The sequence below is a fragment of the Roseofilum acuticapitatum BLCC-M154 genome (assembly GCF_030068475.1).
Lineage (GTDB): Bacteria > Cyanobacteriota > Cyanobacteriia > Cyanobacteriales > Desertifilaceae > Roseofilum > Roseofilum acuticapitatum.
The window spans coordinates 1-57,671 of record NZ_JAQOSP010000063.1 but is presented as its reverse complement, the minus strand read 5'-3'; the positions used below and the strand labels follow the sequence as shown (position 1 = coordinate 57,671).

50 protein-coding genes and 1 pseudogene (1 of these 51 running past the window's edge) are annotated in these 57,671 nt (G+C 44.9%); 31 read left to right on the top strand and 20 right to left on the bottom strand.

The genetic code is table 11. The annotated features are described in order from the left end of the window. A protein-coding gene (locus tag PMG71_RS08930; RefSeq protein WP_283753319.1) for a right-handed parallel beta-helix repeat-containing protein crosses the window boundary here: on the bottom strand, nucleotides 1-28 show its 5' portion. 1,637 nt of this gene lie to the left of the window's left edge; the window shows 28 of its 1,665 coding nt (coding positions 1-28); its start codon is at nucleotides 26-28; its stop codon lies off the left edge, out of view. A 41-nt stretch (nucleotides 29-69) separates the two neighbouring features. Continuing rightward, a complete protein-coding gene (locus PMG71_RS08925; RefSeq protein ID WP_283753318.1) occupies nucleotides 70-1,614 on the bottom strand; it encodes a diguanylate cyclase domain-containing protein in 1,545 nt (514 codons plus the stop codon). 300 nt (nucleotides 1,615-1,914) lie between these two features. Between PMG71_RS08925 and PMG71_RS08920 the strand changes: the two genes are divergently transcribed. Continuing rightward, nucleotides 1,915-2,802: an alpha/beta fold hydrolase gene (locus PMG71_RS08920; RefSeq protein WP_283753317.1), complete on the top strand. Its 888-nt coding sequence runs from the start codon at nucleotides 1,915-1,917 to the stop codon at nucleotides 2,800-2,802. Nucleotides 2,803-2,939: 137 nt separating this feature from the next. Here the strand turns inward: PMG71_RS08920 and nadA are convergent, their stop codons facing one another. From nadA to ruvA, 6 genes are all read right to left on the bottom strand, one after another. Beyond that, entirely contained in the window at nucleotides 2,940-3,902 is a 963-nt protein-coding gene (nadA, locus tag PMG71_RS08915; protein WP_283753316.1) for a quinolinate synthase NadA, read from the bottom strand. 120 nt (nucleotides 3,903-4,022) lie between these two features. Next, the gene (gene aroF / locus PMG71_RS08910; protein ID WP_283753315.1) at nucleotides 4,023-5,081 is read right to left on the bottom strand and encodes a 3-deoxy-7-phosphoheptulonate synthase; all 1,059 of its coding nucleotides are present in this window, start codon (nucleotides 5,079-5,081) and stop codon (nucleotides 4,023-4,025) included. A gap of 35 nt (nucleotides 5,082-5,116) precedes the next feature. Next, nucleotides 5,117-5,596 (bottom strand): PAM68 family protein, encoded by a 480-nt coding sequence (locus tag PMG71_RS08905; protein ID WP_283753314.1) that lies wholly within the window; start codon nucleotides 5,594-5,596, stop codon nucleotides 5,117-5,119. A gap of 11 nt (nucleotides 5,597-5,607) precedes the next feature. Beyond that, a complete protein-coding gene (gene rpsO / locus PMG71_RS08900; protein ID WP_283753313.1) occupies nucleotides 5,608-5,877 on the bottom strand; it encodes a 30S ribosomal protein S15 in 270 nt (89 codons plus the stop codon). A gap of 95 nt (nucleotides 5,878-5,972) precedes the next feature. Then, nucleotides 5,973-6,881 carry a sulfotransferase family protein gene (locus PMG71_RS08895; RefSeq protein WP_283753312.1) on the bottom strand — a complete coding sequence of 303 codons (909 nt, stop codon included), beginning with the start codon at nucleotides 6,879-6,881 and terminating at the stop codon, nucleotides 5,973-5,975. Between the two features lie 28 nt (nucleotides 6,882-6,909). Further along, nucleotides 6,910-7,536, bottom strand: coding sequence for a Holliday junction branch migration protein RuvA (ruvA, locus tag PMG71_RS08890; protein WP_283753311.1), 627 nt, complete (start codon nucleotides 7,534-7,536; stop codon nucleotides 6,910-6,912). A 267-nt stretch (nucleotides 7,537-7,803) separates the two neighbouring features. Here ruvA and btpA point away from each other — a divergent pair, with 267 nt between their 5' ends. The 6 genes from btpA (at nucleotide 7,804) to PMG71_RS08860 (ending at nucleotide 13,257) form a co-directional block, all read left to right on the top strand. Further along, complete coding sequence (gene btpA / locus PMG71_RS08885; protein ID WP_283753310.1) at nucleotides 7,804-8,613, top strand: photosystem I biogenesis protein BtpA; 810 nt, start codon at nucleotides 7,804-7,806, stop codon at nucleotides 8,611-8,613. A 100-nt stretch (nucleotides 8,614-8,713) separates the two neighbouring features. Then, nucleotides 8,714-9,193 carry a thioredoxin domain-containing protein gene (locus tag PMG71_RS08880; RefSeq protein ID WP_283753309.1) on the top strand — a complete coding sequence of 160 codons (480 nt, stop codon included), beginning with the start codon at nucleotides 8,714-8,716 and terminating at the stop codon, nucleotides 9,191-9,193. Nucleotides 9,194-9,316: 123 nt separating this feature from the next. Next, the gene (locus PMG71_RS08875) at nucleotides 9,317-10,225 is read left to right on the top strand and encodes a vitamin K epoxide reductase family protein (protein WP_283753308.1); all 909 of its coding nucleotides are present in this window, start codon (nucleotides 9,317-9,319) and stop codon (nucleotides 10,223-10,225) included. Nucleotides 10,226-10,312: 87 nt separating this feature from the next. Continuing rightward, on the top strand, nucleotides 10,313-10,522 hold the full coding sequence (locus PMG71_RS08870; RefSeq protein WP_283753307.1) for a hypothetical protein: 210 nt from the start codon (nucleotides 10,313-10,315) through the stop codon (nucleotides 10,520-10,522). Nucleotides 10,523-10,615: 93 nt separating this feature from the next. Next, complete coding sequence (locus PMG71_RS08865; RefSeq protein ID WP_283753306.1) at nucleotides 10,616-12,772, top strand: CHASE2 domain-containing protein; 2,157 nt, start codon at nucleotides 10,616-10,618, stop codon at nucleotides 12,770-12,772. 272 nt (nucleotides 12,773-13,044) lie between these two features. Further along, the gene (locus PMG71_RS08860) at nucleotides 13,045-13,257 is read left to right on the top strand and encodes a hypothetical protein (protein WP_283753305.1); all 213 of its coding nucleotides are present in this window, start codon (nucleotides 13,045-13,047) and stop codon (nucleotides 13,255-13,257) included. A 483-nt stretch (nucleotides 13,258-13,740) separates the two neighbouring features. Here PMG71_RS08860 and psbU read toward each other — a convergent pair whose 3' ends face one another. Next, the gene (psbU, locus tag PMG71_RS08855; protein ID WP_283753304.1) at nucleotides 13,741-14,163 is read right to left on the bottom strand and encodes a photosystem II complex extrinsic protein PsbU; all 423 of its coding nucleotides are present in this window, start codon (nucleotides 14,161-14,163) and stop codon (nucleotides 13,741-13,743) included. Between the two features lie 96 nt (nucleotides 14,164-14,259). Beyond that, nucleotides 14,260-15,264, bottom strand: a complete 1,005-nt coding sequence (locus PMG71_RS08850; RefSeq protein WP_283753303.1) for an adenylate/guanylate cyclase domain-containing protein — start codon at nucleotides 15,262-15,264, stop codon at nucleotides 14,260-14,262. Nucleotides 15,265-15,402: 138 nt separating this feature from the next. Here PMG71_RS08850 and PMG71_RS08845 point away from each other — a divergent pair, with 138 nt between their 5' ends. Further along, nucleotides 15,403-16,011 carry a DUF3611 family protein gene (locus PMG71_RS08845; RefSeq protein ID WP_283753302.1) on the top strand — a complete coding sequence of 203 codons (609 nt, stop codon included), beginning with the start codon at nucleotides 15,403-15,405 and terminating at the stop codon, nucleotides 16,009-16,011. Nucleotides 16,012-16,021: 10 nt separating this feature from the next. Here PMG71_RS08845 and PMG71_RS08840 read toward each other — a convergent pair whose 3' ends face one another. Beyond that, nucleotides 16,022-17,461, bottom strand: a complete 1,440-nt coding sequence (locus tag PMG71_RS08840; RefSeq protein WP_283753301.1) for an efflux RND transporter periplasmic adaptor subunit — start codon at nucleotides 17,459-17,461, stop codon at nucleotides 16,022-16,024. Between the two features lie 194 nt (nucleotides 17,462-17,655). Between PMG71_RS08840 and PMG71_RS08835 the strand changes: the two genes are divergently transcribed. Further along, the gene (locus tag PMG71_RS08835) at nucleotides 17,656-18,822 is read left to right on the top strand and encodes a cysteine desulfurase family protein (protein ID WP_283753300.1); all 1,167 of its coding nucleotides are present in this window, start codon (nucleotides 17,656-17,658) and stop codon (nucleotides 18,820-18,822) included. Between the two features lie 111 nt (nucleotides 18,823-18,933). On the opposite strand, the gene PMG71_RS08830 is transcribed toward PMG71_RS08835, so the two are convergent. Then, entirely contained in the window at nucleotides 18,934-19,923 is a 990-nt protein-coding gene (locus PMG71_RS08830) for an o-succinylbenzoate synthase (RefSeq protein ID WP_283753299.1), read from the bottom strand. Between the two features lie 213 nt (nucleotides 19,924-20,136). On the opposite strand from PMG71_RS08830, the gene PMG71_RS08825 reads away from it, so the two are divergent. The 5 genes from PMG71_RS08825 to PMG71_RS08805 all read left to right on the top strand — a co-directional run bounded on the left by PMG71_RS08825 (nucleotide 20,137) and on the right by PMG71_RS08805 (nucleotide 25,545). Continuing rightward, nucleotides 20,137-20,373 (top strand): hypothetical protein, encoded by a 237-nt coding sequence (locus PMG71_RS08825; protein ID WP_283753298.1) that lies wholly within the window; start codon nucleotides 20,137-20,139, stop codon nucleotides 20,371-20,373. A 206-nt stretch (nucleotides 20,374-20,579) separates the two neighbouring features. Continuing rightward, on the top strand, nucleotides 20,580-21,485 hold the full coding sequence (locus PMG71_RS08820) for a M48 family metallopeptidase (RefSeq protein WP_283753297.1): 906 nt from the start codon (nucleotides 20,580-20,582) through the stop codon (nucleotides 21,483-21,485). A gap of 117 nt (nucleotides 21,486-21,602) precedes the next feature. After that, a complete protein-coding gene (locus PMG71_RS08815) occupies nucleotides 21,603-22,829 on the top strand; it encodes an HhoA/HhoB/HtrA family serine endopeptidase (protein ID WP_283753296.1) in 1,227 nt (408 codons plus the stop codon). A 184-nt stretch (nucleotides 22,830-23,013) separates the two neighbouring features. Further along, nucleotides 23,014-24,762 (top strand): SulP family inorganic anion transporter, encoded by a 1,749-nt coding sequence (locus tag PMG71_RS08810; RefSeq protein WP_283753295.1) that lies wholly within the window; start codon nucleotides 23,014-23,016, stop codon nucleotides 24,760-24,762. A 93-nt stretch (nucleotides 24,763-24,855) separates the two neighbouring features. Beyond that, nucleotides 24,856-25,545 (top strand): DUF3318 domain-containing protein, encoded by a 690-nt coding sequence (locus PMG71_RS08805; RefSeq protein ID WP_283753294.1) that lies wholly within the window; start codon nucleotides 24,856-24,858, stop codon nucleotides 25,543-25,545. A gap of 104 nt (nucleotides 25,546-25,649) precedes the next feature. Here PMG71_RS08805 and PMG71_RS08800 read toward each other — a convergent pair whose 3' ends face one another. Beyond that, complete coding sequence (locus PMG71_RS08800) at nucleotides 25,650-26,150, bottom strand: GNAT family N-acetyltransferase (protein WP_347179235.1); 501 nt, start codon at nucleotides 26,148-26,150, stop codon at nucleotides 25,650-25,652. A gap of 41 nt (nucleotides 26,151-26,191) precedes the next feature. Here PMG71_RS08800 and PMG71_RS08795 point away from each other — a divergent pair, with 41 nt between their 5' ends. Next, complete coding sequence (locus tag PMG71_RS08795; RefSeq protein ID WP_283753292.1) at nucleotides 26,192-27,220, top strand: AEC family transporter; 1,029 nt, start codon at nucleotides 26,192-26,194, stop codon at nucleotides 27,218-27,220. Here the strand turns inward: PMG71_RS08795 and PMG71_RS08790 are convergent. Further along, on the bottom strand, nucleotides 27,217-28,236 hold the full coding sequence (locus tag PMG71_RS08790) for a Gfo/Idh/MocA family protein (RefSeq protein WP_283753291.1): 1,020 nt from the start codon (nucleotides 28,234-28,236) through the stop codon (nucleotides 27,217-27,219). The genes PMG71_RS08795 and PMG71_RS08790 overlap by 4 nt on opposite strands. Nucleotides 28,237-28,614: 378 nt before the next feature. Here PMG71_RS08790 and PMG71_RS08785 point away from each other — a divergent pair, with 378 nt between their 5' ends. From PMG71_RS08785 to PMG71_RS08760, 6 genes are read left to right on the top strand one after another with little or no spacing between them, the layout of a single operon-like run. Beyond that, nucleotides 28,615-30,630 (top strand): hypothetical protein, encoded by a 2,016-nt coding sequence (locus tag PMG71_RS08785; protein ID WP_283753290.1) that lies wholly within the window; start codon nucleotides 28,615-28,617, stop codon nucleotides 30,628-30,630. Nucleotides 30,631-30,650: 20 nt separating this feature from the next. After that, entirely contained in the window at nucleotides 30,651-30,773 is a 123-nt protein-coding gene (locus PMG71_RS08780) for a hypothetical protein (protein WP_283753289.1), read from the top strand. Then, entirely contained in the window at nucleotides 30,770-32,143 is a 1,374-nt protein-coding gene (locus PMG71_RS08775; RefSeq protein WP_283753288.1) for an ABC transporter substrate-binding protein, read from the top strand. Before PMG71_RS08780 ends, PMG71_RS08775 begins: the two co-directional genes overlap by 4 nt. Before the next feature lie 54 nt (nucleotides 32,144-32,197). Further along, nucleotides 32,198-35,374 carry an ATP-binding protein gene (locus PMG71_RS08770; protein WP_283753287.1) on the top strand — a complete coding sequence of 1,059 codons (3,177 nt, stop codon included), beginning with the start codon at nucleotides 32,198-32,200 and terminating at the stop codon, nucleotides 35,372-35,374. Continuing rightward, entirely contained in the window at nucleotides 35,346-36,749 is a 1,404-nt protein-coding gene (locus tag PMG71_RS08765; protein WP_283753286.1) for an adenylate/guanylate cyclase domain-containing protein, read from the top strand. Before PMG71_RS08770 ends, PMG71_RS08765 begins: the two co-directional genes overlap by 29 nt. 2 nt (nucleotides 36,750-36,751) lie before the next feature. Beyond that, entirely contained in the window at nucleotides 36,752-37,129 is a 378-nt protein-coding gene (locus PMG71_RS08760; protein ID WP_283753285.1) for a response regulator transcription factor, read from the top strand. 58 nt (nucleotides 37,130-37,187) lie between these two features. On the opposite strand, the gene PMG71_RS08755 is transcribed toward PMG71_RS08760, so the two are convergent. The 3 genes from PMG71_RS08755 to PMG71_RS08745 form a co-directional block, all read right to left on the bottom strand. Next, a complete protein-coding gene (locus tag PMG71_RS08755; protein ID WP_283753284.1) occupies nucleotides 37,188-38,663 on the bottom strand; it encodes a leucyl aminopeptidase in 1,476 nt (491 codons plus the stop codon). 153 nt (nucleotides 38,664-38,816) lie between these two features. After that, a complete protein-coding gene (locus PMG71_RS08750; protein WP_283753283.1) occupies nucleotides 38,817-39,035 on the bottom strand; it encodes a type II toxin-antitoxin system HicB family antitoxin in 219 nt (72 codons plus the stop codon). Continuing rightward, nucleotides 39,032-39,253, bottom strand: a complete 222-nt coding sequence (locus tag PMG71_RS08745) for a type II toxin-antitoxin system HicA family toxin (RefSeq protein ID WP_283753282.1) — start codon at nucleotides 39,251-39,253, stop codon at nucleotides 39,032-39,034. Before PMG71_RS08745 ends, PMG71_RS08750 begins: the two co-directional genes overlap by 4 nt. Before the next feature lie 178 nt (nucleotides 39,254-39,431). On the opposite strand from PMG71_RS08745, the gene PMG71_RS08740 reads away from it, so the two are divergent. From PMG71_RS08740 to PMG71_RS08700, 9 genes are all read left to right on the top strand, one after another. Further along, nucleotides 39,432-41,675 carry a lytic transglycosylase domain-containing protein gene (locus PMG71_RS08740; protein WP_283753281.1) on the top strand — a complete coding sequence of 748 codons (2,244 nt, stop codon included), beginning with the start codon at nucleotides 39,432-39,434 and terminating at the stop codon, nucleotides 41,673-41,675. A gap of 78 nt (nucleotides 41,676-41,753) precedes the next feature. Next, nucleotides 41,754-42,191, top strand: coding sequence for a DUF29 domain-containing protein (locus PMG71_RS08735; protein WP_283753280.1), 438 nt, complete (start codon nucleotides 41,754-41,756; stop codon nucleotides 42,189-42,191). A 332-nt stretch (nucleotides 42,192-42,523) separates the two neighbouring features. Beyond that, a complete protein-coding gene (locus PMG71_RS08730) occupies nucleotides 42,524-43,387 on the top strand; it encodes a DUF4007 family protein (protein WP_347179234.1) in 864 nt (287 codons plus the stop codon). A 10-nt stretch (nucleotides 43,388-43,397) separates the two neighbouring features. Continuing rightward, nucleotides 43,398-46,868 (top strand): hypothetical protein, encoded by a 3,471-nt coding sequence (locus tag PMG71_RS08725; RefSeq protein ID WP_283753278.1) that lies wholly within the window; start codon nucleotides 43,398-43,400, stop codon nucleotides 46,866-46,868. Nucleotides 46,869-46,913: 45 nt separating this feature from the next. Further along, nucleotides 46,914-47,561 carry a type I restriction endonuclease gene (locus tag PMG71_RS08720; RefSeq protein ID WP_283753277.1) on the top strand — a complete coding sequence of 216 codons (648 nt, stop codon included), beginning with the start codon at nucleotides 46,914-46,916 and terminating at the stop codon, nucleotides 47,559-47,561. A 97-nt stretch (nucleotides 47,562-47,658) separates the two neighbouring features. Further along, complete coding sequence (locus PMG71_RS08715; protein WP_283753276.1) at nucleotides 47,659-48,828, top strand: HNH endonuclease domain-containing protein; 1,170 nt, start codon at nucleotides 47,659-47,661, stop codon at nucleotides 48,826-48,828. Nucleotides 48,829-48,863: 35 nt separating this feature from the next. Continuing rightward, entirely contained in the window at nucleotides 48,864-50,192 is a 1,329-nt protein-coding gene (locus PMG71_RS08710; RefSeq protein ID WP_283753275.1) for a DNA sulfur modification protein DndB, read from the top strand. 58 nt (nucleotides 50,193-50,250) lie between these two features. After that, complete coding sequence (locus tag PMG71_RS08705) at nucleotides 50,251-51,414, top strand: cysteine desulfurase family protein (RefSeq protein ID WP_283753274.1); 1,164 nt, start codon at nucleotides 50,251-50,253, stop codon at nucleotides 51,412-51,414. An 85-nt stretch (nucleotides 51,415-51,499) separates the two neighbouring features. After that, nucleotides 51,500-52,258 carry a class I SAM-dependent methyltransferase gene (locus PMG71_RS08700; protein WP_283753273.1) on the top strand — a complete coding sequence of 253 codons (759 nt, stop codon included), beginning with the start codon at nucleotides 51,500-51,502 and terminating at the stop codon, nucleotides 52,256-52,258. 81 nt (nucleotides 52,259-52,339) lie between these two features. On the opposite strand, the gene PMG71_RS08695 is transcribed toward PMG71_RS08700, so the two are convergent. After that, on the bottom strand, nucleotides 52,340-52,732 hold the full coding sequence (locus tag PMG71_RS08695; RefSeq protein WP_283753272.1) for a winged helix-turn-helix transcriptional regulator: 393 nt from the start codon (nucleotides 52,730-52,732) through the stop codon (nucleotides 52,340-52,342). Nucleotides 52,733-53,117: 385 nt separating this feature from the next. Between PMG71_RS08695 and ppsA the strand changes: the two genes are divergently transcribed. Beyond that, nucleotides 53,118-55,619: a phosphoenolpyruvate synthase gene (gene ppsA / locus PMG71_RS08690; protein ID WP_283753271.1), complete on the top strand. Its 2,502-nt coding sequence runs from the start codon at nucleotides 53,118-53,120 to the stop codon at nucleotides 55,617-55,619. A gap of 413 nt (nucleotides 55,620-56,032) precedes the next feature. Here ppsA and psbC read toward each other — a convergent pair whose 3' ends face one another. Both psbC and PMG71_RS23865 read right to left on the bottom strand, forming a co-directional pair. Then, a complete protein-coding gene (psbC, locus tag PMG71_RS08685) occupies nucleotides 56,033-57,394 on the bottom strand; it encodes a photosystem II reaction center protein CP43 (RefSeq protein ID WP_347179233.1) in 1,362 nt (453 codons plus the stop codon). A 136-nt stretch (nucleotides 57,395-57,530) separates the two neighbouring features. After that, nucleotides 57,531-57,671 (bottom strand): annotated as a pseudogene (locus tag PMG71_RS23865) (photosystem II D2 protein (photosystem q(a) protein)); the annotation flags it as partial.

Here is a 57,671-nt window from a genome sequence, read left to right as displayed (position 1 = left end):
TGACCTTTTTCCGTTTTTTTATATTCATGAAAATTGATCTTAAAGAAAAACATACCGACCGAGTAAAATTTATATTTCATCAATAGATAAACGATCTAAAGAACGAGAACAAAATTGATTTCTTCCCAATTGTTTTGCTTCATATAATGCTTGATCCGCAGCATTAATTAAAGACTTTACTGACCATTGAGCAGTAGGAATTATACTGGTTACTCCCAAACTCAACGTTACATATGAACTCACCTCGGAACTCTGGTGAGGAATCTGCAAATTAGCAATTTCTTTCTGTACACAATGAACCACCTCCCCAGCTCCTTTAGGATTGGTATTGGGTAAAATGATAGCAAACTCTTCTCCACCATATCGAGCTACCAAATCCCCTGGTCTTCGAGCTGCCTTCGTCAAAGCACCCGCAATTTTAATCAAACAATCATCCCCTAACAAATGTCCATAAAAATCATTATATTTCTTAAAATAATCTACATCACACAAAATTAAAGATAGACATTTATGTTCCCGTTTCATGCGTAACCATTCTTGTTCTAAGACCGAATCAAACACACGGCGATTAGCCACTTGAGTCAAGCCATCTCGATGAGCTAAAAATTCTAACTCTTGGTTTGCTTCTTCCAGTTTTTGATATAAATTGGATTTTTCCAACGGTGAAGCCAATTGATTAACAATAGCTTGAATCAAAGCCACTAAATCATCTTGGCGATCTTCTAGACTTAATTTATAGAAAACCAGTATAGATAGAACTTGCTTGTTAGCGATAATCGGTACACCAAACACCGATTTAAATCCCGATTGTTTAGCTAAGTCTTTACGAATATACAAATTCTCTGAACAATCGCAACAATTATCGATCCATTCCGGCTTTTGAGATTGCCAAATTCTACCCGGTAAACCTTGATTAGGAGCAAAACTGATTTTGGCGCTTTCTTTTTGGAATTCTTGAAATCGCTTATTCTCATTTTCTAGGCAGGGAACATAAGTTAATAAAGTTTGCTCCTGATTCGGAATCCAACCTTCTGCATGATCCCATAAAATATGATTACATACTCGATCGAGAACCTGAGAAATTGCTGATTGAACATCAAAAATATCATTGATTATTTTGGTAACATCTAGCATTAAACTCATTTCTTTTTGAGTTTTTTGTAATTCCTTGTTTTTATCCTCTAAAATTTTGTTCTTAATCTGTAACTCTCTTTGTAAGTTTCTTAGCTCTAGGTGATGTTTGACTCTAGCTAAAAGTTCTTCAACTTGAAAGGGTTTTGTTAAGTAATCTGCTCCTCCCAGTTGAAATGCTTTGGCTTTATCCGTACCTTCTTGAAGTGCGCTCAAAAAAATCACTGGAATATCAGAAGTTTTAGGATTTTTCTTAAGAGTTTGACAAAAAAGATACCCATTCATTTCGGGCATCATGATATCGAGCAAAATTAAATCGGGTTGGAAATGGTCAAGACTAGTCAAAGCAAATTTACCATTAGCGGCTAAACGAACTTCGTAACCTTGTTGTTGTAAAACTGTTTTCAGTAGTCGAAGATTTTCCGGAAAATCATCAACGACTAAGAGTTGTGGGCATAGCTTAGAATTAGGAGAGTTGCTCATGTTGTTTCATACAAGCTAGGTGAGCCGTAAAATTAAGATTATAAGCACAAGTGTTTAACTCTCTAATGCAATCATAAACAATTATTAATGATCGAAAACAAAACTCATAGAGTCGAGTAACTTCTAATTCAGAGAGCTTAAGAGAACTGACCTTACTAATTATCATCATAAGGTATATCCAATGAATAGGCTATTGGATTATCCTTTGTAGGCTCTATAACCTTAACGCTTAAACTGTCAAAAGGGTTTAAAATTCAATCAGTAGACCAACTAAGATCCTAGATTCTAATTTCCAACCCTGTGACTACTCAACTTTTATCCCGAAATACTTTAACTCCTCAAACCTGGCTTTGGCAAAATCACCGTATTATTTATACTGTTCAGGGACGGGGGATTCCCTTAGTCTTAGTCCATGGTTTTGGGGGATGTGTGGGACATTGGCGCAACAATATCCCCACCTTAGCCCAAGCTGGATACCAAGTGTTTGCTCTAGATTTACTAGGGTTTGGAGCTTCAGATAAACCTCCCTTAGACTACTCCCTGGATCTCTGGTATAGCCTACTGCAAGACTTTTGGGCAACTCACATTCAACAACCGGCTGTATGGATTGGGAATTCGATTGGGGGACTGCTCAGTTTAATGATTCTAGCCCACACTCCAGAGCGGGGAAAGGCTGGCATTTTAATTAACTGCGCGGGAGGGTTGAACCACCGTCCTGAAGAGCTGAATTTACCTTTACGGATAGTGATGGGAGCGTTTACCCGTTTGGTCAGTTCTCCGATAACGGGGCCGTTTCTGTTTAATCAGGTGCGACAAAAACACCGTATTCGGAGGACGCTGCATCAAGTTTATATGTCTTCTGAGGCGATTACGGATGAGTTAGTGGATTTACTCTATCAACCGTCTTGCGATCCAGGAGCGCAAAAGGTGTTTGCTTCGGTACTGACTGCTCCTCCAGGGCCGAAACCGGAGGAGTTATTACCCCACGTCAAGCAACCTTTGTTGGTGTTGTGGGGAGAAGATGACCCTTGGACTCCGATTAGTGCGGGTAAGCTCTATCGTCGTTTGGCTCAAACCCGTGCTGATGTAGAGTTTATTTCGATTCCGAATGCGGGTCATTGTCCCCATGATGAGCATCCGGATTTAGTGAATCGGCTGATTTTAAGGGGTTTAATTCAGATTAATTAACCATTAATAATGGCTAAAATGAGGCCAAGCAAGGAGTGCGAGCATCTTGCTCGCTGTTGTCTGCCCTAGCGAGCAAGATGCTCGTACTACTATTAGAGTCTGCCCTAGCGAGCAAGATGCTCGCACTACTATTAGAGTTAGGTCATTTCTAACATTCGTTGAATGGGACGTAAAGCGGCTAGTTGAATGTCTTTGGGTAGGGTGATTTCTGGTGTGCGGTTTTTCATGGCCCAGTAGAGTTTTTCTAAGGTATTGAGGCGCATGTGGGGACATTCATTACAGGCGCAGTTATTCATGGGTGGTGCAGGAATGAACTGTTTATGGGGGGCTTCTTTCTGCATTTGATGGATGATTCCGGGTTCGGTGGCGACGATGAAGGCAGGACTATTGCTGGTTTGGGCATAGTTAAGTAGAGCGGTGGTGGAGCCGATATGATCGGCATGGCGCAGTACGGGGGGTTCGCATTCGGGATGGGCGATGATTTCGGCTTCGGGGTGCTGGATTTTGAGTTGCACGATCTTTTTTTCGGAAAAGGTTTCATGGACGATGCAACTGCCATCCCAGAGGAGGAGATCCCGCCCGGTTTGTTCCATGACGTAGCGTCCTAGGTTGCGATCGGGGGCGAAAATGATGGGTTGGTGAGCAGGAATTTGCTGGACTATCTGGACAGCGTTGGAACTGGTGCAGATAATGTCGCTCATGGCCTTGATTTCGGCGGTGCAGTTGATGTAGGAAATGACTAAGTGATGGGGATGTAAGGCTCTGAATGCGGCGAAGGCATCGGCTGGACAGCTATCAGCTAGGGAGCAACCGGCATCGAGATCTGGTAAAAGCACCAATTTATTGGGGTTAAGAATTTTGGCGGTTTCGGCCATAAAGTGAACTCCGGCAAAGACGATTACTTCTGCGTCGGTATGGGCGGCTTTGCGGGATAGGCCGAGGGAGTCGCCGATGTAGTCGGCGATGTCCTGGATGTCGGGGTCTTGGTAGTAGTGAGCGAGGATGATGGCGTTGAGTTCTTGTTTGAGGATGGCGATCGCCTCAAAAAGATCTGCGGGTGCTTCAGAGAAGCGAGTGGGGGAGGGAATAGCAGTAAACAAGGTGAATAATAACCCAAACTATTATTACTTTCAGTTTTAATTATAGTTTGTTTCACTAAAAATGGGGTGGATGGCAAACCATCCACCCCGATCTTCACGTGGCGATCGCTGCTGAATTCGTTAAGCGAGAACAGTTTCGGGGATAGACCAGCGATCGACGGCTTTACCAATAACTGCCAATTCTTTCATCAGTTGATCGAATTGATCGGGGGTGAGGGACTGGGGCCCATCGGAGAGGGCTTTGGAGGGGTTGGGATGGACTTCAATCATCAAAGAATCGGCTCCTACGGCGATCGCCCCTTTAGCCATTGCCGGTACATACTGAGACCATCCCGTACCATGGGATGGGTCAATCATCACCGGTAAATGGGTCAGCGTCCGCAACACCGGAACCACCGACAGATCCAAGGTATTGCGCGTATATTTACGGTCAAACGTACGAACACCGCGCTCGCACAAAATTACTTGGGAATTCCCCGCCGCTAAAATATACTCAGCCGCCATCAACCAATCCTCAATCGTGGCTGCCATCCCCCGCTTAAGTAAAACTGGCTTATCCTGCGCTCCGACTTTCTTGAGGAGGGCAAAATTTTGCATATTTCTGGCCCCAATCTGGATTACATCGGCAATTTCTGATACTGCATCAATATCCGCAGTATCCATGATTTCCGTAATAATTCCTAAGCCGCTCTTTTCCCGTGCTGCGGCCAGCAGTTCTAGGGCACTTTCCCCATGGCCTTGGAAAGAGTAGGGGGACGTTCTCGGCTTATAAGCGCCACCGCGCAGGAACTTCGCCCCAGCCGCTTTCACCCGCATAGCTGTTTCCGTAATCATCTCCTCCGTCTCTACCGAACAAGGGCCAGCCACCACCACCAGAGGATGACTTTCGCCAAAGGGAATATCCCCTTGAGGGGTAGAAACAATCACATCTGAGGCTTGACCATGACGATATTCCCGACTCGCCCGCTTAAAGGGTTGTTCAACGCGCAACACTAACTCAATCCAAGGACTCAATTCTTGAATTCTTTCCCGGTCTAGATCTGCTGTATCCCCAACTAAACCAATGACCACCTTGTGTTGGCCCACAATCTTTTCTGGTGTCAGTCCCCAGGTGCTTAGTTCATCACTTACTCGGTCAATTTCTGCGGTTGGCGTACCGCTTTTCATTACTACAATCATGGTTGATTATCCTGACTCAATAGGGTCTTGAATACTTAATCTTGTTTGACCGATCGCCACGCGGCGATCGTTCTACCTAAATTCTGGGTAAAGTCCTGCCAACCGAGTAGAGTACCTACCCGATTTTCATCCCAAGAGGCCGAGAGTACCCCATAACTTAAACCGAGGACACCCAGTCCGAAGAAACCCATACTTACCAACACCACGGCAACATGGGGTAACTCAAACTCCGTTTGCGTCAAAATCAAATAACTGACCACAAACGTTAATACACCTAGGGCAGTGGGTACGCCAGACAACAAAGCCATCCGCTTAATCATCCGCTTACTCACCGCTTCGGGAATCACTCGGTCTTCCTTACGAATAGGGGTTCGTTTCCCAGTTCCTTTCGAGGGCTTGGATTTTCTGGGGGGGGATGAAGGGGTCGAGCTATTTTTCTTACGGCTGGTTTTTGGCTCGAAAGGCAACCGCTCCTTGGCCACCGACTCAGCCTTTTGATCGGGTTCTGGGGACATGGGCAAAACCTCTAGCCTCGAATGCTCAAACGACTAATTAAAGCTTTGTACCGGTCTTGGTCTTTTTCGTTAATGTAACCTAACAAACGCTTGCGCTGACCGATCATTTTCATTAGACCGCGCTGGGAGGCATAATCCTTCTTATTTGATTTCAAGTGGTTACTTAAACGGTTGATCCGCTCAGTCAAAACTGCCACTTGTAAATCTGCTGAACCCGTATCGGTTTCATGAACCTGATACTCAGCCATAATTTGATGTTTTTGGGTTTGCGTTAGACTCATAGGGTATTCTTTTAGGGTAATCCATCAAAATTCAGCAATTTTATACTATAACACAAATTTTCAGTTTTACTCAAGCTTTGGGTCAAATGAGTCAGTTACACGAGCCAATGGGAAAGGTCACGGTTAATCAACTCTTGCAGTTTGAGGATATCTTCACGATAGAATTCAATTAACTGTTGACGTTCTTCCGCCGAGAGAGAGGGGATTTTTTCCTGGGATTGATTTAAGTCCATTAGCTTTTGGCGAAAGTTCTCCACTAGATGAGCTGGAAATAGGCTTTTTAATACTTTAGCTGTAGTTTTTCTCAAGGGATTATGAGTGTGAAGCATTTTATTGAGGGTTTGATTTTTCGGTAATTTCGCTACTTGAGATTTTTTTGATGTATCCGGTGTATAGGTTTCATCTACACCAATAAACTGATAAATTTGCCGCATCAAACCTTGAGAATTTTCTCGCAACTCTTCATACAAGAAGACCTTAATTTGATCGGGTTCAAACTGATCGTAAAAATAACTTAAGTGTTCTCCATAAAATCCTTTCTTGAGAGTAGCTGACTCTTTCCCTTTTTTGCGGATTTGTTCAGATAGGCTTCTCGGTTTACCAATGGCATCGCGAATATGCATCAGATAATCAGAGTAGGCGCGATCGGCTGGATTTCTCAAAATGGCAATCAATTTAGCATCAGGCATATAATGCTTAATCTGTTGGATTGCAATGGGATAGTTAGCCATATAGTTGGGAGAGGCTTCACCAATAGCAATTTCATCTGTTACACCTTGGAATAATTCACAATATTTTTCAAAGGTGTCGATCCGTTTTTTATGAGAGGGGACAGGCTTTATATCTTTGGGGTCTTTATTGGGGTCTCTAGCCAGAAAATTAGGTTCTTTAACCGGACTCATATAGACTTGAGGATGTTCTTTAAGATAGTTATAGATGGAAGTCGTTCCGGCTTTCTGAACACCAATAATCAAAAAATTGGGAAGTTTAACTGCTGAGTTCATGGAATCACCTCTTGAAAAAAATAAAGACTTAACTTAACCAACTAATGGCTTCCCTGATCCAATCTTCTGCTTCTTGAGTTTTCATCAGATGGGGCTTCTGACTCAATGCACCCAAAGCTTGGGCAATTTCTTCTTGGTTATAGCCTAAAGCCATAAGAGTCATTTCCACATCTTCTTGCAAAGCAGAAGGTAGGGCACTAGAAGCGGGTAGAGCAACTCCAGATGCTCCTCGCCATTGGGATAACTTGGTTCTTAATTCCAGAGAAATGCGTTCGGCTGTTTTACTGCCCACGCCAGGAGTACGAACCAGTTGTTTAATATTACCGGTAACGATCGCCTGAACCAAATCCGACAGTCCCAGAGTATCCAAAAGGGCGATCGCCAACTGCGCTCCAATCCCACTAACTCCCACCAATTGGCGAAACAGATCCCGCTCGGCAGCAGAAGCAAAGCCATACAACAGGGGTTGCTCCTCCCGAATCATAAAATGGGTAAACACTTGCAGCTCAGTATTCCGATCCTCCGAGATCCCATCAGCCAATTGACGAGTCACTTGAATCTCATAACCCAGACCATTAACCTCCAAAATCAGAGTCACCCGATTGGGCGATCGCCTCTGAATCTGGTCAACCCTTCCCCTCAGATAACTGAGCATATCGCTATCCCCTTGCGTGAATAAATCGCACAGATCAAGCCTATGGTATTATCATACGGTGTTGTCTTGCCAACACAAGCCAAAGCAACTTCCCAAGTCAACCTGACTTAAGAGCCAAACTCGGCTCATGCTGACATCTGCTCCTGTGAGAAGCCAGAAACCCATGAAAGAGCAATCCTTAACCCATAGCGTTTACCGACCTTACAGAAACCGCATCCCAGATGTCCCGGTGGAGTTGTTGTCGATCAGTCCGGAAAGAGAAAACGGGTGGACTTAACTAAGATTTTTCAAACCTCAAACCCCATTATTGGCGTGGTTCATCTTCTACCCCTACCAACATCATCGCGGTGGGGAGGGAACCTGCAAACCGTCATCGCTAGGGCCGAAAGAGAAGCCACTGCCCTAGCATCAGGCGGAGTCCATGGCATCATGGTCGAAAACTTCTTTGATGCTCCATTTAGCAAAGATCGGGTCGATCCAGCAGTGGTGAGCGCCATGAGCCTGATTATCGATCGCCTCAAAAACCTCGTCACCTTACCCATCGGGGTCAATGTGCTGCGAAATGATGCTCACAGTGCCCTAGCGATCGCCACCTGCACCGAATCTGCCTTTATTCGCGTCAACGTCCTCACCGGCGTAATGGCAACCGATCAAGGCATCATCGAAGGCAGAGCCAACGAACTCCTACGCTATCGACGCGAACTCGGAGCAGACGTAAAAATCCTCGCCGATGTCCTCGTCAAACATGCACACCCCCTAGGCCATCAACCCCTCCCCTCTACCATTAAAGACACCATTGAAAGAGGACTCGCTGATGCCATCATCCTATCCGGGCCAGGAACCGGTACACCCCCCGATCTCGAAGAGCTAAAATTAGCCCAGCAACTGTCCTCAGACACCCCGGTATTGATCGGCAGTGGAGCAGATTGGCATAATATTAGTAGCCTCCTTCCCCATGCCAATGGAGTCATTATTGCCAGTGCCCTCAAACGCCACGGGCAAATCGATCAACCCATTGACCCCAACCGAGTCAGCCAATTTGTAGAAGCGGCCCAGCGCAGTTTAACCCCAAACTAACTGCCTGCGATCGACTCAACCGGTGGGGAAGGGAAACATCCCAGATAAAACCCTAGTCCCGATCCCTAGTCGTCAAACCCCTATCAATGGAGTAGAATCTGTGAACCCTTTCCCAAAACTGATATCCAAAAAAGTGGCCCTTTCCCTATTAAGTGTTGGCCTAGGCACAGGGGGATTAGGGTTCTGGCTAAATGTTGACCATCCTCTAAGGGGTCAACCCGCTCATGCTCAACAATCAGCCCCTGAAAGTCCCCCCATAGAAACGGCTTCGACTCCAGAGAGTCTAGCCCTAGCCGAACATCTACAAAATATAGGCGCTAAAATGTATGGAGCCTATTGGTGTCCCCATTGCCATTCCCAAAAAGAACGGTTTGGAGAAGAAGCTGTCAATCAAATCCTGCTATCAAACACCACTCCGGTTTATATCGAATGTTCACCAGAAGGGCGAACGGCTCCCCAAGCCCAAGTTTGTCAACAGGCAGGCATTAGGGCTTATCCAACTTGGGTCATTGAGGGGGAAAAATATGAAGGCAATTTGTCTTTACAGCAGTTAGCTGAACTCTCTGGCTATCAGGGGTGACAGAATTTTTAAACCCCGGACAATAGTGTTGAACCTGAATCGGTTTCAGGTGGCAAGCCCAAGATTTTTGTGCTGCAATCAAATATATCCCGATCGTTGATTAATAAATAAAGTAATAAAACTATGAGACGTAGGCGTTCTAGTCCTTGGATTCATCGTTGGTCTCGACCGATTACCGCCGCAATCGCTACCATTGGGGCGATCGAAACGGCATTTTTAACCGTCGCCGAGGTCATGGGTAGTACAGAAGCCATATGTCCCACCAGTGGCTGTAAAGAGGTCTTGGGTAGCCCCTATGCAACCGTCTTTGGTTTGCCTCTAACCCTGTTCGGTTTTTTTGGCTATGCTGGGATGCTGATCCTGGCCATCTCTCCCTTATTGATTAATCCCGATCAAAACAAGGAACTGCGAAATACCCTAGAACAGTGGACTCGTTTCCTGATGTTCGCCACCAGTACCGTGATGGTCGTCGGGAGTGCCTATTTGATGTACATCATGGCCTTCACCATTGAAGCTTTTTGTCCCTACTGTTTAGTCTCCGCTTTCCTGTCCCTCTCCCTATTTGTGGTCACCCTCATCGGCCATGCTTGGGACGATATCGGCCAATTAGCCTTGACGGGGTTAACCGTGGCCATGATTACCCTAGTGGCTACCCTAGGAGTCTATGGTAGTGTGAATAATCCCCAAGCTGCCCCAGGAACACCTCCTCCAGTGACCACAACATCTAGCCCGGCTGAAGTGGCCTTAGTTGAACACCTGAATGACATGGGAGCTAAATATTATGGTGCGTATTGGTGTCCCCACTGCCATGAACAAAAACAGTTGTTTGGTCAAGAGGCCGCCTCTAAAATTGACTATGTTGAATGTGCTGCTGATGGCGTAAATGCCCAAGTTGAACAATGTAAAGCTGCGGGTATTCAAGCCTTTCCCAGTTGGGAAATTAAGGGTGAAATCTATGCCGGAGTGCGATCGCTCAATGAAATTGCCGATCTCTCCGATTATCAAGGCCCCCGTAACTTCCTCCAGCCGTGATCTCAATCACCCCTTGAGTTGGGAAACTATCACACTACCCAAGACCAAAAAGGCATATAAAGGACTTTGGTTGTCTTTCAAGGGTCGATGATGATGCGTTTACAATATAAGGGATGGATTTTTATTCATGCGATCGCCTTCACCATCGGTTTAAGTGCGATCGCCTCCATGGATTCTTCCTGGCATCCCATATCAGATCCCAACCTATCCATTGAGAAGGTAAACGCCAATTCCTCAAACCCCACAACCCTTAACCCCTTTTTGGAAAAAGTGTGGAGTAAGATTTTGCCCCTTTAGTTCTGTGCATCTATTGTTTTCAACAATGAACAACCGGATATGCCATCCTGCTTTTGTGGTCAATCCCCTTCTCCTTAACCTAAAATCCGATCCGTGTCATATCCAACTTCCATACAGGCTTTTTGGCATCGGCTCACCCGACGCTTTTCTCCTCAACATCGAGTCATTTTTACCGCTTCAGGCATTACTCTGGGGATTCTCACCCTCCGCTTTTTCGGTCTCTTACAAGGAATCGAACTCATCGCCTTTGATACCCTGGTTCGTCTTCGCCCCACCTTACCCAAAGATGACCGGATCATTATTATTGGCATTGATGAACCGGACTTACAAGCTCTAGGATGGCCCATCCCCGATCGCACTTTAGCAGATCTTCTACAAACGATCGATCGAGGTCAACCCAACGCCATCGGCCTAGATTTATATCGAGATTTACCCGTCAATCCCGGCAATGAAGAATTAAATCAGGTGATGCAACAATTGCCCCACCTGATTGGTATTGAGCGGTTTGCTGACCAAAAAGCACGCCATATCCCTCCCCCTCCAGCCTTAGATCCCAAAACTCAAGTTGGGTTTAATAATGTTCTCTTAGATATTGATGGTACGGTGCGTAGAGGTTTACTATATGTGCATCAAGAAACCCTTCACAAAAGTTTTGCCCTACAACTATCCCTAAAATATCTAAAGCAATTTGGTATTGAAGAAGAAGCAGCATCAGTCAATCCTGAATACTTACAACTGGGTCAAGCCGTCTTTTATCCCTTTCGCGCTTATGATGGAGCTTATGTCAATGCAGATGCCAGTGGCTATCCCTTCCTAGCAGACTTTCGTGGCCCCCGCAATACTTTTACCACGATTTCCATTTCTGAAGTCTTAAATGGAGAAGTTGATCCCGATTTATTTCGCGATCGCATTGTTTTAATTGGCTCAACAGCCATTAGTCTCAAAGACTTTGTTCCCATTCCCTACACCAGACCGGGTGAGATTCCCGGTGTCGAAGCCCAAGCCAATTTAATTAGCTTTATTTTAGATCTAGCCACTGGGGAACAGACCCTCATCAAAACCTTACCCGATCTCCTTGAAGGGCTATGGATTTTTGCTTGGTCGGGATTAGGTTCAATTCTAGCGTGGAAGCTGAGAAACTCCTCCCACTTAACGCTCAGTTCAAGTCTAGCGGTAGGAACCTTATGCATGACCAGCTACGCTCTATTTCTAGCTCGTTGGTGGTTTCCCCTTATTCCTCCCCTGTTCGGCTTTGTTAGCTCATCCCTGATGATTTTAATTCACTTTGCCCATCAAGAAGGGGAACTCAAACGATCTACGGAATTTCTACAAGGGATTATAAATACAATTCCCGACCCCATCTTTGTCAAAGATCAAAGCCACCGTTGGATTGTTTTAAACCAAGCCTACTCCCAGTTAGTGGGCTATCGCTTGGAAGTGTTAATGGACAAATCCGATTATGATTTGTTTGCCCCCGAAGAAGCGGAACAATTTTGGCAACAGGATGAGAACCTGTTTCTGACTCAGGAAAGCACCCAGCAGGAAGAAGAATTTACGGATGCTGGGGGAATTCATCGAGTGATTGAGACCAAAAGAACGCTCCATCGGGATGCAGCAGGTAATTTATTTTTAGTGGGTGTGATCCGAGATATTACTCAACAGAAAGAACGGGAAGCGGAATTACAACGGTTAGCGGAAGATCTCAAACGCCACAATGCTGAACTGAAACTCTCGGAAGATCAAATGCGCCACATGGCTAATCATGATGTCTTGACTGGCTTGGCTAACCGTAAGTTGTTTGAAGAGAAGCTACAAGAAGCCCTAGTGTATGCTCAAGCGAATGAGACAATGCTGGCCACTTTCTTCCTCGATTTAGATGGTTTTAAGCTGATTAATGATTCCTTTGGCCATGATATGGGAGACTTGGTAATTAAGGAAGTGGCGAAACGGCTGACCACTTGTTTACGCGGTAGCGATACGGTTGCTCGACTCGGAGGAGATGAGTTTACCGTACTTTTACCCCAAATTCCGAGTCAGTCTGTCGCTATTCGGGTGGCTGAAAAGATTATTCTCGCAGTGACTAAACCCTTAATTCTCAAAGATCGGGATCTCCAGATCACTTTAAGTTTGGGCATTAGCATTTATCCTCAAGATGGTAAGACTCTGGAGTCCCTGATCAAAGCTGCCGATCAAGCCATGTACCAGGCTAAGTTACAGGGTAAGAATCGCTATTTCTTGGCCTCAGCATAGAAAACCGTTAAGGGTTTATGAAGTCTTTAGAATTCATCGTCTATTACTTCCGGTTTTAAAGCACCTGGTTAGAATAAAAAAATAAGGTTCCGTAAATCCCCAGACTCTAGTCTGAGTTGTGGAACTTCTAATTATCGTAGGTCTTCTGAAAAAATAACCGTATATTTACGGAATCAGAAACATTTAGCAATTGACAATAATTGTTAAAATTGGTAAAACGGCCAGTGAAATTGCCAGTATAATTGAAAGTAGGTCTCGCATTAACTAGGGTTATGGGTATGGGAACACAGTTAAGCCTTGACAAATACACAGCTATCCTATTCGTTGGAACATTAGCGATCGCCGCTTGTTCTCAACCCAGTGTGGCTCACTCCTCTATTAATCAGGTTGAGCGACCCCATCGAGATCTCATGCAACTGCTTAAGGGTTATGAGCCTCCTGATAATGGATCTCCTGACAGTACGGGAGATACAGGCGGACGGTGATCGAAACTAGAGGTAAGCTTTGCCCTTATTGTATGGCATCGAATACGAGCAACCCATAGGGATGATGAAATGACTAGAGCCTATTGGGAACACACATCTACACTTTTTCGCGATTAACTAGGTTGGCAGCAACGAGATCCACGCCCAGTAGAAGAATGAAGGAACAATATCTGAGTGTACTCTAGGTGGAAATAGTCTTTCAGTAGTCTATGTAACCGATTTATAAAGGTTGTGCGCGTTTATAATTGTTGTTACGTTCGATAACTTATGAACTGCTTTCAGTATAACACCTTCTTTAGGAAGTAACCAGAGTTAAGGGAAGAAAAATCCCAGTCTCTGATGAACTTATAGAGCCTAGAGACTGGGAGCGGAACATTTCAAAACTGAGACTGAGCATTAATCAGAAAATGATGAGGTTGAGCCAGAGATCCATAAGATAGATCATCTAAGATCATCCTTAACTCTTAATCTGAGTGGTTATGCTTAGTCATAGTTACCGTTATTCACATTATTTTGCCCATAGACAAAAGCTTCTGTGGGTTCAGTAACGGTAAACTTATCCAAATTGGCTTCAAGTCTTGCTTTTTGGCGATCGCTCAGTCCAGCAATCTTCAGAATATCTTCCACCTTCTCATAAGGGCCACTATTCACAATTTTAGTCGCCAAGACTGGATAAAATCCTTTGAGATCTAGAAAGGATCGAACACTAGAGTTATTCAAATCAATGCGATCGCCAATTTCCGCCAGTTTATCATCAGCCTTATTGCGGACATCCGCCTCAGCCAAGATGGGAAACTGGACACTCGAAACCTGTAAAGACACAGCCGTAGCAGGTGCTGTGTTAAGGGTAATCAGAGTAGCAATCAGAATTACTAAAGCTGGCAACAGGCGCAGCAATCGTTTCATGGGTATCATTCCTCCTTTGTTAATCAGTTATCACTAAACCATGACACAGCCATCATTACCTATTATGGGACTGATTTGGCCCATTCATGCCATGCATCAGTAAAATTTAGGGGATTTAAGCAAAAATGCCTGGAGTTGGCTAAAAGAACACCCATAAGTCACCGCAGGATGTTCATAGCCTTTAAGCTGAACCATATGTTTTTCAAATAAGGTGGGATTCGTGCCCACACTAAACAAATATTGATAAGTTGTTTTACCTAAAGCAATATCCTTCTTAATTTGCTTCGTACAAGATTCAAGTCGGAATGCGGCATTCACCGTATCGCCTAAAGCCGTATAATCGGGGCGATCGCCACTTCCCGTATTCCCCACCATCGCATATCCCGTATTCACCCCAGCCCCAATCCGCATGGGTGAAGGCAAAGGATACTCTTTTGCCAACTTTTGAGTCATCTGATGTAACTGATTCAGAGCATAAAGGATTTGCATCACCTCCGTTTGGTTTACCCCCTCCGTACCATGAAACCAAACCGCCATCACCGCATCCCCAATATACTTATCCACCCAGCTATCATACTTGCGAAGAATTTTGCCCACATTCCGAAACCAATTGCCCATCATTGTCGATAGGGTGACATCATCCATCTGTTGAGTCAGTCCAGTAAAATTGCGAATATCAACCACCATCACCGAAATCAACCGCCGCACATGCAGAGCCGCCGTCACATGGGAATTCTCTTCAGCTTCTTCCAAACTTAAAGTGTGTTCTGGAACAGCCAAGGGATCGTGAAACTGAGCTTCCGTTTGGCCAAACATCAGATGATCGCCATCTTGTAGAGTTACCGGTACATTCACCCGACGGCCATTGACAAACGTGCCATTACGACTACCCAAATCAATCAAATAAACCGTTCCTGTATCTGTATGTTGGATCATGGCATGGTTACGCGAGATCCAGGGATCGGACAACACCACCATATTGTCTTGAGTTCGTCCAAGTGTCCAACACTGATTCCCCGCTAACGAAAGATGGCGAATTGATGATTGGGTTTTAAGGACAAGATAAGGATGAGTATTTAAGCTCACTGTGGACGGCCTCATTACAGTTATGATGTCCCTAGATGCATCCTGACAGAATTGTTTTTAGGATAAACCAATTCTCTAAAACTAGAGATCTCATAGTATCGATCTTCCTGTTCCCCTATACACTATCGATTATCACCCTTACTGTCCTCGTCTATGTTTGATCCGATCGCTCCCCCCAAACCTAACCTCCAGCAAATTGCCAGCGAATTTTATCGCTTGGGATGGATTGGCTTTTGGGCACAACTGGGTTTAGGCATTATCCCCATTGTTATTTTGCTGTTTGTCTTGCTCTTTGACAACACGCCCAACTCTGTACAAGCTGGGAGTTCTTGGCTTGCTACAATTTTAGCCTATGGGTGTTTATTCACCTTAATTTTTACAATTTATTGGTGTTTTCATTACACTCAACTGTCCGATCGACTGGGCAATCCAGACGTTCGTCCCTCTAAGGCACAAATTCGGCGTAGCCTATGGATTGGGATTGTGGCGAATATCGGTGGTATGACTTGTGCGATTCTTGTCGCTCTTTGGCGAGTGGGAACCCTATTATTTCGGATGTTATCCTTACCCCCTGGAGCCTCAACCCTCTATACTCCAGTGCCAGGAACTGCGGTTGTCAATCCTGGCTCTATTATTGTGCCGATGAATATGATTGCCCTGCAAGCCACGATCAATACAATCGCTGCTGAACTGGTGGGTTTAGGGGTCACTCTCTGGCTACTCTATCGAGTGTTGCAGCATACTCCCCCCAAGGAATCCTGAGCCATGTTCCTTAACTCGATTGAGTTTCTAAGGCCATTCCTGGTTCCAGGTTCTGATCGGGAGTGGGTAGAATGACTTGATCTCCTGGTTCTAAACCGGAAAGCACTTCCACAGTCTCTAATCCTTCTAAGCCTAGGGTAACCTCTCTTTTTTGGGCTAAACCCTGTTGATCTTTGACCCAGACAAAGCTGTTTTTCCCTGACTTTTGTAGGGATTCTAAGCTAATCACTACTACATCTTGACGTTGATCGAGGATGATTTCCACATTCACCTGACTTCCAGGAATTAAGGTTCCTGTGGGTTGATTCAGTTGCACAACTGCTGATACCGTGGCTAGTCCCCTTCCCACCCCTTCAGAGTCGGAGACGGAGATGGCTTGGGGAGATAAAGCTACCACTTGACCCTCATAGATGGGAGCATCTGGGCCAATAATCGTAATGCGCGCGGGTTGATTTAACCGTACTTTGGGTGCATTCAGGATAGATAAACTGAGTCTGACATATTCTTGGCTGGGATTTCCGAGGGTTAATAAATCGTGCCCTCGTGTGACTCCCTCCCCATTACTAACATTCACGCCTAAAATCACGCCATTAATGGGAGCCTTAATTAGGGTATCTTGGAGTTCTTGTTCAATTTTTCGTAACTCTAGTTCTTGCCGTTGGAGTTGCAGTTGAGTGGTGTTGACAGTAAGTTGGCTGCTTTGCATTTCAGAGGTAGCATTAGCAATATTAGTTTGAAGTTCGTTAGATTTGGCTAATTTCTGCTGGTCTAAGCTTAAGGTTTCTGTTTCTACCTGGTGTTGGGCATCGCGCACTGCAATTTCAGCGTTTCTGACTGCTTGACGTTGCGATCGCAATCGATCTCCAGCAATAAACCCCTTATCTGCCAATTCTTGTAAATTCTTTAACTCTTCTTGGGTATCTTCTAGATCTGCCTGTTTTTCCTGCACCCGTTGTTGATAGCGCTCTAGTTGTAACTGTTTTTGTTCCAATTCTAAGGCATGAATCTGAAGTTGCCCTTGGGCGGTTTCTAGGTTTTTTTGGGCGGTTTGTACTTTTTGCTGATGGTGGGCTAACTGAACCATGGTTTCTTCGATGGTACTCAGTTGCTGTTGCAAGCGAGTTTCCCGTTCCGGATTGCGTAACCGAATGATTTCCTGTCCAGCTTGTACCGGTTGTCCTACGGTGACTAATACTTCTTCCACGGTGCTATCATCAGGGGCTTTGAGGATTTGCTGATTGGCTAACTCCAAGATGCCACTTTCATTAATGGTTTGTTCAACCGATCCCAACTCGATCGCTCTGGTGGTTACTTTAATAGGTGCAGGAGGTCGTTGAGCGATCCAGGTATAACCCAGAAGACTCAAAACCGAAATTCCGGCGATCGCCCCCGATCCCATTAACCACCGAATTCCCTGTTTCTGTTGTTGTTTGGCCAAAATTTCTATCATTGTTAAGCATGGGTAGATAAATGGGCGATAATGCTCCCTTTCGCCTGAATTTGGGGACTCAGTTTGGTGAAGAGTCCCTATGGCGATCGCCTTGCTTAGTGTATCGAATCTCTAGCTGAAGATGCCAATTATTGCACAGAGGTCAAAGCATACTAAGCTGAGAAGAGGAGATCCCGACGCGACTGAAGCCACCTATGCAAATTTATCTGGATTATAGTGCTACTACCCCGACACGCCCAGAGGCGATCGCAGCCATGCAGGAGATTTTGCTCCATCAATGGGGTAATCCCTCTAGTTTACACAGTTGGGGGCAACGGGCGGCGACGGTATTAGAATTAGCTAGAATGCAAGTAGCCGCTTTAATTGGAGCCACCTCCAGCGACTCGATTATCTTTACTTCTGGAGGCACGGAGGCAGATAATTTAGCCCTGATGGGGGTTGCCCGTCAGTATGCAAAACCGCAGCATTTGATTATTTCTAGTGTGGAGCATTCGGCCATTTCTCAACCAGCCCAATTTTTAGAGGAACGGGGATGGAGGGTGACTCGTTTACCGGTGAATCGTCAAGGACGGTTGAATCCGGTCGATCTAGAGGCGGCTATCTGTGCAGATACGGTGTTCATTTCGATCATTTATGGTCAAAGTGAGGTGGGAACCCTACAACCGATTGAGGAGTTGGGCAAAATTGCCCAGAGTCATGGAGTTCTCTTTCATACGGATGCAGTACAAGTGGCGGGACGATTGCCGTTAGATGTGAGCAGTTTACCCGTAGATTTGCTGTCGTTGTCGAGTCATAAAATTTATGGCCCCCAAGGGGCGGGAGCGTTGTATGTGCGCCCTGGGGTTAAGTTGCATCCGTTGATCGGGGGAGGGGGACAGGAGCGGGGAGTGCGTTCGGGAACGGAGGCAACTGTGACGATCGCCGGTTTTGGAGTGGCTGCGGAGTTGTCCAATGAGGAGTTACCGGAGGAAATGTTGCGCTTAAGGCGGTTGCGCGATCGCCTGTTTGAGCAATTGGCAGATATTGAGGGTTTGGTTCCTACGGGCGATCGCTGGCATCGTTTGCCCCATCATGTGAGTTTATGTTGGCAAGATACCCGGCAGATTACAGGCAAAACTTTGGTCAGGCAATTGAATTTAGCAGGAATTGGTATCAGTGCGGGTTCGGCTTGTCACAGTGGTAAACTCTCTCCGAGTCCAATTTTAAGGGCGATGGGATATTCAGATTCTGAAGCCATTGGCGGTATTCGCTTCACATTGGGTAAGCAAACTACACTAGCAGATGTGGATTGGACGGCAATGGTTTTAAAGCAGATTCTGCACCGGTTGCGCTCCAATTCTGAACGTTTGGTGAAAATTTGAGCGATAGGGAATAGGCGCTCTCCCCATCTCCCTATCTCCCCATCTCCCCATCCCCCTATCCCCCTATCCCCCTATCCCCCTATCCCCCCATCCCCCCATCCCCCCATCTCCCTATCCCCCTATCTCCCCATCTCCCCATCCCCCTATCCCCTCCTCAAACCAGCGATCGGTTCCGAATCCGAGGGCGCGATCTAGGTTAGGGAGAGTTGCGACTAATCGGAGCAGCATTTTGCGGGCGATCGCCGTTTCAAAGACGGATGAGATGACGATATCCACCGGATGAGTTTGACAAAAGTCGATCAACCGCGAGGGAAAGCCGAAAATTGCTGGTTTAATGACCATGATGCCCGGCCATCCCTGATGATAAACTTGTAGGAACTGCTGCCAAGTGGCGATCGATTCATCCAGAGCTAACGGAGTTTGATACTGTTTGCAGAGCGTCAACATGGCTGGAAATTCCGACACTCCTAGGGGTTGCTCCAAAAATTCTACCGGCTGACCTGCACAAGCTTGTAACCATTGATGGGCTTCTTGTTCCGTCAGTCCCCCATTGGCATCAAGACGCAATTTAACTCCTTCTGGAAGTATCGATAAGAGGTCTTGAAAGAGCTTTAATTCTTGGCTAATCTCTGCTACGGCTATTTTCCATTTTAGGGTTTGATATCCCTGATTCCAAATGGGTAATTTAGGGTCGAGGGCGGCTTTTCCTGTAGGTAATAATCCACAAATGTTGGTTAAATGGGGGGGATCTTCTAAAGCCTGTAGATCGATTAAGGCAGACTCAAACCCAAATTGACAAGCGGGGAAGCGATCCGGAATAGAGGTTATCTGTTTAAAACTGATTTCACCTCCAAAGGAATGACAAAACGCTAAGGCTTCTGTTAAGTTTTCTGAACCAAAGCTCGGTAAGGGGGCAATTTCTCCCCAGCCCTCCTCTCCAAGTTCAGATGCTGTCATCGGGCGCAACTGAATCCAAATCCCTTGGCGATCGCGCCACAGTCCATGATGGGTTTGCAAGGGCTGCTTAAACCGGCGGCAATAGGGTTCGATCCTGAGCTGATATTTAGTGTTTTCTTGATAATTGTTAAAATTGATCCCCATTGGCAACTAATCTTGTTAATATATATATTAGATTGTTTTTCCTGTGATTCTAACTTAATAAGATATCAAGTTTTTATCAAATTAGTATAAACCCTGATGGAAAGGTATTCCAGAAAGTGATACCATAGGATAAAAAAGATAAACACATCAGTTAGTCAGGAATAAAGCGCAAAATTGCTTATTTTTATTCCCTTGCATTTGGGTAAAACTGCCATGAGAGAATTATCCTATTTCACCCCTACAGCTTCGGTTTCTGCCGATCTCCCAGAACGGCAAGTTCGATCGAGTTCCATGGAAACAATGGCTTGTGTCGATCGCGGTTTGCTTCTATGGATCAAAAGCCTAATTTTTTTACTCCTCTTAGGAATAACCAGTCTCGGAGTCCTCATATTGGCTTTGGGGGTGGTTTCTCCAGTTGAAGAGGCTTTAGAAGCGGAATCAGAAGGCTGAATCGCTGATTATCGAACTGTCTTTAGCTCAATCTGAATTTTAAAGACTGGTATGTACTATAGCCAAATCAATACTAATGACAGTAGGGGCAATTAACTTGCCCCTACTTGCGATCTATGGGGACTCTCTACTGTAGAAGAGAGAAGCAGCAACTTTTAAGGAGATCGGTGCGTCTAAGTACATCTGCATGATATTGAAGGATGATTATGGTAGGCCTAATGAAGCAATTATGGTTTCGGCGATGGATCTATCCCCTCATTTCTCTGGGAGTCGCCCTAGGAATTGGGGTGAGTAGCCCCCAAATGAGCCAAGGATTTTCGATTTGGGATATTCTCCCGGATGTGATTCAATATGTGCAATTGGCGAGTTTAGGCGATCGCCAAGAAATAGCCCTAGGAAAACAAATTAATCAGCAACTGATTAGGCAGGAAGTGCGAATTTATGACGATCCGGAATTAACGGATTACATTAATCGCATTGGTCAACGGTTGGCCCAAGAAAGTTATCGCCCTCCCACATCGAACTATAAGTATACATTCCAAGTGGTTGATGATGATTCGGTGAATGCTTTTGCTACCTTGGGAGGCTTTGTTTATATCCACACGGGGCTGATCGAAGAAGCGGAAAATGAAGCAGAACTCGCCAGCGTCATCGGCCATGAAATTGCCCACATTGCCGAACGTCATGCGATTAACCAAATGCGCCGTATGGCTCTCACTAATGGCTTAGTGACTGCTGCGGGAGTCGATCAAAGCCAGATCGTGGGATTAGGGGTAGAAATTGCCCTGCGTTTACCCCATTCTAGGGATGCCGAATATGAAGCGGATCGGGTGGGACTGAATATGCTGACAGCGGCCGGTTATGCCCAAATTGGCATGGTAGATTTTATGCACAAATTAGCGCGATCGCCTTCTATGCCCACTTTTCTTAGCACCCATCCCCATACAAGAGATCGCATCAATGCTCTAGAACAGGCGATCGATCCCGAATTTGCCGCCGTCGGTGATGGACTCGATCCCGATGCATATCAATACCAAATTGCTTCCTTAAATGGGGAAAGTGGCGATCGATCTCCATCAGAAGAAACGGATGAAGGCTTTTGGCCCCTATAGTCTGAGGAGTTAGTGCGGTTAACCGAAACAGCCGATCGATAGACAAAATCGTTAATCTAATAACATAAAGCTAAAGGGTCAACCTTGACCTAACCTGATATCACCCCAGCGTGAACCATGACAAATCCCTATCCATCCGATAAAAGTTCCTCTCCAGCACCTTGGAAGCAGCCCCTCATCTATGTCACCCTGATGCTCTTTGGCAGTACCCTGACCTTAGTGGGGACTCAGGTTTTATCGCGATCAACTCGTTCGTCTCCAACCACTCAACAGACTTCTAGCACCATTGCCGCTCTCCCTTCAAGTCCAACTGCACCCATCGTTCCCGGAAGTAATGCTAGTTTCGTCAGTCAAGTCGTACAAAATGTGGGGCCGGCAGTAGTTCGTATTGATGCTTCCCGCGTGGTGACCCAACAAGTACCGGATGTCTTCACCGATCCTTTTTTCCGTCGCTTCTTTGGTGGTGCTACCCCCATGCCTCAAGAGCGGGAAGTTAAGGGGTCAGGTTCCGGATTCATTATCAATGAACATGGCGTAATTTTAACCAATGCTCATGTAATTGAGGGCACAGATACGGTAGATGTGACGCTCAAAGATGGGCGCACATTAGAGGGAAAAGTTTTAGGAACCGATCCGGTAACGGATGTGGCAGTCGTCAAGATTGATGGAGAAAATCTGCCCACGGTGAAATTGGGGAACTCGGATAACTTACAGCCAGGTGAATGGGCGATCGCCATTGGTAACCCCCTCGGTTTAGACAATACGGTTACGGTAGGCATTATCAGTGCCACCGGTCGCTCTAGTGCCCAAGTAGGGATTCCCGATAAACGAGTGAGCTTTATTCAAACCGATGCAGCCATTAACCCCGGTAATTCCGGCGGCCCCCTGCTCAACCAACAAGGAGAAGTGATTGGTATTAATACCGCCATTATTCAAGGGGCCCAAGGCTTAGGCTTTTCTATTCCGATCAATACTGCCCAAAATATTGCCGATCAACTGGTGGCTAACGGAAAAGTCGATCATCCTTACCTCGGCATTCAAATGGTGACCTTAACCCCCGATCTACAAAAGGAAATTAATCAAAATCCCAACAGTGGTTTTAATATCTCTGCCAGTGAGGGGGTTTTAATTGTGCAAGTGATCCCCCAATCTCCAGCAGCGCAATCGGGATTAAGGGTTGGAGATGTGATTACCGAAATTGAGGGCAAACCGATGAAGGAAGCAACAGCAATTCAAGAAGCGGTGCAAAATACTCAGGTGGGTAGTCCTTTGAAGGTATTGGTTCGTCGTGGCGATCGGTCTTTACCGTTAACGGTTCGTCCGGGAGTCTTTCCAGCTCAGTAATTCTCTAGGATCAAATATCTATTGCTATATCCCCTAAAGTATTTACTTATTGGGGGTATTTTTAATGTTTATTTAATGGATATCGATCGCTCTTAAGGCTCATAATTCACTAATTCCCTATTCCTCATTCCCTATATTTAGACGATCTCCATCCTTACATTTGCCCTGTCTTTTCTAACTTGCTATGCAACTGATTAATCCAATTACGACAAAAAACCTGCGAGGTGACCTCTTTGGGGGGATTACGGCCGCCATTGTGGCCCTTCCCCTGGCTCTTGCCTTTGGGGTGTCCTCTGGTGCTGGGGCGATCGCCGGTCTCTATGGGGCGGTTTGTGTGGGTCTATTGGCGGCTCTGTGTGGGGGGACTCCCTCACAGATTTCTGGCCCCACAGGGCCGATGACCGTGGTGATGGCCAGTGTGTTTACAGCACTGATTGCCAAATATCCCGAAACGGGTTTAGCCATGAGTTTTACCGTGATTATGCTCGGTGGAGCCTTACAAATCCTGTTTGGAGTGCTGAAACTGGGACAATATATTACCCTGATTCCCTACACGGTGATTTCTGGTTTTATGTCTGGCATTGGGGTAATTATTATTCTGATTGAAATCGCCCCTCTGTTGGGTCATCCCAATTCAGCTAATGTGATTGAAGCGCTGCAAAATTTTGGCTATTTTATCCAAAATGTGAATCCCGCAGCTATGGGGTTAGGGGTACTCACTTTGGCGATCGTGTTTTTGAATCCTAAACGAGTTAATCGGGTCATCCCTTCTCCCCTCTTAGCTTTGATCGTTTGTACTCTAGTTTCCCTCTTTCTGCCAGAAGGGAGCCAGATTGAGCGTATTGGCGAAATTCCAAGCGGACTACCAAGCCTTCATTGGCCCCAGTTTCGGGTGCAAGATTTAAAGGATATGGTGGGCTATAGCTTGATTTTAGCGATGTTGGGATCGATTGATTCCCTGCTGACTTCCTTAGTGGCTGATAATATTACCCGCACTGAACATGATTCCGATCGCGAATTAATTGGTCAAGGAATCGGCAACATGGTCTCTGGATTTCTCGGTGGTTTACCTGGTGCTGGGGCCACCATGCGAACGGTGATTAATGTGCAAGCGGGAGGAAAAACGAACCTTTCTGGCATCATCCATGGCTTAGTGTTGATGGTGATTGTGTTTGGTGCAGGGCCTTTAACGGCAACCATTCCTCATACGGTATTAGCCGGAATTTTGATTAAGGTGGGGATTGATATTATTGATTGGAGTTTCCTAAAACGGGCCCATAAGTTATCTGTCAAAGCAACGGGTTTAATGTATATTGTGCTGCTTTTAACGGTTTTTGTCGATCTGATTACGGCTGTGGCAGTGGGGGTCTTTGTGGCCAATATGTTAACGGTGAAAAAGTTAAGCGATCTGCAACAGCAGGATGTGCAAGCGACAACTGGACACCATGGGGATCATCATCTACCTTTAACGGCGCAGGAACGGCAGCTATTACAACAGGCAATGGGCCGAATTCTGTTATTGCGTTTGGGAGGCCCGATGAGTTTTGGCGCGGCTAAGTCGATTGCCCAACGGATGGGAATTGTGGAAGACTATGATGTGTTGATTTTGGATCTAGAGGATGTGCCGTTGTTGGGGGTTACGGCTTCTTTGGCGATTGAAAATATGGTGAATGAGGCTTTAGGGAAACGTCGGTGGGTCTTCGTTGTGGGAGCAACAGGAGATGTGAAAAAACGCCTGGAACGCCTAGAGTTATTGAGTCGGATTCCGGTTGAACATCAAGCAACAACCCGTCAGAAAGCTCTAGAACAGGCGATCGCTCTACTGGGACAATTAGAGGTTCACGAAGTGATTACCCATTCGGGTATGAGTGAGAAGATTAACGAAAATATGAACTTATCCGAGCCATTAACGGCTGAAAAGGAGATAAAGTAGTCGATAGCGCTGTAATCACCCATTCGGTCAGCGTCCAAGATATACTCAAGAGAAGACGACCTACTTGTTTTGTCAGATTCTAGGGCAAGCGATATGAAATCCTATGCAACCTCCTCTGCAAGAGCAGAAATGAACGAACTGCGCCGCTTAAAAGGCTTATTGCCGCCAGAACTGCAAAGTTGGGTGATCGTAGAGGTGGCAACAGAAGTGAACCCTCCCCTAGTGCGATCGGAAGAAATTGGCAATGATGAGGTGGAAATTCAGATTGATTTGACTAAATGGGATCAACTGGCGATCGACCAACGGAATTTGCTGTTTTGGCATGAGGTGGGACGAATTCAGAATGATACGATTCCTAAAGATGGCTGGGAAATGGCAGCCCTGGCTATTGGTTTAGGAGGGGCAGTGGGAGAGCTTTGGGTACAAGATGGCTTATTGCTCCTCTTAGCTCTGGCGTTATGCGGTGTTTCCGGTTATCGCCTCTATCAGAAAAATAATCCTGAAAAGACTTTACAGGAAGCGATTCAAGCGGATGAAAAGGCGATCGCCTTAGCGACTCGTTTCGGCTATACCCTGCCGAATGCCTATAAGAGTCTGGGCAGTGCTTTAAAAATCTTAATCGAACAAAATCCCAAAAAACGCCAACGCAGTCGCTATGAAGCTCGTTTGCAAGCCCTGAAGCGTAGTGCATCGAAGGCGAAAGCTAGGGCGAAGGGTAAAACGGATGCTCCCTTTGCGGCTGAACCGGAAGCGGATTATCGCTCAGAAAATATGTTTGGTTGAATCTGAGGAGTAGGGAGTGAGAAGTAATTCTTGTGTTTCCCTATTCCTTACTTTCTGTCTTTCGGTTGCGGTTTGTGATCCTATAGTATTGTCTAGCTACAGAGTTATAGTTGGTCTAAGTTGTTGAGAATGGTTTTGATATACAGGCGATCGCAGCGTGGCGTTTGGACTCCGGTTGCTTGTTGATATCCCCGACGCTCATAAAGCCAAATGGCTTCTTTTAGAACCGAGGCGGTTTCAACCCAAATTTCTTGATAGCCTTGAGCTTGAATCCTGGATTCTAAAGATTGTAAGAGAAAAGAACCGAGTCCTTGTCCGCGTACAGAGGATAAAAGATACATTTTGCGAATTTCTACGGCTTTGTGGCCTTTGGAGATGGGATGATAGGCTGCTGTGCCGACCAATTGGCGATCCGATTCAATTACCCAAAATTCTCCCCCTGTTTGTAGATAGGCACTTTCCACTTCTAGAGCATCTCGATCGGTTCCTTGGGGTTCCCAAGTTAAGCCATATTCAGCTAAAACAGAGCTGATGAGGGTGGCAACATTTTGGCGATCGCTCGGTTGCCAATCTCGAATTAAATAGTTACGGTAAAGTTGTTCCATAGCTGTATAGATGGGTATGTTCACCGAAATTTTAAGCGATCATGACTCCCTTAGTTGAAAACTTAATCAAGCTCTATGTTCCTTTAATTGGCTGGACACTACTGGGATGGAGTATCGGTAAGTTTCTGATTGGTACACTTTTGCCTAAGAATATCAGTGCTTATTTAGGGAAAGCCTTATTTATGTTTGGCGTACCCATTAGTATTGTGGCGTTTCTGCGGAAAACCGATCTTTCGGGGGGGATTTGGATTGCACCCTTAACGGCTTGGATCGCGATCGCCGTAGGAGCTGCTTTTGCGTGGACTTGGATCGATCTGGGTGTCAGTGATGAGCGGTTGCGAGCCATTGCACAGGGCTTAAATCCAGCTCTGGAAGGGCCTAACACTGTAGCGGTAACCACCAGTAAATGGAGTCAACCCACCCAAGGTAGTTTTATGCTGGCCATGATGTGTGGAAATACAGGCTACCTGGGATTTCCTTGCGTTTTGGGGTTGGTAGGAGAAGACTATTTTGCCTGGGCCTTATTTTACGATCTACTCGGATCGGCGATCGCCGTTTACGTGGTTGGCGTTGCTCTCGCTTCCTATTTTGGTAGCAGCGATCAAGAGCAAGAATCTGTCCTACAAAGAACCTTCAAAGCCACCCGCAATAATCCAGCATTTTGGAGCCTATTATTTGGCTTAGGATTTCGCTATGTCCCTCTGCCTGAACCCATTGAAACCACCTTATATAATGCCGCTTGGACAGTTGTGCAGATTTCTTTGGTATTAATTGGCATTAAGCTTAGTGAACTCAAAACCCTGGGCAAGCTCAAAAGAGCCTCCACTTGTTTATTAATTAAAATGCTCCTCGTTCCCCTAGTGGTAGGGACAGGATTAATGTTTTTTGGCATCGATGGCCCTCCCCGATTAGTCATGGTGCTACAAATGTCCATGCCCCCTTCATTTGCCACCTTAGTCATTGCCCAAGCCTATCATTTAGATCAAGATTTAGCGGTTACCAGTTTAGCTCTTGGCTCGATTATCTTGTTATTTACTTTGCCTATTTGGGTATGGTTATTTGGCGCTTAAGTTTTCTGCTTCAATTGAATATTATAGGGGGATTCATAGGCAGAATATAATAAATGATGTACAGTTTGGGCAAATTCTAAATTATCAGTTCCTTGCTGTAAATGGTTTCTAAAGTCCTGAAAAACCCCTTGATAATGATTGACCATGCGGGGTTGTTCTGTGGTCAAATCAGCTAGAATACTCGACTCTCCGTGAGGATCGGTTAAGAGCAATCTTTGGCGATCGTGGTCTAACCGTAGTTCATAACCCGTTTTTGCAAACTGTAGATCAGTGGTTTTACTTTTAATTCCTAAACCCCAATGGGTTTCAATCCATCCTCGACCGGCACAATTACCTTCTGCTGTCGCAAACCTGAATCCAACCTGACTATGAATCTTCCCATTCGAGTCAGTTAAGTCTGGAGTAAAATAGGACTGAGTTAGCTCTAAATTGCGAACAATTTTAGCGATGAGGCTTAATGCATTCACTCCTGAATCCATCCAACTCGAAATTAAACTATGGGCATGGGGCTGTAAGATGCCATCGACCCAATAGGGATCATAAAAATGGGCAAAAAATCCCGTGATGGGGCCGTAAGTTTCCTCTAATGCGGATTGATGTTCTAGAAACCACAACACCTCAGCACCAAAAGCAGCATGAAAGGCGATCGCCAGAGGAACTTGAGCTTGGGAAGCTTGCTCAATTAAGGCTTCCCACTCACCTCTAGAAGCAGTAGCGGGTTTTTCTAAGAGAATCGGTTTACCCCAAGATAGGGCTTCCTGAGCTACAGTATAGTGACTGGAAGAGCTGGTGGCAATGATGACAGCATCAGGGTTAACCTGCTCATATAATGGGTTCAGAGAGGTAAAAGCAGGACAATGGGGATAATGATTATTCCAGGTATCCACTTTCTGGCGATCGCAATCCACCACTCCCACAACCGTCAAATCTTCTCGGTTAGCTAAGGCTGGCCAATAATAATTTGTGACTTCACCGAGTCCAATAATGGCTAATCTAAAGCAACGCACTTGATTCATAAGGCTTTGGTGTACAAAGTTCTGCATTCACAATACCACTCAAGAGATAGAAAACCCGGTTGGTTACTTCAATCAATTGTATGATATCAAGTCCGATTGTTCATGTCCGCGAAGCGGAAATACCATGATTAAAAACTTAGGGAGCGAGACGCTCCCACTCCAGCAATATCAAGAGATTAGAGGAGTGCGGGCATCTTGCCCGCTTCCTCACTTTTTATCCGGACTTGATATGATTAAAGAATAACATCAAATTGCAAACCCCTGGAGAGGGTGAGACTCTGTTGGATTAGCTGGTCTTCGCTATATCTTCTGTATAGACAAAAAAATATGTTTCCTGACTCATTCAAGTTATCATCCACAAATTCTTTAACATCTGCAATGCTAGAGTCTTCTAATTGTCTCTCACTCACGGTTCTTTTCCATCTCAATCTTGCTTTCTCATCCATCGAAATTAACCAGCGTCCTATCGTTTTAGAACAGTGCTATTGGCCGATCTTAAAACTAGCCTCTGAACTCAATATCCCTTTAGCAATTGAAGCGACTGGTTATACCCTAGAAGTAGCGGCTGAACTCGATCCTAAATGGCTGGATCAATTGCGGGATTTAATTGCTCAAGGCAAGTGTCAATTTATTGGCAGTGGATATGCACAAATCATTGGCCCAATTGTCCCATCAGAAGTTAATACAGCCAATCTCTATTGGGGGCATAAAGTCTATGAAAAATTATTAGGAATACATCCCAAAATCGCCTTAGTCAATGAACAAGCCTATTCTGCTAGTTTAGTCTCTCATTATTTAAAAGCAGGATATGAAGGGATAGTCATGGAATGGAATAATCCCTATCGATATCATAACGAATGGAATTCTGAATGGCGTTATTATCCCCAATATGCTTGTGGGCAAAACGGAGAAAAAATCCCAGTTATTTGGAATAATTCAATTGCTTTTCAAAAATTCCAACACTATATTTATGGAGAATTAGATCGAGATGAATATATCAATGAGTATATCAAAAGTCACCTCGGTCAAAAGGGTAGATCATTCATGTTATATGGTAATGATGCAGAAGTTTTTAATTTTCGTCCGGGTAGATACGGAACAGAAACCCGACTTGAATCAGATGAATGGCAAAGAATCTATGATTTATTGAAAAATTTACAAGAAGAGAGTCAATTTAAGTTTATTTCCATAACCGATGTATTAGAGAATTTATCATCCCCTTTTGCTGGTCATAATCTGTCATTAGAGTCTTCAGAAGATCCCATTCCAGTGAAGAAACAACGCAAATATAATGTAACTCGCTGGGCAGTTACAGGTACAGATTTAGAGATTAATAGCCAATGTTGGTCTATTTATAAAACGCTCAAACAGCAGGTCAGTTATGTCGATCCCCTTTGGCAGGAGTTATGCTACTTATGGGGGAGTGATTTTCGCACTCATATTACCCCTAAACGCTTTACCGAACATCAAGAACAGTTAAGATCCCTAGCCAATAGATTAGGAGTAGTTTTTGCTCATCCTAGATTGCAAACTGGAAATCCTGATATATCCCTACCCCCTCAGTTAAAGACAGAGCGCTTAAATCAGTGGTTAACGTTAGAAACCGAGAAAATTAAAATCCGGCTTAATTGCGATCGCGGCCTATATATCGATCGATTATGGTTTAAGGAAGTCTCACCTCGCTGGTTATGCGGTAGTTTACGCCATGGATATTATGATGATATTGATTGGGTGGATCATCATTTTTGTGGTCATTTAGTCTTTCAGCCTCCGGGAAGTCCCTGCATTGATGATTTACAACAGGTCGATCCCGTGATACAGTTCGATCCAGATGAGGGAAAAGTTTGGGTTACTGGCCGAGTAAATACTCCTTTAGGTTCAATTCAGAAACAAGTCGGGATTGGGATCGATGTTGCTCAAGTCGATTTAGGATATGAATTGAATTTTCCTGAAAATATTATGGGTTACTTACGCTGTGGATATGTGCTTTTAAATCCCCAGGCATTTGACTTAAAAACTTTGTTTTTTGCTACTCATAATGGCGGAGAATATCTAGAAAAATTTCCTTTGAATGATAAATCTTTCGATCACCATAAATCTGTGTCTGCAATGGTGTCTTCTATGTGTGGGCTAGGAGTAACGGAGGGAAGAGTTATTTTAGGCGATTGTTACCACCAGATTGAGATTACAATAGATAAGGCAGAAGCCGCATTATTAGGGATGGTCAAGGCTCAACTGATTGGCAATAGTTATTTTCTCCAACTGGGTTTTTCAGCTAGAGAAGTGGATGAAACGGCAAAACAAGATTTATTTGATATTATTGATCCTCAAAAAAGTTTATCGGTTTATCGCTTATCAATTACAGCCCAAGCCCAATCCTCAATTTTAGGGTAGACTGAGTATAAATAATATCCATGATTCTCCATAAGCTGGAAATTAGTTATGGAGAGACGATCGACCATTTTAAAGAGAGCATGATAGGCTATGATGGCATCAATCTTGCCTATGCATCAGTAGTGTTGGATATCAAATTATGAAACGGCGGCAGTTTACAAATTTATCTCTCTTTTTACTAGGTCTGACTTTGGCTAACTGTGGGCAAAGGCAGGATTCTGAGACGACCATTACAAGTAGTGGTAGTGATAGTGTTCGGATTTGGTGGAGTCAAGGATTTTATCCAGAGGAAACGGAGGCTATTCGTCGCTTAGTGCAACGATGGGAGGAAGATAGTGGGTTACCGGTGGAACTGACTCTTTATAGTGAAGGAGATATTCTTCAAGAGGCTGAACGGGCGATCGCGGCGGGTAGTCCTCCTGATATTTTGTATAGTCATGATGCAGATTTAACATTTATTCCTCAACTCGCTTGGAAGAATCAGTTAGCTGATGTTTCTGATGTGATTGAAGTGGCCGAATCTTTATATACTCCGACCGTTTTGAATGCCGTTAAATATTTAAATCAAACAACGGGAGAACGGAGTTATTATTCTGTACCCATCACGCAGACTACCAATCATATCCATTATTGGCAACCCTTGCTCGCTTCCATTGGTGCAGGAGACGAAGAAATTCCTCAAGATTGGGAGCGATTTTGGCAGTTTTGGGAATCAGCACAAGCTCCCATACGGAATCAAGGACAAGGTGATTTTTATAGTATGGGGTTACCCATGTCTCCTTCAGCCTCAGATACCTTTTTTGTGTTTGAGCAGTTTTTGGCCGCTTTTGATGTTGAAGTTATCAATCTAGCGGGAGAATTACAACTCGACAGTCCCCAGGTGCGTGAAGGCATTGCCAAAAGCCTAGATGCTTATACCCGGTTTTATAAGCAACAGTATGTTCCTCCTGAAGCAACTAACTGGGGAAATGCAGATAATAATGTAGCCTTTTTGAGTCGCTCGACTTTGATGACAATTAATCCTACCTTGTCGATTCCTGGCTCACAACGACAAGATAAAGTGACTTATGAGGAGCAACTGCTGACTGCTGCTTGGCCGAATAAGCCGAATGGCGATCCAATGACCTCCATGGTATCTATTAAGCAAGTTGTAATTTTTGAGTCTTCTAAGTACAAAGATGAAGCGAAGAAGTTTTTATCTTATTTGATCGAGCCGGAAAATCTGAAACTCTATATTCAAGGGTCTCAAGGACGGTTTTTCCCCGTTATGCCTCAATTATTGGAAGATCCATTTTGGCAAAATTCCAGCGATCCCCATATTTCAAAGGCTTATCAACAGTTTTATCAGATTCGTCCCTTTGCACAAGCCTTGAATCCAGCTTATAGTGAGGTGCAAAACCAAAATGTTTGGGGGAAAGTAATTGCTGAGATGGTGAGTAAAGATTTGTCAGCTCAAGAGGCTACGGATCGGGCGATCGCAGCGATGAAAGCCATTTTTCAGGATTGGCAGTAACTTTCCTAGTACATTAGGGTACATTCAATCCTAAGTTTCTTTGAGGCAAGTCTTATGCTCAAGTTTCTCCAAAAAAGTCTCCTATCTCAGTTAGTGACCTCTTTTTCGCTCTTGTCCTTAGTCACAGTTAGCTTGGTGGCGATCGCCGCTTATGTGAGGGCAAGGGATTCTTTGAGAGACTCAGTATACAATCGCTTGCAAGTGGCTACTTCTCTCAAAGAATATCAACTGGATGATTGGGTAAAAACCCAGTATCAAGATGTACTATTACTGGCTAAATCTCCGATTATTCTCAGTCAAGGACAATATTTACTCCGTTCAACGTCTGAAGCTTCTATCCTCACCACCGATTCAGATCCCAAGGATGTTGTTATTGCCCAAGAGCAGTTAAAAAAGTTGGGGTATTATCAAGGCGCGATCGACGGTATTTATGGCACGAGCATGGAAGCTGCGATCGCCCAGTTTCAGACGGATCAAAACCTAGATCCGAATACTCCCTTAACCTTAAAAACGCTAAATACCTTAATTGCCTATAAAAGGATCTCTCAAGAATTGGCAGAATTTTCCCACGTCAAACCCAGTTTACAAGAAATTTCTCTGCTAACGACAGGAGGTATTGTCGCCTTATCCACCAATAAAACTAAAGAGAAAACTTATCAGCCATTAGGGACAACTACCACCTATTTTACTGAAGATCAATCTACAACAGTAGTGCCTACTTTTTATACGTCTGCAATCACTCGAAAATCAGCCATTACTTTTGCGACTCCTATCCTGGATGAATCCGGCCAACGTCTCGGAGTCTTGGCAGTCGATCTGGATCTACAAGGGATTGATGATATTATTCGTGAAAGAACTGGCTTAGGTGAAACGGGTGAAACCTATCTAATTGGGCGTTTAGGAAATCGCCATGTTTTTATTTCTCAGCAAGGAACTGAACTAGAAAAACAGGAGAGTGGGAACTCGGAGAATCCAGATAAATTGACAGAAGTCAATAGCTTTGGAATTCAACAAGCTACTGAAGGAATTGATGGGTTAGGACTTTATAGAAATTATCAAGGCACTCCCGTAATTGGCGCTTATGTTTGGATGGCAAACCAAAATTTAGCCCTATTAGCAGAAATGAGTCAAGCGGAAGCATTTGCTCCTGCCCAAAGACTGTTGAAGGAAATTTTGCAAATTGGTTTAAGTGCAGCTTTATTTTTACTGATTATTATTTATCTAATTTCTCGTCGCATCACTCAACCTATCCTGGGAATTACAGAAACTGCAATTCAGGTCAGTGGTGGAAATTTACAATCTCAAGCTCCTGTGCTAACTGAGGATGAAATTGGGACTTTAGCACAAGCCTTTAATCAGATGATTACTCAGCTTCAAGAATCGAAAAGTGATTTAGAAAATCAAGTCGCATCAGCCACCCAATCCCTACAAGATACCTTGGCTAATTTAACCGCAATTATTGATAATATTGCTGATGGATTATTAGTCACAGATCCAGAAGGAATGATTGCTCAAACCAACCAAGCTTTGTTTAAGTTATTTGGATTAGATACGGGTGATTTAGTTAATAGAAAAAGTGAGGATTTTTTCGGAGATAATTTTGCTAAATTGGGGCTAAAAGTAAAAGAAAATCCAGAAAAAATATTTGACTTAGAAATTGATTTACCAGAAAATCGGGTTGGCAAAATTGTTGCTACTGGTGTATCTAAAAAAGACCTAGACTTAGGAACAAAATTTCTAGGTTGTGTTTTTTTAGTCCGGGATATTACGGCAGATAAAGAAGTAGATCGGATGAAAACCGAGTTTATTTCGACGGTTTCTCATGAACTGCGAACCCCTTTAACTTCGGTATTAGGGTTTGCAAAACTGATTAAGAAAAAACTAGAAGAAGTGCTTTTACCTAGGGTTGATATCACGGATAAGAAGGTGGAACGAGCGGTTAGTCAAGTCAGTGATAATTTAGATATTATTGTCTCTGAAGGATTCCGTTTAACGGCTTTAATTAATGATGTTTTAGATTTAGCCAAGATGGAAGCTGGTAAAGTAGATTGGAAAGATCAACCCGTGGCGATCGCTCAAGTGATTGAACGAGCTACGGTAGCAACCACTTCATTATTTAATCAGAGTCAAGTTGAATTAGCGGTTGAACTTGACAATAATTTACCGGTGATTCGTGGTGATGAAGATAAGTTAATGCAGGTGGTGATTAATTTAATTTCTAATGCGGTTAAGTTTACCGATCGAGGAAGAGTGACTTGTCAAGCCCAAAAACAAGGTGAAACAGTAGTGGTGAAAGTCATTGATACAGGAATTGGGATTGAAGAGGAGGATTTGCCGAAAGTTTTTGAGAAGTTTAAGCAAGTAGGGGATACGATGATTAATAAACCGAAAGGTACTGGTCTAGGATTACCTATTTGTAAGGAAATTATTGAACATCATGGGGGCCATATTTGGGTAGAAAGTGAGATAGGTGTGGGGAGTACATTTGCTTTTTGGTTACCGATATCAGAAAGCTATGGTGATATGGGATGGAATCAGTTAGTGCAAAAATTAACTGATTATCAACAGGATAATCAGGTTAATGGGGAGCAAAAACAACGAGTAATTTTGGTGGTTGATGATGATGCCAATCTTCGGGAGTTACTGAGGCAACATTTAGATGTAGAAGGGTATGAAGTACGACAGGCGGAAAATGGAAAAGAGGCGATCGCCCAAATTAAACAGGAAAAACCCGATTTAGTGGTTTTAGATGTAATGATGCCAGAGTTGAATGGGTTTGATGTCGCTGCTATTCTCAAGAACGATCCAGAAACGATGCAGATTCCTATTCTGATGATTTCAGGTGACGATCGCTCCGAAAGAGGTTATCGTATTGGTGTGGATCATTATCTCACCAAACCGATAAGCTCAGAACAATTTTTACAAAGGGTGCAGACGCTACTGGATCAAAAATACTCATCTAAACGAGTTTTGGTTTTCGATCAACAATCTTCAAACGCGCAAAACTTAGCGGAATTTCTCCAGGCTCAAGGATATCAAATGAAAACTATGAATACGGAGGATGCCCTATTTTCAGCTAATCCTGATTTGGTCATTACCAATGTGAATATGTCTAATAGTTCTAGATTAGTCAAAACCTTAAGCTTTCAAAAAGGTAACGATCAGATCATTGTTTTATTATTAGAGAATCCCCCTATGCAGAATGAAACTAACACTGAAATCATTAATTAACAAATCGATTACTAAAACCTTGATTCAAGAGTGGCTTGATTTATTTCCAGGAAAGATAGGCATTTTTGATCGACAGAGAAGTTTATTGATGGGTCATACCGCTCCTTTTTTCCCTCAAGAATATCCGATTAAAGCCGAGGGGGAGGTTATCGGATGGGTGCTTGGAGATCGGGGAAGTTCTGCCCTATCAAGTTTGTTGAATTATTTGGCGAATCAGACGCTTTCTCAAAAAGCATTGGTGAATGAAACTCTAGAAAGATATAAAGAAATTAATTTATTATATCGGATTTCTGAGGAGATGAGTGCTTGTTTAGATATGAGAGTGATTGCCGAACTGGTACTCAAAGAAGCACGAGATATTATTGAATCTACCCAGGGTGAAGTCTTATTAGTCGATCCTGAACATCAAAGATTTAAAACTCTGGCAAAATTTGGTGATTCTCCTTCACGAGATTTAGCGATAGATGATGGCATTATGGGTTATGTCTTATCTACGGGAGTGGCTGAAGTGATTAATGATGTAGAAAATGATGCTCGGTTAACTCCAATTGATCGCTTCAATCGAGCCTTGATTTGTTGTCCTCTCAAAAGTAGGCATGAGGCTTTTGGGGTGATTTGGATTGGTCATTCTGAACCGATTCATTATCGAGCCGCAGACTTAAAGTTACTCACTGCTTTAGTGTCTCAAACCGCTAATGCTATGGAAAATGCTCGGTTGCATAACTATCAGTTACAAGAGGAAAGAATTAAAAGTAATTTAGAGCGGTATATGTCTCCTCAGTTGGTACAAGCGATTATTGATAATAAAGAAGAAAGCTTGCTGAAAACGGGGAAGAAAGATCTGGTTATACTCTTTTCAGATATCCGTGATTTTACTGCTCAGTGTGAAATGCTGGAACCGGAAACTATGGTGGAATATTTGAATATTTATTTTACTCACATGGTGGATGTGATTTTTAGCTATGGGGGCACGGTGAATAAGTTTGTGGGAGATATGATTGTCTGTATGTTTGGCGCACCTGCTCCGTTAGAAGAGAGTGAAAAGAAAGCGATTCAAACGGCGATCGCCATGCAACAGTGTTTACAATCTATACCGGTTCCTTGGATTCGCGACAACTTCAAAACTGGTATCGGTATTAGCTCTGGTGAGGTTGTCGTGGGCAATATTGGCGCTCGTCAGCATGTGGATTATACGGCGATTGGGGATAAAGTGAATACGGCATCGCGGTTGCAGGCGATCGCCAAAGGAGGGCAAATCTTAGTCGATCGCACCATCTACGATCGCACGGTTGACCACTTTAATTTCAAGGAGGTAGGATTAGTGAACGTTAAAGGCAAAGCTCAAACTGTGGAAATCTTTGAGGTTTTATATTAGTGATGGCGAAAAAAGTTTTAATTGTCGATGATGAAACTCATATCAGAATTCTCCTAGAGCAAACCCTAGAGGAACTAGAAGATAAAGGAGTCGAGCTGTTATCGGCTGGAGATGGAGAAACTGCTCTGGGTTTGATCCAGGAACAACAGCCAGATTTAGTCTTTTTAGATGTGATGATGCCCAAAATGAATGGGTTTGATGTGTGTTATCACGTGAAAAAGAAACTAAATTTGAAGGGAATGTATATTATCATGTTAACGGCAAAAGGTCAAGAGTTTGATAAGAAAAAAGGCGAAGAAGTCGGGGCGAATTTATATATGACCAAGCCGTTCGATCCCGATGATTTGTTAGAAAAAGCAATGGAAATTTTAGGACTATAGTGCTTTTCAATCAGTCATCAACATTAGGGATTGGAAAAACCAACCCCTAAACTTCACGTTAACTCAACACCCAATTCACCAAAGAGCGAACGGGGAAACCGGTTGCACCGGCACTATGATAACGGTCATCTTTATCTGTCCAAACGGGGGCAGCAATATCTAAATGCATCCAAGGGGTTTCCTTGATAAATTGCTTCAGAAATAGGGCGGCAGAAATGGAACCGCCAGCCCTTGCACCGGTGTTTTTCATGTCAGCAACGACAGATTTCATGCTGTCAAAATAGCTCTCTTCTAGGGGCATCCGCCAAAACTGTTCTCCAGCCAGTTCGGAGGCACTCATAAAGTCGGCGGCTAGGGTGTCATCGGCTGTCCATAACCCGGCGATTTTATTGCCCAAAGCGACGACACAAGCGCCGGTTAAGGTTGCCAAATCGACGATCGCCTCTACACCCAATTTTTCGGCAAACACGAGCGCATCGGCTAAGGTGAGACGGCCTTCAGCATCCGTATTGTTGACCTCAATGGTTTTACCATTGGAGGCTTTGAGGATATCCCCCGGATGCATGGCATGGCCGCTAATCATATTTTCGGTAGCGGCGGAGATAAAATGAACTTCGACATCAGGTTTAAGTTGGGCGATCGCCTTTGCCGCACCTAATGTGGCTCCTGCACCCCCCATGTCAGTTTTCATCATCTCGATGCTACTTCCTGCACCCGCTTTAATATTCAAGCCACCAGAGTCAAAGGTTAACCCCTTACCCACAATCGCCAACTTGCGGCGCGGTGTTCCTTGGGGTTTGTAGGTGAGATGGATAAACTGGGGAGGCAAATCGGAGGCTTTAGCTACGCCCAAAAATGCCCCCATTCCCAGCTCTTCGCATTCTTTTTGCCCTAAAACTTCGACTTCTAAGCCATAGTCCGAGGCGATCGCCTTTGCCGTCTCTGCCAACGTAATCGGGGTCACTTCATTGGCGGGAGCGGCCACTAATTCCCGCGCTAAAATCACCCCAGAACAGATGATCTTCGCTTTCTCTAGAGCTGCTTCCGTACCACCTAACCCTAACAGTGCCACACTTTGTAACTCTGGGGGTTTCTCTTCGGGTTCCGACTTAAAGCGAGTATCTTGATGTAAGCCTAACTCAATCCCTTCGGCGATCGCCTGAGCCGTCAAGGAGCGATCGTCATTCAACAACGGAAAACTAATCCCCAAAGTTTGGCAACGTTCCTTTTGCGCCAACTTTGCCGCCGATGATCCCCCTTGACGCAGAGTCTCTGCATTCAGTTTTTCCGCTTTTCCTAAGCCCACCAAAATCAGCTTACGGATCGGGTATTTCTTCCCTAACCGAGTAAATACTGTGCTACCGTCTTTACCCTTAAATTCCGTATCTTCAATGAACTCAGCCAGAGCGCCGTCTAGCTTTTCATCCAGTTGTGCCAAATCTGCACTCAGTTCCACTGCATCCTGAAAAAATCCCAGGGCAAGAGCATCCCCCGTCCAATCTAACCGTGGCGTATCTGTAGGTTGAAATTCCATCGTTATTAAGATAAAGTGTACCGTTTCCTTTGATCAGTATAGTGCCCTTCGCGCTGGTCATGGGCAATAGGTCAAGGGTTTGTTTCCTTCCATCTTTCTCTAGCCTGGACTAATACTGGGGGATTCATCTTTAAGGTAGCGATCGCCTCAGATTTAAGCAGCAACTGAACTGGGACTTGGAGGCGTTAAACCCTCTTCTTGGCAATACTCAAGATAACCAGCGATCGCTTCTTGTGCATTGGCGATCGCTTCTTCATAACTCCGTCCATAAGAACAAGGTTGCATGGCTAATTCAGCAAACTCTGGTAGAGTTACTAGATAAAGTTTATCCTCTTCCGACCATTGGATGAGTAAAGTATACCGGTAATTCATTCTTCTATTTCCTCCCTTTCTATCGCTTCTAACTGTTGAATCGCTTTCTTTAACAATTTTTCTAAATATAAGGGTGTATCTTGACCATCCCTAAAAGCAATCGTAATTAATAGCTGTAGTTGTGGATGTTTCCAGTTTTCATGGCTCCCCTTACCACGGCGTTGCACAAATCCTAATGCAATTAACTCAGCCTTATACTCTCTAATTTTTCTCGGCATAGTTATCTTGCCTAATTGACATAACTTTCACTATTGAATGTGTCACTGCTCAGGGTAGCCCTCAAGAATTAATATAGCATTTTCAAGGGAGAGAGAATGAGATCGCCAGGATGAGAATTTACCATTAAGATCAAAATCATAACCTGCTGTGTAGGTAAAGGTGTGCTTCCTGAAACCTATGCCCCGGTTCTATTCGTCTCCTAACCCGATCGCTATTTCTACCCCAATCATGTCTAACGCTAAATCCCGTCTTGCTGTTATATTCTCGATCGCCGGAGTCAGTTTAGGGGCAATTGTCGGAGGCTTAATCCTTCATCAAACCCATATGGATCGCCAGATTGCTGATGAACTGCGCTCTTGGTTTCCGGAAAATAACCCCCAAAAATCAGGACTCCAGCTCACCTCTAAGCCCATGCAACAATCCCAGATTTCCCAGTTGGTGCAACTTTCAGTCACAGAGCGCCAACCCTATTTGGAAGCGTTGAGTCAACAGGTTGACGATCCAGAATACCCTCGCGCTCGCTATCTGTTGGCGATGGATCAATTAGCCCAAAATCAACCCCAGGAGGCGATCGCCACTTTAGCCAATTTAGAAACCCGCTACCCTCTACTGGCGGCTCATATTATTGCTCAACGCGCCCAAGCTTATGCTCAGTTAGGCGACAATACGAAAGCAGCAGCCACTTGGCAACAGCTTTTAACCACCCATCCCAATCATCCCGTAGCGGCTGAGGCGCTCTATGAGTTAGGGAAAACCAATCCTCAACTCTGGCAAGAGGCGATCGCCAAATTTCCTGCCCATCCCCGCAGCGTAGAAATTGCGGCAAATCAGCTCAAAACCAATCCCAATTCCTTACCCCTGTTGCGCTTACTGGCTCAATATGCCCACTACAAACCCGACTATACCGACATTCTCGATCGCCTAACCCAAACCCACAGCGCCCAACTCACCCCAGAAGATTGGGAAATCATCGCCTTTGGCTATTGGGAAAAAATCACCTATGGTAAAGCCGGGGCAGCCTATGCCAAAGCGCCCCCCACAGCGAAAAACAGATATCGAGCCGGTAGGGGGTTGCAACTCGGCGGCAAAACCCAAGAGGCGATCGCCGCCTATAAACTCCTCTATAATACTTATCCCAATGATCGAGAAACCGCCCAAGGCTTAATCCATCTCTCTCGCTTAGTCGATCTCCAACCCGCCCAGGATTACCTCAATATCGTCATTGCCCAGTTTCCCCACAAAGCCCCCGAAGCCCTGATCGAACAAAGCAAAGTATTAGACGCGCTCAAAAGTTCCGAGTCGGCAAAACAAGCGCGACAGTCCGTTTTAACCCAATACAGCAAGTCAGAAGAAGCCGCCAAACTCCGATGGCAACAAGCCGAAGATGCTGCCGACAACGGCAACCTCCTGCAAGCTTGGAGAGTTGCCCAAGAAATCACTGTCGAAAATCCTGATACGGAGTACGCTCCCGAAGCCGCCTTCTGGGTGGGCAAATGGGCGCAAAAACTCGGTAGAGAACGGGATGCCAAAGCCGCCTATGAATATGTCTTACAGCGCTATCCTGAATCCTACTATGCCTGGCGATCGGCCCTCATGCTCGGCTGGAACGTTGGCGACTTTACCACCGTTCGCTATCTCCAAGCCGACGTAGAATACAGCGCCCCTCGTCCCCTCTTACCCGCCGGTTCCGAAACCCTCAAAGAACTCCATCAACTCGGACAAGATCGAGACGCTTGGGCACTCTGGCAAGTAGAATTTACCAACCCCATGGAACCCACCGTAGCCCAACAGTTTACCGATGGCATTATGCGCCTACAAATCGGCGATTATATAGACGGAATTTTCATGCTTGATAGCCTCGCCTGGCGAGACGATCCCGAAGAGCAAAAACAATATCAAATGCTTCGTCAACAACTCGCCTATTGGCAAGCACTCTATCCTTTTCCTTATCTAGAACCCATTCAAAGTTGGTCAAAAGATCGACAACTCAATCCCCTGTTAGTCACTGCTCTAATGCGCCAAGAATCCCGGTTTATGCCCCAAATTAAATCCGTTGTCGGCGCGACGGGCTTAATGCAAGTCATGCCCGAAACTGCCGAATGGATCGCGGGACAAATCAACTTAGCAAGTTATGAGTTAGATAATCCCAATGATAATATTAAACTCGGAACTTGGTACTTAAACTATACCCACAGCGAGTATAACAATAACTCTTTATTAGCTGTAGCCAGTTACAATGCCGGGCCGGGAAATGTGGCCGATTGGTTGAACCGGTTCGGGTTCCGAGATCCCGATGATTTTGTCGAAAAAATTCCCTTTCCGGAAACCTATGGCTATGTCAAATCCGTTTTTGGAAATTACTGGAATTATCTACGCTTGTATAATCCTGAAATCGCCCAAAAAATGGCGGAGGTTAACTAAAGTAGAGAGTTTCAATAAGCTTCGTTAAATTCGTTCTGTTACCCTAGATAAAATATGAATGATAAATTGAAAAATTCGATGACAACATCTTTATATGAACAAGATTTTGTTCTCTGGACTAAAGAACAATCTCGTTATCTTGGTAACCGCGATTTAGAGGCAATAGATTGGGACAATATTCAAGAGGAACTTTTAGCCTGGGGACGCAGTGAACGGCAGCAACTAGAAAATCGCTTAGAAGTTTTGCTCGAACATCTACTTAAGCGATGTTATGTTGATAGCACTTATGACAATCGCGGATGGGAGCTAACCATTAAAGAGCAGCGTAAACAGATCCGGCGTTTGTTGCGTAGCTCACCGAGTCTCAAAACTTATTTTACCGAGATTTTCTCAGAAATCTGGGAAGATGCGCGATCGGATGTTGAAGATATTTACCCGAAGATCGATTTTCCTGAAGTTTGTCCGTTCCCAGAAGATTTAGAGGTTTTGCTAACGGAAAAATTTTGGCATTCATAGCTTTATAGCTAGTCTAAATGAGTTGTATAACAAGAAATGCCCTCTCCCTAATCCCTCTCCCACGGGAGAGGGACTTCTGCTCCCCTTCTCCTGCGGGAGAAGGGGCTGGGGGATGAGGGGCAGCTATCTAAAATTGTTAATTGTGAATTGTGAATTAAAACCATGTCTCTAGATGTTTTAACGATACCCCTTATTAAGTGATTCCCTAAGCCTTGATGATAAAATCATAGTACAATAGAAAAGTTGTCTAAAAACCAACCGTAACTGTCTTGAATCAATCAACTATAGAAAAAATTCCCAAAATTGGCTCGACTAATCCTCCGAATTCCCCCATGATTTTTGCGCGTCATGAAACGTTTCATCCTCGCTTTGGTTGGCTCAAAAAAGGGTTTGATTGTGCCCAAAAAGATGACAAGGTTTTTCTGGCAGACGATGCCACTATTCGGTTGGGCGTGGGGAAAAATATGGTACGATCAATTCGGTATTGGTGTGGTGCATTTAAGATTTTAGAAAACGATCAACCGACAGAGTTTGGTCAATACCTTTTGGGAGAATCGGGTTGGGATACCTATCTGGAAGATCCGGCTTCCTTGTGGCTTTTGCATTGGCATTTCTTGAAATATCCTTGTTTAGCAACGGCTTGGGAAGCGATTTTTAATGGATTTCGTATGGTTGAGTTTAGCCCAGACAATTTGTTTAATTATTTAGTTGACTATCGCGATCGCCAGAGTTCTAAAATTGCGGACTCTTCCCTGCGTAAAGATGTGAGTTGTTTGTTAAGAATGTATGTAGAACAGCCTTCTCGATCTTGGCAGGGGGAAGACTCCCTCGATTGTCCGTTTGCGGAATTAGGCTTGATTCATCGGGTGGGAGAGTCTAAATATTATACGTTTCGGATTGGCTATAAACCCAGTTTACCAGAGGCGATCATTGTTTATGCTTGTCTTGATTATGCGGCGCAAAAAGAGTCTTCGGCGCGTACTATTGCACTGGCTAATCTGCTCTATGATCTGGGTAGTCCGGGTTTGGTTTTTAAGCTGACTGAGAGCGTGATTTGTAGGGCGATTGAACAGGTGGGTCGTCAGTTGAAGAAGATTCAGATTACGGATGTGGCAGGTAAGTTACAATTGGCGTTTGATGATGAACCACAAAGCCTAGCTTTTAGCATCCTTCAAACTTATTATGATGCTCGGTAAGGGAGAACCCATGAGTCAGACTGTTTTATCCGATTATTTTCAGGTCTATCGGCGTTATTATCGCTCGGTAAGTTTGGAGCGAGATATTGAAAAAGCAGAGGCAATTCAAGGCTATATTTTTACGGAGCGCTCTGCGTCTACTTTGGAGCGAATTGTCTTGGCTCTAACGGCGGAAGGCTCTCATCAATCTTGGACGTTAACGGGGGTTTATGGGTCGGGAAAATCGGCCTTTGCTCACTATGTGGCTGGGTTATGTCACCCGAAACAGAGTGCAATTCAAGCAGAAGCGATCGCCATTGCACAAAAGGCATTTGCCGAGAATTCCCCAGTGATGGAGGCGATCGCCCAATTGCCCGATCGCGGTTTTGTGATTGCAGTTGCCACAGGACGCAGTGAACCCATGAGTTGGACGATCGCCCGTGGTTTGGCTTCGGGAGCGGAACGGTTTTGGCAAGGGAAGGGGCGAAAACCGGAGATTTTGATGCAGTTGAATGATTGGCAATTTGCAGCCGATGAGGGCAAGTGTGAAATAAGCGATCGCCAAATTGTGCAAGCGCTGCAAACAGTGGCTCGTGAAGCGAATACCCCGATTTTGTTGGTTCTGGATGAACTGGGCAAAAATCTAGAGTTTGCCAGCACGAACAAGGGGGTGAGCGACTTATATTTGCTGCAACAAATTGCCGAGCTTCGGTCTGATCCTGAGCAACAGGTCTATTTGTTAGGGTTGCTCCATCAATCCTTTGCCGGTTATGGCGATCGCCTGAGCAGCAGTGAGCAGAATGAATGGATTAAAATTCAAGGGCGCTTTGAAGATATTCCCTTTACCGACTCCCCTAGTCAAATAACGCGGTTGATCGGTCAGGCAATTGATACTCGTGAGGCCGAGCCAATATCCTGCGGTGTCCATCAGTGGGCAGAGGAATGGTGTTCAGTTTTGGCTGGGGTGTTGTCTGAAGAGGACATTAAAGCGGGATTAATCGAAAAAACCTATCCTTTGCATCCCTTAACCGCTCTGGTGTTGCCCTTGCTCTGTACCCGCTATGCTCAGAATGACCGCTCTTTATTTACGTTTTTAACCAGTGATGAACCCTATGGGTTTCAGAGGTTTTTAGAGACTACAGAATTTGACCGGTCAAGCGATCGCTTGCCGACGCTGAAACTGTATCAACTCTATGATTATTTTGTGGAAAATGTGACTGGGTTAACCTCGCGGTTTAATTTACAGCGTTGGGTGGAAATTCAAGGTTTAATTCAGGATGCACAAGACCGCTCTCCAGACACGCTAAAACTGCTGAAAACCATTGGTATTTTTAATTTGGTCACTTCGACGGGAGGCTTGCGGGCGAGTCGAGATCTCGTGGCTCTGGCTTTATGCGATCGCCCCAGGGAGGATCGAGAGCAGTGGCAAACGGCGATCGCCAAGTTACAGAAGCAAGGGTTGATTACCTACCGCAGACAGGTGGAGGAATTGCGGATTTGGGAGGGTTCTGATTTTAATGTGGAAGTGGCGATCGATGATGAAATAGAACAAGACCGCTCTTCTTTGCTGGAGCTGCTCAGTCAGGTTTACCCCTTAAAACCTCTGGTGGCGGGGCGGCATTATACCCAGACGGGAACTCTGCGTTATTTTGAGCGGCAGTATGGCGATCAGTCCACCAATTTACAGGAGTTGAGTTGCACCCTAGACAGTTATGATGGCTTGATTCTCTATTGGTTAGCGCCCCAATTTCCCCCGGTTATCCCGGATAAAGTTGCCCAGAATAAACCCTTAGTGGTGGTGAAGGTGCATCAGTTAGACGAGCTGGGGATGCGGGGGCGAGAATTTAGGGCGCTGGAGAGGGTTAAACAGGCTCCGGAATTGCAAAATGATGGGGTGGCGCGACGGGAAGTCAAACACCGCCACATTGAGGCGAAACGGTTGTTAGATGAAAGTTTTGCTAAGTCTCTTGCTTGGTTGGGGAATCAAGAGTGCTGGGTTGCTGGAGAATGGGTGAGCATTGGCCGAGACCGACAGTTTCAGTCTAAATTATCTGATTTGTGCGATCGCATCTACCATCGAGGACTAAAGCTCGACAATGAGTTAATTAATCGTCGGCAATTAACCGGTCAAGGGGTGAAAGCGCGGAGAGTGTTAATTTCGGCCATGATTGAAAAGTCCTCCCAAGAGCGGTTAGGGTTCACGGGATATGGGCCGGAAGTGGCGATTTATTATTCGGTGTTGGAAACTACAGGGATTCATCGGCAAGAGGACGGAGTATGGGATTTTCATCCCCCGGATCAGGAGTCGGGAGTGTATACCCTCTGGAGAGCCATTGAAGAGTTTTGTTTTTCGGCTCACGAGTCTCAAAAATCTCTGGATTTACTGGGGCAAGAATTACAACATCCTCCCTTTGGGATTAAGCAAGGGGTGATTCCGGTGTTGTTGGCGGCGGTTTTGTTGTATCACAGTGATGATGTGGGCATTTATCGGGATGGGACGTTTATCCCGATGTTGGGTGTGGAGCATTTTGAATTGTTGCTGAAAAATCCTGGCCGCTTTGGGGTGAAGTATTTTCAGATTGTCGGGTTGCGATCGCAGGTCTTCAAAGAGTTACAATCGATTTTTAGTTCTCCCCAACTCCAGGCGAATCAATCTTTGCGTAATGCGTCCCTGTTGGCGGTGGCTAAACCCTTGTTGAGTTTTGTGGCTCAGTTACCGAAATATACGCGATCGACGGGGCGTTTAAGTGCAGGAGCGCGGCAGGTTTTACAGGCGTTGCAAGAGGCCCAGGAACCTGACGATTTATTGTTTAATTCTTTGCCGAAAGCCTGCGGTTTATCCCCAATTACCTTTACGGATGAACTGGATCAAGATCTGGCCACAGCGAAGGTTTATCGCCAGAAGTTGGTGCAAGCTTTGCACGAAATTCAAACCGCGTATGATCGCCTATTGAGTGAGTTTCGGCAACGGCTCCATGAGGGTTTTGGTGTCCGGGATGAGGATAAGGTGCGGGATGATTTAGCCACTCGTGCCCGTGTTTTAATCGGGCGCTGTGTCGAGTCGTCTTTGAAGCGGTTTCTTCTCGCGGCGGTGGATGAGCAGAAGTCGGATCAGCAGTGGTTGGAGAGCGTGGTCATGATTATAGCTGACAAACCGCCGCGATCGCTCACGGATGGAGATGTAACCCAGTTTGAGATGACCTTAAGCGATTTAGTGCGCCGGTTCAAGAATCTGGAGAGCCTGCAAAAAGATGTGGACGCAAAGAGTTCAGAGTTTACAGCCAAGCGCATCACCGTCACTGAGTCCGATGGTCGAGAAGTTCATCAGGTGGTTTGGCTCGATCGCGAACCCAATCAGCAATTACAAGCTTTAGTGCAAAAGACTCTAGAGTTAGAAGAATTGAAGGATAATCCCAAACTCCAGAGAGCCTTTATTGCTAAACTGAGCGAACAGGTGTTCGGTGAAACTGTTACAGATGGTGAAGACCCACTCGACACCTAAAATTGTTAATTGTTAATTGTTAATTGTTAATTGTTCATTAAAACCATGTCTGTAACCGCCATTACTCAAAAAATCACCACAATTCGAGAAGCGGAGCAGCACTTTAATTTAGTGCAGACTGTAGATCCTGATTTTTTTACAGAATGGCAGGTTGACTTACCCCAGTTAACCGAGACAGAAAAAGCAGAACTCGATCGCATTAAAGCTAGATATCGTTATCATGGCGCTCAGGGAAATCTGGCTGAAGGATTAGTGAATTTAGTCGTTTTATCTCCCTTGTTAGAATTGGCAGGATTTTACGATCCGCCGTTTCAAATGCAAGCAGAAGTTCCTGTTGAAGTCAATACATCTGTGGCTGTGAGTGAAAGTTCTGAGGAAGTCTTACGCGGTAGAATTGACTTTTTAGTGATCTCCCAAGGAATCTGGATCGCAGTATTAGAATCGAAAAGTAGCCAACTGAATCTGGATACAGCAATTCCTCAAACTCTTGCCTATATGATGGCAAATCCCGATCCAGGGAAACCGGTATTTGCAATGGTAACCAATGGTCGAGAATTCTTTTTCCTCAAGCTCAGTGGTCAAGGAATGCGACAATATGATATTTCTCCCAGTTTTTCCCTGTTGCCTTTACGGAATGAGTTGTATGAAGTGCTGAGGGTTTTGAAAAATCTAGAACCCAAGATCAAGCCATAATTCTGAAAAATGGGGTGATCTCCAAATTGGATCAAATAAAAATGAAAAACTTTTTAGTCCTGATTTCAGTCACTCTCAGTTAGAATTAATTCACTTTATGTATCACTTACCGGATTCTAGTCAACTCAATATCGCCGCACTATCGGGGTTATTCAACTCAACTACCAATTCTTATAAGTATTTATGGTTTTTGTCGATCCTGGATATCCTCAAAAGACGGGATTTTGATCCGACAGAATCAGTTAGCTTTCGAGATCTTGTGATTGAGATGTTGGCGAATGCCTGGTATGCTCATCAATATTTTAAGCTTTCGTTTGGGACACAAGATCAGATCGCCAATAAGTTAGATGCTCTTGAATTGGAGATTGCCGATCCAATTTTACGATTTACCGATACGGATAAACAGTTATTACGTCAAACCATTTCAGCGCAAAATATAGATGATATTGTTGTTTTCATTAGTCGTTATGTTCCCTATCGGTTAATCCGGCCTTTTTTCGGGGAAGAGATGAGAGGAGTAAAAGATTATGAAGTCAATGGCCGAATCATTCAGTTAGCGAAAGCAGAGTTTAATCTAAAAAATCCTTTATATTGCTTTGATGCTGAAGAACTAAAAGATTGTAATGCCATTGTTTTACATCCGGATTGGGTCAAATATTTTCAGGATAATTACGCCATCGTTCGAGGCTGGATCTCGTGGGAATGGTTGAAGTATATGCAGGCACGTAATCCGAATATTCCCAATGTGGTGAATAAGCTGTTTATGCCTCAGCAACGGGATTCACTGACGCAACAAAAGAATTACTGGAAAACGGTTTTAACCAATCAAGAGGTAAACTGTATTTACTCTCAGACTCGATTAGATCCCAATCAAATTTCTTTAGATCATTATTTGCCTTGGTCATTTGTTGCTCACGATCGCCTTTGGAATCTGATTCCAACCCTCCCCTCGGTTAACTCAGCTAAGTCTAATCACTTGCCTGCGCCAGAATATTTTGATAAATTTGTTGCATTACAACATTTAGGGTTAACGGTCTCTCACCAGAACTATCCTAGAAAACAATGGCTCAAGTATACCGAGTCTTTTATTGCTGAACTCAAAGTCAGTCAGGGCGAGGATTTATTAAACTTAGAGATTTTAAGCCATGCTTATGAACGCACGATCAACCCTTTGATCGGTTTAGCGAGTTTACAAGGATTTAGCCAGGGATGGGTGTATAACAATAATCCAAGGAAAAGCACTGAGCCTATATGTGATATTCTTTAAAATGTATGAATCAATTATTTAACAGGAGACATCCCATGCCAGACTATATTCCAGCCTTAAAAGCCCATATGGGTGATTGGCAATACTATGTAACAGTGATGAAGCTTGGTAAAATTGCTCGTGAATGCCGACTAGCGGAAGAAATTCATGCTAATCAAAGTTTAGATGAACTTATTCAAAGAGCAATACAAGATCGCGTTCAAAAAGAGATGGTTCCTTATCTCTTACATGAACGTCAACGTTTTTATGGTGCATTAGTTGTAGCTGTTTATGGAGGAGATCCTGAATTCTCACCTGTGCGTGTTCAGGAACATGAACTAATAGATGATAAAGAGCGACAAAGCTATGGTTTTGGTTTACTTCGGTTTGATGGAAGTCAAATCTACTACGCTTTAGATGGTCAACATAGACTTAAGTCTATCCAAGAAGCCATTACAAAAGATCCAGATCTGGCTTCAGAAGAAATTACTGTCATTATTCTTAAACATGAACAAACCAAAGAAGGTTTAGAGCGTACCAGAAGACTATTTTCTACACTCAATCGTCGAGCTAAACCAACCACATCAGGTATGAATATTGCCATTGATGAAGATGATAGCATCGCAATTGTTAGTCGTAGATTAGTTAAAGAAAATAACATTCTACAGGGATTGGTTTTGCCTAATCTGGGTTCCAAACAAATATCTCGTAGTAAGTCTCATGAACCTTATATCACAACTTTAGCTGCTTTTTATGAAGCCAATGAAATTTTGCTTAGTGCTTATGATGGTGGCTTAGAAATTGATAAAAACTTCAAACAGTTCAGACCGTCTAATGACGATCTGGACTCTTATTACATATTTTTAGAAAAAATTTGGATGATGTTATTAGAACGTTGCCCTGGTTTTGAACTAATTTTAACAGGAAGAAAGCAACCCGGAGATATACGAAAATGTACAGATATTAATGGTTATTTGGTACTAGATGATAGCGGTAAACCAATACCAGGAGGAAATGTTTTTGCTCGCCCAATAGGTCAATTCATTATAGCTGAAGTAATTAAACTCGCTTTAATTCAAGGAAAATCTCTTGAGGATACGATCCAAGCTATTATGGGTAACATAACAATGGATATTAATGAATCTCCTTGGGTTCGGGTGATTTGGAATCCATCAACAGAAAGAATCATGGGTACTAAATCTGAAAGACAATTATTAGCATCAATCATAAGTCATTCTCTGGGATTAAGAATAAAACAAAAGATTCGAGACTTAAAGCAAAAATATCGTGATAGAGTTGAAGACCCAACAGCTCCTTTATTACCCCCTATATCATGGTCTGGGAATCCTAATCTTACTTCTGATGAAGGTGAAAATATTGATTAGTGTAAACCAATGAATTTTATGTAGCTTGGAATACTGAGTTTTATTCAAGTAATAGCTAATGAAGCAAAATGATCGAGCAATTTACCTTGATTATCAGGCGACGACCCCGGTCGATCGCCGGATCGCCGATCGCATCCTCCAAACCATGACCACCAGCTTCGGCAACCCTAGCAGCATCGATCATAGCTATGGTGACCAAGCTGCAAAAGCCGTGAAAAGAGCGCGTAAGCAAATCGCTCACCTCGTCCATGCTGCCCCCAAAGACATCATCTTCACCTCTGGAGCCACCGAAAGCATCAATCTAGCCATTCAAGGGCACTTCCGCCCATCTGCCGGTTGTCCCCATCCTCTGATTGTTTCCCCCGTCGAACACAAAGCCGTTTTAGACACTTGTCGAGCCATAGAAAACCAAGGACTCGCTGAAATCCAATGGCTCAAAGTCGATCGCCAAGCGCGAATTGACCTAGACCATCTCGAAGACCTCTGTTCCGAGGGGGCTGCTCTCCTGTGCCTGATGGCAGCCAATAACGAAGTCGGCAACATTTACCCCCTAGAAACCATTGGTGAAATTGTCAAACAATACTCCATCCCCTGGTTCTGTGATGGCTCTCAAGCCGTGGGTAAAATTCCCATCCACTTTTCCGACTGGGGAATCACCTATCTGGCCATTTCTGGTCATAAACTCTACGCTCCCAAAGGCATTGGTGCATTAGTCATCCGTCCCCGTTATTCCCTCTATTCCCTGCTCCATGGGGGATCGCAAGAGCGAGAACTACGTCCCGGAACCCTGAATACTCCCGGTATCGTTGGCTTAGGAGAAGCCTGTGCCTTACGGGAGCAGGAAATGGAAGAAGATGAAACCCAAATCGCCCAAAACCGCGATCGCCTGCAAGCCATGCTCACCCAACACATCCCCAACCTCCGCATCAACGGCGACCTCAACCACCGTTTAGCCGGAAATCTCCATATTTCCGTCCCGAATATCCCCAACAGCGCCATCATCGCCCGCATCCGTCACCAACTCGCCATCTCCACCGGAGCCGCCTGTGCCTCCGGAACCCCAGCCCCCTCCCACGTCCTGCGAGCCATGCAACTACCAGAGTCGGAAATGGACGGAGCTATGCGAATTAGCCTCGGTAAATTTACCACAGAAACCGAGAGCGATCGCGCCGCCTCCATTCTCATCGATGCCATTACCCAGCTCAATCAACTCCTGACTTAAAAAATGGTTGCCTAGAAAGTGATATCAAATCCGCTTAAACCTTTAAACTAGAAGAATCCGATAAACCCTTACTCATTCCCAAACTATGCCCACTGTTGAATATAACTTAGAATTTTGGTCAAATTATAGCTGGTCTGACCAAGGCGATGAATGGTCTCATGCTTGGGGCGGCACAGAGTTTTTGTGGTGGGGAACCCTCTATCCCCGAATTCAAGCCTTTATTCCCACAGGTAGCATTTTAGAAATTGCTCCGGGTTATGGTCGATTTACCACCTATTTTAAGGATTATTGCCAAGAATTAACGATTGTTGATTTAGCTGAACCTTGTATTGAAATTTGTCAAAAACGGTTTGCTAACTATTCCCATATTAAATATTATGTGAATGATGGCAAGTCCTTAGATATGATTCCAGACCAATCCATTGATTTTGTCTTCAGCTTCGATTCTTTGGTTCATGCCGAATCGGATGTGATTGAAGCCTACTTAATGCAACTAGGGCGCAAGCTCAAGCCCAATGGAGCCGGGTTTTTTCATCATTCTAATATCGGTCACTTTAAGGATAGTTCGGGAAATCTTCCTTTTCCCAATCCCCATATGCGAGCCGAAAGTATGACCGCTCGATTGTTTGATGAATATGCCCATAAAGCGGGACTGCAATGTTTAAGTCAAGAATGGATTAATTGGGGCGATCAAGATGATATTCTCAAGGATTGTTTATCCACATTTAAGGTTAAAGATCCCCAATGGAATCAACATAATCGGGTGTTGAAGAATCCCCATTTTATGGAGGAGGCACGACGGTTGCAGGATATTTCAGTGTTGTATCGTCCCTCTCGGTTTTAGGGAATAACTGAAATAGAGTCATAGGGGTAGGGGTGAAAAATTTTTCATCCCTACTTGTTGTTGGTGAGAAATGAGTAGAGTTTAAGGCTTAGTGATGGCTTGACAAGAACAAGACTGGTTTAACCATCGCTCTCCAAGTTGTTTAAGTTCTGTTAACACGGGACGCAGTTCTCGACCTTTGTCAGTAATGGAATATTCCACATGGGGCGGGATTTCGGGGTATACAGTGCGCTCGATCAACCCATGGTGTTCCAGTTCTCGTAAACGCAGGGTGAGGGTTTTGGAGCTAATACCCGGTAAGGCATCCAGAAGAGCATGGGTGCGGCGATCGCCTTGGAACAGTTCCCGCAAAATCAGAACTGACCATTTTGAGCCAATTAAGTCCAGCACAAATTGAATTGGACAACTGGGTACAAAACAAGTGGACTCTGGGATAGAGACATCTGTTTCGACTAAGTTAGGTTTATAGTTCATAAGCCAATACCACTCACCTTAATGTTTATTTAAAGATGTTTGTATCCCTGACCACATCCTATTTGTTTCCTTTAGGTAAGTAAGGATTCAGGGCGTACCTATCTTGTAATTTTAATAGAAAGTAATAGCCTGTAAGAAGAGTGAATCCAAAGCCACTATCACGGGCAATTGCCCAGCAGTGAACTTCAAAGCCTTGGTATCCCAAGGTTTGAAACGATTTATAACTGTTAGTTGATAGTCTGAAAATACAGAAGTTGATACAAATTGAGAGAGAACTTAATCTCTCTTAACCTCTAAGGCAGGATACAGAAACAAAACTCCATTAAAAAGTATGACTGTACTGCCTGGCTAAATTGAATTGAAAACCCATGGAGGGTATTGAACCATGACTCAGACCTTAGCCGTAGGAAATATAACCAGTGAAGCTGAAAAAAATGAAGCTTTCGTTCTTTGGTTTGAACAAGTTGGGATCGCTGATATTCCCCTAGTTGGGGGTAAAAACGCCTCCCTAGGAGAAATGATCCAGCAATTAGCTCCCAAAGGAGTAGTCGTACCCAATGGTTTCGCAACGACTGCCCATGCTTATCGCTACTTCATCAAATCCGCAGGCTTAGAGAGCAAACTACGGGAATTATTCTCGGATCTGGATGTAGAAGACCTGAGTAACTTACGGCAACGGGGTAAAAAAGCGCGATCGCTAATTCTCGATACTCCCTTCCCAGAAGACCTAGAACAGGCGATCGCCAAAGCCTACGAAAGAATGTGCCAGTGGTACGGCAAAGGCGATAGTGGAGAACTCAATGACACAGACGTAGCCGTGCGCTCCAGTGCTACCGCAGAAGACCTGCCCGATGCCAGCTTTGCCGGACAACAAGAAACCTACCTCAACGTCTATGGTGTAGATGCCGTTCTTAAGGCTTGCCATAAATGCTTCGCCTCCATCTTCACCGATCGCGCCATCTCCTATCGGACAGTCAAAGGCTTTGACCACTTTGATGTAGCCCTATCCGTCGGCGTACAAAAAATGGTACGCTCTGACCTCGCTTCCTCTGGCGTTATGTTCTCCATCGACACCGAAACCGGCTTCAAAAACGCAGCCCTCGTTACCGCAGCCTATGGTTTAGGAGAAAACGTCGTTCAAGGAGCCGTCAACCCCGACGAATACTTCGTCTTCAAACCCACCCTCAAAGATGGCTACCGTCCAATCCTGGAAAAACGCCTAGGTACAAAAGAACTGAAAATGGTCTATGACCTCGGCGGCTCCAAACTCACCAAAAACGTTTCCGTTCCCGAATCTGAACGGGGCAAATATTGCCTGAACCACGATGAAATTCTTCAGTTAGCCAAATGGGCTTGTATTATTGAAGACCACTACTCCGAAGTGCGGGGCACTTACACCCCCATGGACATTGAATGGGCAAAAGACGGCATCACCGGTGACCTGTTCATCGTTCAAGCCCGCCCAGAAACCGTTCAATCCCAAAAATCCGGTAGTATCCTCAAAAACTTCAAACTCAAAGGCACATCAGACATCCTGGTTCGCGGTCGTGCCGTTGGTGAAATGATCGGTCAAGGAAAAGCACGGGTGATCATGGATGTTCACCGCATCGACGAATTCCAAGCCGGTGAAGTCTTAGTCACCAACAAGACTGACCCCGACTGGGAACCCATCATGAAGAGAGCCAGCGCCATCGTCACCAACCAAGGCGGTCGGACTTGTCACGCAGCTATTATTGCACGGGAAATGGGTATTCCGGCGATCGTCGGTTGTGGAGATGCCACCCAACTGCTCACCACCGGTGAAGATGTCACCGTATCCTGTGCCGAAGGTGAAGAAGGACGGGTTTATCAAGGTCTTGTCCCCTTTGAAGTCATCGAAACCCAACTCGACAACCTACCCAAGACTCGCACCCAAATCTTGATGAACGTGGGTAACCCCGAAGAAGCCTTCGGTTTATCCTCCATCCCCTGTGACGGCGTTGGATTAGCCCGCTTAGAGTTCATCATCGCCAACCACATTAAAGCTCACCCCTTAGCTTTGCTGCGCTACAACGAACTCGAAGACGAGTTAGCCAAACGGGAAATCGCCAAACTCACCGCCCTCTACGACAACAAGCCCGACTTCTTCGTAGACAAACTGGCCCATGGTATTGGCATGATTGCCGCTTCCTTCTATCCCAATCCAGTGATTGTACGGATGTCCGACTTCAAGAGTAACGAATATGCCAACCTCTTAGGCGGTCGTCAGTTTGAACCCAAGGAAGAAAACCCGATGATTGGTTGGCGTGGTGCATCCCGCTACTACGACCCCAACTATCGGGAAGCCTATGCCCTAGAATGTAAAGCCCTCAAACGGGTTCGGGATGAAATGGGGTTAACCAACGTCATTCCCATGATTCCCTTCTGCCGTACTCCTGATGAAGGTCGCAAAGTATTGGCGGAAATGGAAAGCAATGGCTTGAAACGCGGTGAAAATGGTTTGCAAGTTTACGTGATGTGCGAATTGCCCAGTAATGTCATCTACGCAGACGAATTTGCCCAAGTCTTTGATGGCTTCTCCATCGGTTCTAACGATTTAACCCAGTTGACCTTGGGATTAGACCGTGACTCCGCCTTGGTTGCCCATATCTTCGATGAACGCAACGAAGCCGTTCGCCGGATGGTACAAATCGCCATTAAAGCAGCCAAGAAACACAATCGCAAGATTGGTATTTGCGGTCAAGCGCCTAGTGACTATCCAGAGTTCGCTCGCTTCTTAGTTGAACTTGGCATTGATTCCATGAGTTTGAACCCGGATTCTGTTCTCAAGACCATCTTGGATATCAGCAAGATGGAGCAGTCCGGAACCATTATGGATGAAGTGTTGGAAGTCGCTAAAGCGAACTAATCACAGGTTTGGATTTTGGATTCACTCTATCTCAACAATCTGAAATCCACACAAACTGCCCTGGGGGAGAAACAACCCTGGGGCGGTTTTGTGTTTAATGTCATATCAAGTCCGGTTTCCGCAAGCGGACATGAAAATTTCTTAAGAAGCGGGCAAGATGCCCGCACTCCTCGAATTCTTTGATATGACTGGAGTGGGAGTATCTTGCTCCCTGGATTTTTAATTAGGGTATTTCCGCTTCGCGGACATGAATAAGCGAACTTGATATCAGTCTATAAGGGGGGCAAGGGGGGATCTTTTCCTACTGTCCACCGCAGTTTGCGGCTGAATCCTGAACAAAAGAAAGAGAGAGGGGTTAATTCCTCTCTCTTTCTTTTGGAAAAGCTAATTTTAGCTCTAATATCCAGGGTTAATTAATCCAGGTCGCCCATAGACAGAACGGGTTCATTTTCGCGGTCAATTCCTTTTTCAAAGCCAGCCGCAGCCGCACGAGCGCGACCCGCGTGCCACAGGTGACCAACAAACAGGAAGAAACCAAAAATGAAGTGAGACCCAGCTAACCAAGCACGGGGGTTAACATAGTTAAACCCATTCGGCTCAGTAATAATTCCACCTACAGAGTTGATGGAACCGTTAGGAGCATGAGTCATGTACTCAGCCGCACGACGCAGTTGCCAAGGTTGGATATCATTTTTCAGTTTGTTGAGATCCAAACCATTGGGGCCACGCAGAGGCTCTAACCAGGGGCCTTGGAAATCCCAGAAGCGCATGGTTTCACCACCGAAGATGATTTCACCGGTAGGAGAGCGCATCAGGTATTTACCCAGACCGGTGGGGCCTTGGGCAGAACCGATGTTAGCTCCTAACTTTTGGTCACGAGCTAAGAAGACGAAGGACTGAGCTTGAGAAGCTTCAGCATTGGTGGGGCCGTAGAATTCACTGGGATAGGCAGTATTGTTAAACCAAACATAGGCAGAAGCCACAAAGCCCATCAGAGCTAGAGCGCCTAAGCTGTAAGACAGATAAGCTTCCCCAGACCAGATGAAGGCACGACGGGCCCAGCCAAAGGGTTTGGTGAGAATATGCCAAATACCACCGGAGATACAAATCAAGCCAATCCAGATATGGCCGCCGATGATATCTTCCATGTTATTCACCCCGATGATCCAGCCTTCACCGCCAAAGGGAGCATTGACCAGATAGCCGAAGATCACAGCCGGGTTGAGTGTGGGGTTACTAATGATCCGCACCGCACCACCACCAGGGGCCCAGCTATCATAAACACCACCGAAGAACATGGCTTTGAAGACCAACAATAAGGCTCCTACACCTAATAGGATCAGGTGGTAGCCAATGATGTTGGTCATTTGGTTTTTATCTCTCCAGTCATAGCCGAAGAAAGAAGAGTATTCTTCTAGAGTTTCCGGGCCGCGAACCGCATGATAAATTCCACCTAAGCCGAGGACGGCAGAGGAGATGAGGTGCAGAACACCTACTACAAAGTAGGGGAAGGTGTCTACAATTTCGCCACCAGGGCCAACGCCCCAACCGAGGGTAGCCAGGTGAGGAAGCAGGATAGCGCCTTGTTCATACAAGGGCTTTTCAGGAATGAAGTGAGCCACTTCAAACAGGGTCATTGCGCCAGTCCAGAAGACAATTAGACCGGCGTGGGCAACATGAGCGCCCAGCAGTTTACCGGATAGGTTAATTAAACGGGCGTTACCAGCCCACCAAGCAAAACCGGTGGATTCTTGGTCACGACCGCCCATTACCATTGAAGTATTAAAGGTGGTTTGCACGCTAGTCGAACCTCTTGTTCTACTCTCTACGATCTAGGTCAGAAAAATGGTGAATCAATCAAGGGATGTGAGTCATTATCCCTGATTTGGGGATAATGACCACAGGTTTATTTTACAGAGCATTACCGCGAGGAAGAACCTCTTCAGGGAAGGTAAAGAACTCATGGGGTTGGTCAGCCGGAGACATCCAAGCGCGAATGCCTTCATTCAACAAGATGTTCTTGGTGTAGAAGGTTTCAAATTCTGGGTCTTC

Excerpts from the sequence above, each read along its gene's own strand:
- PMG71_RS08825 (WP_283753298.1), top strand. The coding sequence starts at position 20,137 with ATGAGAGAATTATCCTATTTCACCCCTACAGCTTCGGTTTCTGCCGAT.
- PMG71_RS08705 (WP_283753274.1), top strand. The coding sequence starts at position 50,251 with ATGAAGCAAAATGATCGAGCAATTTACCTTGATTATCAGGCGACGACC.
- PMG71_RS08785 (WP_283753290.1), top strand. The coding sequence starts at position 28,615 with ATGCTAGAGTCTTCTAATTGTCTCTCACTCACGGTTCTTTTCCATCTC.
- PMG71_RS08840 (WP_283753301.1), bottom strand. The coding sequence starts at position 17,461 with ATGATAGAAATTTTGGCCAAACAACAACAGAAACAGGGAATTCGGTGG.
- PMG71_RS08835 (WP_283753300.1), top strand. The coding sequence starts at position 17,656 with ATGCAAATTTATCTGGATTATAGTGCTACTACCCCGACACGCCCAGAG.
- PMG71_RS08845 (WP_283753302.1), top strand. The coding sequence starts at position 15,403 with ATGTTTGATCCGATCGCTCCCCCCAAACCTAACCTCCAGCAAATTGCC.
- PMG71_RS08800 (WP_347179235.1), bottom strand. The coding sequence starts at position 26,150 with ATGGAACAACTTTACCGTAACTATTTAATTCGAGATTGGCAACCGAGC.
- PMG71_RS08770 (WP_283753287.1), top strand. The coding sequence starts at position 32,198 with ATGCTCAAGTTTCTCCAAAAAAGTCTCCTATCTCAGTTAGTGACCTCT.
- PMG71_RS08815 (WP_283753296.1), top strand. The coding sequence starts at position 21,603 with ATGACAAATCCCTATCCATCCGATAAAAGTTCCTCTCCAGCACCTTGG.
- PMG71_RS08745 (WP_283753282.1), bottom strand. The coding sequence starts at position 39,253 with ATGCCGAGAAAAATTAGAGAGTATAAGGCTGAGTTAATTGCATTAGGA.
- PMG71_RS08805 (WP_283753294.1), top strand. The coding sequence starts at position 24,856 with ATGAAATCCTATGCAACCTCCTCTGCAAGAGCAGAAATGAACGAACTG.
- ruvA (WP_283753311.1), bottom strand. The coding sequence starts at position 7,536 with ATGCTCAGTTATCTGAGGGGAAGGGTTGACCAGATTCAGAGGCGATCG.
- aroF (WP_283753315.1), bottom strand. The coding sequence starts at position 5,081 with ATGATTGTAGTAATGAAAAGCGGTACGCCAACCGCAGAAATTGACCGA.
- PMG71_RS08820 (WP_283753297.1), top strand. The coding sequence starts at position 20,580 with ATGGTAGGCCTAATGAAGCAATTATGGTTTCGGCGATGGATCTATCCC.
- rpsO (WP_283753313.1), bottom strand. The coding sequence starts at position 5,877 with ATGAGTCTAACGCAAACCCAAAAACATCAAATTATGGCTGAGTATCAG.
- PMG71_RS08830 (WP_283753299.1), bottom strand. The coding sequence starts at position 19,923 with ATGGGGATCAATTTTAACAATTATCAAGAAAACACTAAATATCAGCTC.
- PMG71_RS08850 (WP_283753303.1), bottom strand. The coding sequence starts at position 15,264 with ATGAGGCCGTCCACAGTGAGCTTAAATACTCATCCTTATCTTGTCCTT.
- ppsA (WP_283753271.1), top strand. The coding sequence starts at position 53,118 with ATGACTCAGACCTTAGCCGTAGGAAATATAACCAGTGAAGCTGAAAAA.
- PMG71_RS08925 (WP_283753318.1), bottom strand. The coding sequence starts at position 1,614 with ATGAGCAACTCTCCTAATTCTAAGCTATGCCCACAACTCTTAGTCGTT.
- PMG71_RS08795 (WP_283753292.1), top strand. The coding sequence starts at position 26,192 with ATGACTCCCTTAGTTGAAAACTTAATCAAGCTCTATGTTCCTTTAATT.
- PMG71_RS08725 (WP_283753278.1), top strand. The coding sequence starts at position 43,398 with ATGAGTCAGACTGTTTTATCCGATTATTTTCAGGTCTATCGGCGTTAT.
- PMG71_RS08790 (WP_283753291.1), bottom strand. The coding sequence starts at position 28,236 with ATGAATCAAGTGCGTTGCTTTAGATTAGCCATTATTGGACTCGGTGAA.
- PMG71_RS08700 (WP_283753273.1), top strand. The coding sequence starts at position 51,500 with ATGCCCACTGTTGAATATAACTTAGAATTTTGGTCAAATTATAGCTGG.
- PMG71_RS08810 (WP_283753295.1), top strand. The coding sequence starts at position 23,014 with ATGCAACTGATTAATCCAATTACGACAAAAAACCTGCGAGGTGACCTC.
- PMG71_RS08765 (WP_283753286.1), top strand. The coding sequence starts at position 35,346 with ATGAAACTAACACTGAAATCATTAATTAACAAATCGATTACTAAAACC.
- PMG71_RS08780 (WP_283753289.1), top strand. The coding sequence starts at position 30,651 with ATGATTCTCCATAAGCTGGAAATTAGTTATGGAGAGACGATCGACCAT.
- PMG71_RS08740 (WP_283753281.1), top strand. The coding sequence starts at position 39,432 with ATGCCCCGGTTCTATTCGTCTCCTAACCCGATCGCTATTTCTACCCCA.
- PMG71_RS08695 (WP_283753272.1), bottom strand. The coding sequence starts at position 52,732 with ATGAACTATAAACCTAACTTAGTCGAAACAGATGTCTCTATCCCAGAG.
- PMG71_RS08875 (WP_283753308.1), top strand. The coding sequence starts at position 9,317 with ATGAGACGTAGGCGTTCTAGTCCTTGGATTCATCGTTGGTCTCGACCG.
- PMG71_RS08750 (WP_283753283.1), bottom strand. The coding sequence starts at position 39,035 with ATGAATTACCGGTATACTTTACTCATCCAATGGTCGGAAGAGGATAAA.
- PMG71_RS08775 (WP_283753288.1), top strand. The coding sequence starts at position 30,770 with ATGAAACGGCGGCAGTTTACAAATTTATCTCTCTTTTTACTAGGTCTG.
- PMG71_RS08730 (WP_347179234.1), top strand. The coding sequence starts at position 42,524 with ATGATTTTTGCGCGTCATGAAACGTTTCATCCTCGCTTTGGTTGGCTC.
- PMG71_RS08895 (WP_283753312.1), bottom strand. The coding sequence starts at position 6,881 with ATGAACTCAGCAGTTAAACTTCCCAATTTTTTGATTATTGGTGTTCAG.
- PMG71_RS08720 (WP_283753277.1), top strand. The coding sequence starts at position 46,914 with ATGTCTGTAACCGCCATTACTCAAAAAATCACCACAATTCGAGAAGCG.
- psbU (WP_283753304.1), bottom strand. The coding sequence starts at position 14,163 with ATGAAACGATTGCTGCGCCTGTTGCCAGCTTTAGTAATTCTGATTGCT.
- PMG71_RS08715 (WP_283753276.1), top strand. The coding sequence starts at position 47,659 with ATGTATCACTTACCGGATTCTAGTCAACTCAATATCGCCGCACTATCG.
- psbC (WP_347179233.1), bottom strand. The coding sequence starts at position 57,394 with ATGGTAATGGGCGGTCGTGACCAAGAATCCACCGGTTTTGCTTGGTGG.
- PMG71_RS08735 (WP_283753280.1), top strand. The coding sequence starts at position 41,754 with ATGACAACATCTTTATATGAACAAGATTTTGTTCTCTGGACTAAAGAA.
- PMG71_RS08760 (WP_283753285.1), top strand. The coding sequence starts at position 36,752 with ATGGCGAAAAAAGTTTTAATTGTCGATGATGAAACTCATATCAGAATT.
- PMG71_RS08870 (WP_283753307.1), top strand. The coding sequence starts at position 10,313 with ATGATGATGCGTTTACAATATAAGGGATGGATTTTTATTCATGCGATC.
- PMG71_RS08710 (WP_283753275.1), top strand. The coding sequence starts at position 48,864 with ATGCCAGACTATATTCCAGCCTTAAAAGCCCATATGGGTGATTGGCAA.
- PMG71_RS08755 (WP_283753284.1), bottom strand. The coding sequence starts at position 38,663 with ATGGAATTTCAACCTACAGATACGCCACGGTTAGATTGGACGGGGGAT.
- PMG71_RS08860 (WP_283753305.1), top strand. The coding sequence starts at position 13,045 with ATGGGTATGGGAACACAGTTAAGCCTTGACAAATACACAGCTATCCTA.
- PMG71_RS08905 (WP_283753314.1), bottom strand. The coding sequence starts at position 5,596 with ATGTCCCCAGAACCCGATCAAAAGGCTGAGTCGGTGGCCAAGGAGCGG.